This window comes from Chloroflexus sp. (assembly GCF_034431535.1).
Taxonomy (GTDB): Bacteria; Chloroflexota; Chloroflexia; order Chloroflexales; family Chloroflexaceae; genus Chloroflexus.
In genome coordinates, this window is the sequence record NZ_DAOUDC010000065.1 from 1 (window position 1) to 56711 (window position 56711).

At 59.3% G+C, this 56711-nt stretch carries 53 protein-coding genes and 1 pseudogene (1 of these 54 running past the window's edge); 24 read left to right on the top strand and 30 right to left on the bottom strand.

Annotated elements, in window-relative coordinates; translation table 11 throughout:
* Nucleotides 1-37 precede the first annotated feature (37 nt).
* Nucleotides 38-853: an enoyl-CoA hydratase gene (locus U9R61_RS15210; protein ID WP_322489658.1), complete on the bottom strand. Its 816-nt coding sequence runs from the start codon at nucleotides 851-853 to the stop codon at nucleotides 38-40.
* A gap of 342 nt (nucleotides 854-1195) precedes the next feature.
* On the opposite strand from U9R61_RS15210, the pseudogene U9R61_RS15215 reads away from it, so the two are divergent.
* Nucleotides 1196-1579: pseudogene (locus U9R61_RS15215) on the top strand (4-hydroxyphenylacetate 3-hydroxylase N-terminal domain-containing protein); the annotation flags it as partial.
* 82 nt (nucleotides 1580-1661) lie between these two features.
* Here the strand turns inward: U9R61_RS15215 and U9R61_RS15220 are convergent.
* On the bottom strand, nucleotides 1662-2459 hold the full coding sequence (locus U9R61_RS15220) for a hypothetical protein (RefSeq protein ID WP_322489660.1): 798 nt from the start codon (nucleotides 2457-2459) through the stop codon (nucleotides 1662-1664).
* Between the two features lie 287 nt (nucleotides 2460-2746).
* Here U9R61_RS15220 and U9R61_RS15225 point away from each other — a divergent pair, with 287 nt between their 5' ends.
* The 4 genes from U9R61_RS15225 (at nucleotide 2747) to U9R61_RS15235 (ending at nucleotide 4809) form a co-directional block, all read left to right on the top strand.
* Nucleotides 2747-2941, top strand: coding sequence for a hypothetical protein (locus U9R61_RS15225; protein ID WP_322489661.1), 195 nt, complete (start codon nucleotides 2747-2749; stop codon nucleotides 2939-2941).
* A gap of 59 nt (nucleotides 2942-3000) precedes the next feature.
* A complete protein-coding gene (locus U9R61_RS15230) occupies nucleotides 3001-3156 on the top strand; it encodes a hypothetical protein (protein ID WP_322489662.1) in 156 nt (51 codons plus the stop codon).
* A gap of 368 nt (nucleotides 3157-3524) precedes the next feature.
* A complete protein-coding gene (locus U9R61_RS19975) occupies nucleotides 3525-3677 on the top strand; it encodes a hypothetical protein (protein ID WP_416208862.1) in 153 nt (50 codons plus the stop codon).
* A 196-nt stretch (nucleotides 3678-3873) separates the two neighbouring features.
* Entirely contained in the window at nucleotides 3874-4809 is a 936-nt protein-coding gene (locus U9R61_RS15235) for an intradiol ring-cleavage dioxygenase (protein ID WP_322489663.1), read from the top strand.
* 503 nt (nucleotides 4810-5312) lie between these two features.
* Here U9R61_RS15235 and U9R61_RS15240 read toward each other — a convergent pair.
* From U9R61_RS15240 to U9R61_RS15295, 12 genes are all read right to left on the bottom strand, one after another.
* Entirely contained in the window at nucleotides 5313-6464 is a 1152-nt protein-coding gene (locus U9R61_RS15240) for a Card1-like endonuclease domain-containing protein (RefSeq protein WP_322489664.1), read from the bottom strand.
* Nucleotides 6465-6646: 182 nt separating this feature from the next.
* Entirely contained in the window at nucleotides 6647-7300 is a 654-nt protein-coding gene (locus tag U9R61_RS15245; protein ID WP_322489665.1) for a hypothetical protein, read from the bottom strand.
* 22 nt (nucleotides 7301-7322) lie between these two features.
* Complete coding sequence (locus U9R61_RS15250) at nucleotides 7323-7715, bottom strand: hypothetical protein (RefSeq protein WP_322489666.1); 393 nt, start codon at nucleotides 7713-7715, stop codon at nucleotides 7323-7325.
* 8 nt (nucleotides 7716-7723) lie between these two features.
* Nucleotides 7724-8392: an ATP-binding protein gene (locus U9R61_RS15255; protein WP_322489667.1), complete on the bottom strand. Its 669-nt coding sequence runs from the start codon at nucleotides 8390-8392 to the stop codon at nucleotides 7724-7726.
* Between the two features lie 17 nt (nucleotides 8393-8409).
* Complete coding sequence (locus U9R61_RS15260) at nucleotides 8410-9363, bottom strand: RAMP superfamily CRISPR-associated protein (RefSeq protein ID WP_322489668.1); 954 nt, start codon at nucleotides 9361-9363, stop codon at nucleotides 8410-8412.
* Nucleotides 9360-9785: a hypothetical protein gene (locus U9R61_RS15265; RefSeq protein ID WP_322489669.1), complete on the bottom strand. Its 426-nt coding sequence runs from the start codon at nucleotides 9783-9785 to the stop codon at nucleotides 9360-9362. The genes U9R61_RS15260 and U9R61_RS15265 overlap by 4 nt, the downstream gene beginning before the upstream one ends.
* The gene (locus U9R61_RS15270; protein ID WP_322489670.1) at nucleotides 9782-10816 is read right to left on the bottom strand and encodes an RAMP superfamily CRISPR-associated protein; all 1035 of its coding nucleotides are present in this window, start codon (nucleotides 10814-10816) and stop codon (nucleotides 9782-9784) included. Before U9R61_RS15270 ends, U9R61_RS15265 begins: the two co-directional genes overlap by 4 nt.
* A complete protein-coding gene (gene csx7, locus U9R61_RS15275) occupies nucleotides 10809-11627 on the bottom strand; it encodes a CRISPR-associated RAMP protein Csx7 (RefSeq protein ID WP_322489671.1) in 819 nt (272 codons plus the stop codon). Before csx7 ends, U9R61_RS15270 begins: the two co-directional genes overlap by 8 nt.
* Entirely contained in the window at nucleotides 11620-12117 is a 498-nt protein-coding gene (locus U9R61_RS15280) for a hypothetical protein (protein ID WP_322489672.1), read from the bottom strand. The genes csx7 and U9R61_RS15280 overlap by 8 nt, the downstream gene beginning before the upstream one ends.
* 17 nt (nucleotides 12118-12134) lie before the next feature.
* Nucleotides 12135-13316 carry a type III-B CRISPR module-associated Cmr3 family protein gene (locus tag U9R61_RS15285; protein ID WP_322489673.1) on the bottom strand — a complete coding sequence of 394 codons (1182 nt, stop codon included), beginning with the start codon at nucleotides 13314-13316 and terminating at the stop codon, nucleotides 12135-12137.
* Nucleotides 13313-13993 carry an RAMP superfamily CRISPR-associated protein gene (locus U9R61_RS15290; RefSeq protein ID WP_322489674.1) on the bottom strand — a complete coding sequence of 227 codons (681 nt, stop codon included), beginning with the start codon at nucleotides 13991-13993 and terminating at the stop codon, nucleotides 13313-13315. Before U9R61_RS15290 ends, U9R61_RS15285 begins: the two co-directional genes overlap by 4 nt.
* A 10-nt stretch (nucleotides 13994-14003) precedes the next feature.
* Entirely contained in the window at nucleotides 14004-16115 is a 2112-nt protein-coding gene (locus U9R61_RS15295; protein WP_322489675.1) for a Cas10/Cmr2 second palm domain-containing protein, read from the bottom strand.
* Nucleotides 16116-16578: 463 nt separating this feature from the next.
* On the opposite strand from U9R61_RS15295, the gene U9R61_RS15300 reads away from it, so the two are divergent.
* From U9R61_RS15300 to U9R61_RS15310, 3 genes are all read left to right on the top strand, one after another.
* Nucleotides 16579-17544 (top strand): MoxR family ATPase, encoded by a 966-nt coding sequence (locus tag U9R61_RS15300; RefSeq protein ID WP_322489676.1) that lies wholly within the window; start codon nucleotides 16579-16581, stop codon nucleotides 17542-17544.
* A gap of 194 nt (nucleotides 17545-17738) precedes the next feature.
* Complete coding sequence (locus U9R61_RS15305) at nucleotides 17739-18518, top strand: enoyl-CoA hydratase-related protein (RefSeq protein ID WP_322489677.1); 780 nt, start codon at nucleotides 17739-17741, stop codon at nucleotides 18516-18518.
* Nucleotides 18519-18769: 251 nt separating this feature from the next.
* Nucleotides 18770-19399 carry a GNAT family N-acetyltransferase gene (locus tag U9R61_RS15310; protein ID WP_322489678.1) on the top strand — a complete coding sequence of 210 codons (630 nt, stop codon included), beginning with the start codon at nucleotides 18770-18772 and terminating at the stop codon, nucleotides 19397-19399.
* 111 nt (nucleotides 19400-19510) lie between these two features.
* Here U9R61_RS15310 and U9R61_RS15315 read toward each other — a convergent pair whose 3' ends face one another.
* Nucleotides 19511-19744 carry an ATP-binding protein gene (locus U9R61_RS15315; RefSeq protein WP_322489679.1) on the bottom strand — a complete coding sequence of 78 codons (234 nt, stop codon included), beginning with the start codon at nucleotides 19742-19744 and terminating at the stop codon, nucleotides 19511-19513.
* Between the two features lie 89 nt (nucleotides 19745-19833).
* Here U9R61_RS15315 and U9R61_RS15320 point away from each other — a divergent pair, with 89 nt between their 5' ends.
* Complete coding sequence (locus U9R61_RS15320) at nucleotides 19834-20508, top strand: Crp/Fnr family transcriptional regulator (protein ID WP_322489680.1); 675 nt, start codon at nucleotides 19834-19836, stop codon at nucleotides 20506-20508.
* Between the two features lie 31 nt (nucleotides 20509-20539).
* Here the strand turns inward: U9R61_RS15320 and U9R61_RS15325 are convergent, their stop codons facing one another.
* Nucleotides 20540-21295, bottom strand: coding sequence for an HpcH/HpaI aldolase family protein (locus tag U9R61_RS15325; protein ID WP_322489681.1), 756 nt, complete (start codon nucleotides 21293-21295; stop codon nucleotides 20540-20542).
* A gap of 166 nt (nucleotides 21296-21461) precedes the next feature.
* Between U9R61_RS15325 and nirK the strand changes: the two genes are divergently transcribed.
* The gene (nirK, locus tag U9R61_RS15330; RefSeq protein ID WP_322489682.1) at nucleotides 21462-22514 is read left to right on the top strand and encodes a copper-containing nitrite reductase; all 1053 of its coding nucleotides are present in this window, start codon (nucleotides 21462-21464) and stop codon (nucleotides 22512-22514) included.
* A 14-nt stretch (nucleotides 22515-22528) separates the two neighbouring features.
* On the opposite strand, the gene U9R61_RS15335 is transcribed toward nirK, so the two are convergent.
* Both U9R61_RS15335 and U9R61_RS15340 read right to left on the bottom strand, forming a co-directional pair.
* Complete coding sequence (locus tag U9R61_RS15335; protein ID WP_322489683.1) at nucleotides 22529-23602, bottom strand: glycosyltransferase family 2 protein; 1074 nt, start codon at nucleotides 23600-23602, stop codon at nucleotides 22529-22531.
* 121 nt (nucleotides 23603-23723) lie between these two features.
* Complete coding sequence (locus tag U9R61_RS15340; protein WP_322489684.1) at nucleotides 23724-24809, bottom strand: inositol-3-phosphate synthase; 1086 nt, start codon at nucleotides 24807-24809, stop codon at nucleotides 23724-23726.
* 310 nt (nucleotides 24810-25119) lie between these two features.
* On the opposite strand from U9R61_RS15340, the gene U9R61_RS15345 reads away from it, so the two are divergent.
* Together U9R61_RS15345 and glnA are read left to right on the top strand one after the other, a co-directional pair.
* Nucleotides 25120-25278 carry a hypothetical protein gene (locus tag U9R61_RS15345; RefSeq protein ID WP_322489685.1) on the top strand — a complete coding sequence of 53 codons (159 nt, stop codon included), beginning with the start codon at nucleotides 25120-25122 and terminating at the stop codon, nucleotides 25276-25278.
* Nucleotides 25279-25403: 125 nt separating this feature from the next.
* Complete coding sequence (glnA, locus tag U9R61_RS15350) at nucleotides 25404-26825, top strand: type I glutamate--ammonia ligase (RefSeq protein ID WP_322489686.1); 1422 nt, start codon at nucleotides 25404-25406, stop codon at nucleotides 26823-26825.
* A gap of 53 nt (nucleotides 26826-26878) precedes the next feature.
* Here the strand turns inward: glnA and U9R61_RS15355 are convergent, their stop codons facing one another.
* Both U9R61_RS15355 and U9R61_RS15360 read right to left on the bottom strand, forming a co-directional pair.
* Nucleotides 26879-27142, bottom strand: a complete 264-nt coding sequence (locus U9R61_RS15355) for a hypothetical protein (protein ID WP_322489687.1) — start codon at nucleotides 27140-27142, stop codon at nucleotides 26879-26881.
* A gap of 158 nt (nucleotides 27143-27300) precedes the next feature.
* Nucleotides 27301-27588, bottom strand: coding sequence for a hypothetical protein (locus tag U9R61_RS15360; RefSeq protein ID WP_322489688.1), 288 nt, complete (start codon nucleotides 27586-27588; stop codon nucleotides 27301-27303).
* A 170-nt stretch (nucleotides 27589-27758) separates the two neighbouring features.
* Between U9R61_RS15360 and U9R61_RS15365 the strand changes: the two genes are divergently transcribed.
* Together U9R61_RS15365 and U9R61_RS15370 are read left to right on the top strand one after the other, a co-directional pair.
* Entirely contained in the window at nucleotides 27759-28706 is a 948-nt protein-coding gene (locus U9R61_RS15365; RefSeq protein ID WP_322489689.1) for an ABC transporter ATP-binding protein, read from the top strand.
* Between the two features lie 4 nt (nucleotides 28707-28710).
* Complete coding sequence (locus U9R61_RS15370) at nucleotides 28711-30975, top strand: ABC transporter permease subunit (RefSeq protein ID WP_322489690.1); 2265 nt, start codon at nucleotides 28711-28713, stop codon at nucleotides 30973-30975.
* Here the strand turns inward: U9R61_RS15370 and U9R61_RS15375 are convergent.
* Nucleotides 30959-31444 carry a nitroreductase family deazaflavin-dependent oxidoreductase gene (locus U9R61_RS15375; RefSeq protein ID WP_322489691.1) on the bottom strand — a complete coding sequence of 162 codons (486 nt, stop codon included), beginning with the start codon at nucleotides 31442-31444 and terminating at the stop codon, nucleotides 30959-30961. The genes U9R61_RS15370 and U9R61_RS15375 overlap by 17 nt on opposite strands.
* 325 nt (nucleotides 31445-31769) lie before the next feature.
* On the opposite strand from U9R61_RS15375, the gene U9R61_RS15380 reads away from it, so the two are divergent.
* Nucleotides 31770-33029: an MFS transporter gene (locus tag U9R61_RS15380; RefSeq protein WP_322489692.1), complete on the top strand. Its 1260-nt coding sequence runs from the start codon at nucleotides 31770-31772 to the stop codon at nucleotides 33027-33029.
* A gap of 175 nt (nucleotides 33030-33204) precedes the next feature.
* A complete protein-coding gene (locus U9R61_RS15385) occupies nucleotides 33205-34293 on the top strand; it encodes an STAS domain-containing protein (protein WP_322489693.1) in 1089 nt (362 codons plus the stop codon).
* A 202-nt stretch (nucleotides 34294-34495) separates the two neighbouring features.
* On the opposite strand, the gene U9R61_RS15390 is transcribed toward U9R61_RS15385, so the two are convergent.
* The gene (locus U9R61_RS15390) at nucleotides 34496-35647 is read right to left on the bottom strand and encodes a glycosyltransferase (protein WP_322489694.1); all 1152 of its coding nucleotides are present in this window, start codon (nucleotides 35645-35647) and stop codon (nucleotides 34496-34498) included.
* Nucleotides 35648-36062: 415 nt separating this feature from the next.
* Between U9R61_RS15390 and U9R61_RS15395 the strand changes: the two genes are divergently transcribed.
* From U9R61_RS15395 to U9R61_RS15405, 3 genes are all read left to right on the top strand, one after another.
* The gene (locus tag U9R61_RS15395) at nucleotides 36063-36257 is read left to right on the top strand and encodes a DUF2892 domain-containing protein (protein ID WP_322489695.1); all 195 of its coding nucleotides are present in this window, start codon (nucleotides 36063-36065) and stop codon (nucleotides 36255-36257) included.
* 454 nt (nucleotides 36258-36711) lie between these two features.
* Nucleotides 36712-37221: a DUF4405 domain-containing protein gene (locus tag U9R61_RS15400; protein ID WP_322489696.1), complete on the top strand. Its 510-nt coding sequence runs from the start codon at nucleotides 36712-36714 to the stop codon at nucleotides 37219-37221.
* Nucleotides 37218-37568: a hypothetical protein gene (locus U9R61_RS15405; protein WP_322489697.1), complete on the top strand. Its 351-nt coding sequence runs from the start codon at nucleotides 37218-37220 to the stop codon at nucleotides 37566-37568. The genes U9R61_RS15400 and U9R61_RS15405 overlap by 4 nt, the downstream gene beginning before the upstream one ends.
* A 95-nt stretch (nucleotides 37569-37663) precedes the next feature.
* Here the strand turns inward: U9R61_RS15405 and U9R61_RS15410 are convergent, their stop codons facing one another.
* The 6 genes from U9R61_RS15410 to U9R61_RS15435 form a co-directional block, all read right to left on the bottom strand.
* Nucleotides 37664-37822 (bottom strand): hypothetical protein, encoded by a 159-nt coding sequence (locus U9R61_RS15410; RefSeq protein ID WP_322489698.1) that lies wholly within the window; start codon nucleotides 37820-37822, stop codon nucleotides 37664-37666.
* Between the two features lie 72 nt (nucleotides 37823-37894).
* Nucleotides 37895-39448, bottom strand: coding sequence for a TRAP transporter fused permease subunit (locus U9R61_RS15415; RefSeq protein ID WP_322489699.1), 1554 nt, complete (start codon nucleotides 39446-39448; stop codon nucleotides 37895-37897).
* Nucleotides 39436-39684, bottom strand: coding sequence for a hypothetical protein (locus U9R61_RS15420; protein ID WP_322489700.1), 249 nt, complete (start codon nucleotides 39682-39684; stop codon nucleotides 39436-39438). The genes U9R61_RS15415 and U9R61_RS15420 overlap by 13 nt, the downstream gene beginning before the upstream one ends.
* 413 nt (nucleotides 39685-40097) lie before the next feature.
* Entirely contained in the window at nucleotides 40098-40655 is a 558-nt protein-coding gene (locus U9R61_RS15425; protein ID WP_322489701.1) for a TAXI family TRAP transporter solute-binding subunit, read from the bottom strand.
* The gene (locus U9R61_RS15430) at nucleotides 40652-41110 is read right to left on the bottom strand and encodes a TAXI family TRAP transporter solute-binding subunit (protein WP_322489702.1); all 459 of its coding nucleotides are present in this window, start codon (nucleotides 41108-41110) and stop codon (nucleotides 40652-40654) included. The genes U9R61_RS15425 and U9R61_RS15430 overlap by 4 nt, the downstream gene beginning before the upstream one ends.
* 524 nt (nucleotides 41111-41634) lie before the next feature.
* Nucleotides 41635-42612: a glycosyltransferase gene (locus U9R61_RS15435; RefSeq protein ID WP_322489703.1), complete on the bottom strand. Its 978-nt coding sequence runs from the start codon at nucleotides 42610-42612 to the stop codon at nucleotides 41635-41637.
* A gap of 66 nt (nucleotides 42613-42678) precedes the next feature.
* On the opposite strand from U9R61_RS15435, the gene U9R61_RS15440 reads away from it, so the two are divergent.
* Nucleotides 42679-45585: an insulinase family protein gene (locus U9R61_RS15440; RefSeq protein WP_322489704.1), complete on the top strand. Its 2907-nt coding sequence runs from the start codon at nucleotides 42679-42681 to the stop codon at nucleotides 45583-45585.
* Between the two features lie 30 nt (nucleotides 45586-45615).
* Nucleotides 45616-47202, top strand: coding sequence for an amidase (locus U9R61_RS15445; protein ID WP_322489705.1), 1587 nt, complete (start codon nucleotides 45616-45618; stop codon nucleotides 47200-47202).
* Nucleotides 47203-47241: 39 nt separating this feature from the next.
* Here the strand turns inward: U9R61_RS15445 and purF are convergent, their stop codons facing one another.
* Nucleotides 47242-48714 (bottom strand): amidophosphoribosyltransferase, encoded by a 1473-nt coding sequence (gene purF / locus U9R61_RS15450; RefSeq protein WP_322489706.1) that lies wholly within the window; start codon nucleotides 48712-48714, stop codon nucleotides 47242-47244.
* A 78-nt stretch (nucleotides 48715-48792) separates the two neighbouring features.
* Between purF and U9R61_RS15455 the strand changes: the two genes are divergently transcribed.
* The 3 genes from U9R61_RS15455 to U9R61_RS15465 are packed head-to-tail and all read left to right on the top strand — an operon-like array spanning nucleotide 48793 to nucleotide 53852.
* Entirely contained in the window at nucleotides 48793-51117 is a 2325-nt protein-coding gene (locus U9R61_RS15455) for a S8 family serine peptidase (protein WP_322489707.1), read from the top strand.
* Nucleotides 51118-51151: 34 nt separating this feature from the next.
* Nucleotides 51152-53188, top strand: coding sequence for a histidine kinase (locus U9R61_RS15460; RefSeq protein ID WP_322489708.1), 2037 nt, complete (start codon nucleotides 51152-51154; stop codon nucleotides 53186-53188).
* Between the two features lies 1 nt (nucleotide 53189).
* The gene (locus U9R61_RS15465) at nucleotides 53190-53852 is read left to right on the top strand and encodes a response regulator transcription factor (protein ID WP_322489709.1); all 663 of its coding nucleotides are present in this window, start codon (nucleotides 53190-53192) and stop codon (nucleotides 53850-53852) included.
* Between the two features lie 444 nt (nucleotides 53853-54296).
* Here U9R61_RS15465 and U9R61_RS15470 read toward each other — a convergent pair whose 3' ends face one another.
* A protein-coding gene (locus tag U9R61_RS15470) for a peptidase (RefSeq protein ID WP_322489710.1) crosses the window boundary here: on the bottom strand, nucleotides 54297-56711 show its 3' portion. Its footprint extends 978 nt past the window's final position; the window shows 2415 of its 3393 coding nt (coding positions 979-3393); its start codon lies off the right edge, out of view — the gene reads right to left on this strand; the stop codon is at nucleotides 54297-54299.

The following is a 56711-nucleotide window of genomic DNA, read 5'->3' on the forward strand; positions in this document are numbered from 1 at the left end:
CGCCGCAATCACTGCGGCGCGCTTCGTATTTTTTGGCTTAGCTTGAGCGATGTTCTGTCGCTGCCCACGCCGGCGGGCGCTTTTCAACGAACGCGGCGACCCCCTCTTGAGCGCATGGCTCCATCATATTGCAAGCCATCGTCTGGCCGGCGAGTTGATAGGCTTCTTCCATCGGCAGTTCGATCTGGCGGTAAAAGAGCGACTTACCGATGGCAATCGACTCAGCCGGCTTGGACAGGATCGCATCAACTAGCCGCTGCACCTCGGTGTCGAGTTCAGCGGGGGGCGCAACCCGGTTGACCAACCCTAGCCGTTCGGCGGTCGGGGCATCGATAAACTCGCCGGTGACGAGCATCTCAAAGGCGGCTTTGCGCCCGATGTTGCGCGACAGCGCGACCGACGGTGTTGAGCAGAAAAGACCGACGTTAATCCCTGACACCGCAAATTTGGCTTCGGTCGAGGCGACAGCGAGATCGCACATCGCGACCAACTGGCAGCCGGCGGCGGTAGCGATGCCATGCACGCGGGCGATGACCGGCTGCGGCATACGCTGAATGGTCAGCATCATCTGCGAACAGCGGGCGAAGAGGTCTTCGTAGTACTGCTGGTCGGGATGGGCCTGCATCTGCTTGAGATCGTGGCCGGCGCAGAACGCCTTACCGGCGGCGGCCAGCACCACCACCCGCGCCTGCGGGTTGGCGGCAATCGCGTCAAGCTCGGCTTGCAGCGCGGCCAGCATCTCGTCAGAAAGGGCGTTAAACTGGCGAGGGCGGTTGAGGGTGAGGCGGGCAATGCCGCGCCCGTCAATTTCGCTCAGCACGTAGGGTTCGACGGCGGTCTCGCTTGGTTGCATGGCGCTCTCCTTTGATGTGTTACCGCAGAGGACGCGGGGGACGCAGAGAATGATGCACCTTTCAGCATCTGCTGCGGTAAGCCGGTATTGGTACGGTTGGGCGAGATGGGATACTCGTGTTTTATTGTACACGAAGATAGGCTTGAGTATGGCGGAATGGGGATTGTTACCCAGTGATACAGGTCATTTTCCACCATTTCAACCGCCGTTCGGGTATTCCGAATTTGGTTATCGACAACACTGCTCACCCCCCTATAATCAAAATCACCGCGACCACAAAACTAATCCCAATACCGTGACGCGGCAACGGCGCTGAGGGTTCGTTCACAGGGAGATGATGGCATGCCGGTGTCCGAGACGATGGCGGAGACCACCGTAGCTGGCGCGCGTCCAATGAATGGGCGGGAGTATCTTGAGAGCCTGCGTGACGATCGAGTGGTCTACTTTCAAGGCGAGCGGGTGAAGGATATTACCACGCATCCGGCCTTCCGCAATTCGGCGCGGATGGTGGCGCGGTGGTACGATCGTCTGCATGAGCTGCACCAAGAGGATATGGCGCGCGGCGGGCCGGAGAACTGGAAGTGGACGATGCCGACCGATACCGGCAGCGGCGGCTGGACTCACCCCTTCTTTGTTAGCTCGCGCACGGTTGATGATCTGGTGCGGGCGTGCGATACGATTGCCGAGCTGCAGCGGACGGTCTATAGGTGGATGGGCCGCGCCCCATCGGCATTCGGTTAAGGAATTGGTTGTACCTTGACAAGCAGGTGGCGCGGCACGGCAATTCCGAGTATGGTGCTGGTTGGTATCACAGCATCCATCCCCACAGGAGATTGCCATGCCGCGTCCCGTCCATCATACCAAATCTGCATCCGCCTAGAAGCACGATATCCTGCCGCTGCTGCCACCCGATCTCGATCACCTGGCGGCCACCACCGGCGCCTCTCGCCGCCCTCGCGCCTTCGCGTGCGCTGCCGACCAGGTGCGCGGATGACTGGCCTCCGCACTCACCAGTACCAGGCTCCGCCATCTGGGCGCCTGGGCAACCATCCAGCAGGGCGCCGCCCTCGCGCCTTCGGCAAGGTTTGCGCGCCTGCGCGCCGCTGGCTCCTTCCGCCAGGCGCTGGTCGCCTATCGCCTGAGTTAGCCCCACCCGCGCCGGTTGACCCAAGTGGTGCGCAGTCGGGTGCTGCTGGTCGATGCCTCGGCCATCCGTTTCGCCCACGGCTGCGGCGATAATGCCCGCAGGCATGGGGCGTATGACCTGATGACCGGCCAACTGGCGCCGATCCATCTGACCGATGCGCGTGGCGCGGAACACGTCCGCCCGTTCGTGTTCCAGCCCGGCGATCTGGCGGGACGCGATGCCGGCGATGGCTATCGCGACCGGATCGCCCACATCCGGCAGGTCCAGGCGGATGCGCTTGGCCGGAGCGATCCGCCAAGGGTTCCGCTCGAAACCGCTGATAGGCAGCGCTGGGATGTGCGGGACTGGCTTGATGGCCGGCGCCGCACCCAGGGGAGCCGGTTGGCCTAGTATCGCCACGGGGATCCGCGGCTGCCCGTCCGCCTCCTCGCGCAGCTGCTGCCCGAACCGCACCGCCAAAGCGTGCAACACCGCGCCAAAACGCGCGCTCGACGCAAGCAACGCCCGCCGACCGAAGTGGTACCGTACTTTGCCGATGGGATGCTGCCGATCACCACGCTGATGGACACGACGGCGTGGCCGGATGCCCTGCTCTGGCGGAGCGATGCGGCACGCTGGCAGGTGGACCTGCGGTTCAAACGGATCACACAGCAGCGTGCCCTGGGACACGGGCGTGCCCGCACGATGGCGAGTGCGGACCCTGTGAGCTGAACGCCTATGGGGCCGAAGCCCCCTTCGAGGTCTTCTTGCAGCCGCGGGTCGAGGGTGAAATCGCCTTTCTGATCAGTGAAACGCTCGATTGGCCAAACATCACGCCGCAACAAGTGCCGGCTGCCATCGAAGCGCTGGCGGCTGCGATTGAAATTGTCGATAGCCGGATCGAACGCTGGCGGATCAAACTCGCCGACACCATCGCCGACAAGCCTCGTATGGCGGACTGACGATCGGTGCGTGGACCAAGGTGTTGCGCAGCAGTGACCTCTGAACCATTGGCATGGTCATGAGTCACAACGGGCGGCCCGCTGTGTTCGGCGCCGGCGCGGCGGCGATCGGCTACCCGGCGCTGGCGGTGGCGTGGCTCGCCAACAAGTTGCGCAGCTTTGGCATCCCGCTGCGCGCCGGTGATTATTGTGATCTCTGGCACGTTGGCGGCTAGCGTTCCCGCCCAACGCGGCGATCTCTTTGTGCTCGAAATGCACGGCCAACCGCCGATCAGTTTACGGTTTGTGTGAGCGGATATCCAGCCGAGCGCGCGGCGGAAGACGTGATGGTGCTGGGGGAACGCAGCCGCTTATGGAGTGCGGCAGTCCAACTGCCGCAAGCGATGCCATACGTCATCGTGCCGGCAAGAATGCAGCCGCTTATGGAGTGCGGCAGTCCAACTGCCGCGAGCGATGCTATACGTCATCGTACCGGCAAGAATGCAGCCGCTTATGGAGTGCGGCAGTCCAACTGCTGCATGTCATGTCAAATCTGCGCGCCATAGCGAGCCGCTTAGTGATGGTATATTCACAGGAGTAACCAATGCCAATGCTTGAAGTCTTTTACAGTGGCGACCAACCGCCGAGCCGCGAACAAAAGCGGGTCGTGAAGACACACTCGCAGTGTTGGCGGAGGAAGAGGAAACGAGGCAGGATCAGGAATAGTTTCCATTCTTTCCCAAAAGCGAGGGTGTGAGAGAGGTAGGTATTGCCTCACACAGTTTGCGTCATTGCAACACCTGCTGGTCAAGTGCGGGCAATCAGCCCGCGCTCCCACGTGCGCTTACTTCCTTCACCACCTCTTCACAACTTCTCATCAATTCCGGCACGGGCTTGTGTTATGACTCAGGTAGACGATACTCTGGCATACCCAGCACGTTCAGGAGCAGACTATGCCCACCGATCAGCGTGACCTCTTTGATCTCGGCTTGCAAGCCGATCTGACAATGATGCAGCAACCGCTGCTCACCCGTCGGCGTCTCTTGCGGCTAGGCTTGGTGGGAATCACCACCTTCCTTGCCGGCTGCACGCCAATGGCCAATCCAGTGGCTACCCCCACCACCGCGCCAAACCCCACCGTTGCCCCCACCACCGCGCCGGCTGCGGCGGCGGCCACTGCAGTGCCAACCACGGCCCCTGCTGCCACCATCGCACCCACAGCAGCCCCGACCAGCGTCGCGGTAGCCGAATGCGTCGATGCCATTCCGCGCGAAACCGCCGGCCCCTTCCCCGGCAACGGCGCGCAAGGCGCTAGCCTCAACGTGCTCAGCCGGTCGGGAGTGGTGCGGCCCGACATCCGCACCAGTCTCGGTACCGGCAACACCGCCGCCGGCGTGCCGTTGCGGCTTGAATTGAAGCTGGTGCGGGCGGGCGGCGACTGTGCGCCACTGGACGGCTACGCGATCTATGTTTGGCACTGCGACGCGCCGGGACGTTACTCGATGTACAGTCCCGGCGTCGAGGGCGAAGACTACTTGCGCGGGGTGCAAGCCGCTGGCGCGGATGGGATCATCGTGTTTCAGACCATCTTCCCCGGCTGTTATGCTGGCCGCTGGCCGCACATCCACTTCGAGATTTACCCCTCGCTTGAGCAAGCCACCAGCGCGCGCAACGTGGTGCATACGTCACAACTGGCCTTTCCCGCTGATATTAGCCGGCAAGTATACGCCGAAACCCAATACGGTGCCAGCTTGCGCAACCTCGGACGGCTCTCGCTTGAACGGGATGGCGTCTTCCGCGACGGCTGGGAGCAGCAGATGGCAACCGTCACCGGCTCGATCAACGACGGACTGGTAGCGCGGTTGACGATCGGTGTGCCGGTGGGGTGAGGGGCAGATCGGGTTTACCGCAGGGGCGCGGATGACGCAGAGGGTGATTCCCTATTCCCCCCCCTGCACCCTCGGCGGTAAAACATTGCACGGAATAGCCGCAAAAAGGCGCAAAAGGCACAAAATCGCTGGTTAGAACGCTGCGCGGTATGCAGCAGATGTTTCCCGCAGGGGACGCGGAGGGTGAATCGCCATTTCCCCTGCACCCTCGGCGGTAAACATTGCGTTGGTTCCTACCCCCGGCCACCTCTTCCACCTGGCGGCGTCAGCCCCCTCTCCCGCGTTAGCGGGAGAGGGGATGGGGGAAAAGGAAGGAGAAAGGCTCCTCCCTCGCTTCTTCCCCCCACTCCCAACCCTTTGCGATCTTCGCGTTCGTTGCGCCTTTGCGCTTACCGTCTCTGCGCCTTTGCTCGCTTTGCGTTGACTCCCTCACCCCCCAACCTCCACTCCCACCTCGCGGCGGGAGAGGGGGAGCTGTTCAAGTGTGAAAAATGGCTTGGCGCCTATGTTCGTGAGTACGTTGGCCTCTTCGCTTCACTTGCCAAGATGTCTTTCAAATTCGGCAACTGCTCGCCGGTAACGACGACGATCTGGCGGGCTTTGGCTTGGTCGGAAAATGATCGCCAAGCATCAGGATTTGCGTTTTGGCTGCTGCGGGCCGCAATAAACAGCTTGACGACGAATGAACCGCCGATCAGAACAGTGATTGATTGGAGTTTATCGAGGTAAGGCGTTTTGAAAGGGCTCTGATCGGTTTTGCATTCGGCAATCAACAGCGAAGCCGCAGATGTGGCGGCGAGATCGAGCTGATTAATCGCAACTTGTCCGTCTATCGGCATCTCAAGCCCATACTGGTAATCATCGAAACAACCAGCTTGGCGTGCCGCATCCCACGCAAAGATTTCAAGCCATAGACCATCGACGAATTTCCACAAATCCTGATGCACCTGATGAAGGTTGTATAAACCATTTTGGCGCTGGGATTGATCGATGAAACCGGCATTGCTAAGCAGTGGCAGCCAGTTCTGCATAGTCGGTGTCAGCGATACACCTTTCAACCAGCGTGGCCCTCTATAGCTTGCATTTGCCTCCACTTTGCGCAATTGCTCTCGAAACTCAATCGCCTCATCCGGCGCTTGCGCCATCTGGCGGGCGAGTTCGAGCCACGATTGCGGCGGCGGCGATGTAGGGTTTGCTTGGCGCTGATAGATACGGAGATATTCGGCGACGGATAGGCGGTATGGATCACCCTGTGGCGGCTGGCCGGCCAACGTGATGACACGGCGATTGTTGGTGTCGAAGTACCAAATATCGGCATTTCGTGCGCGCCCAGCTTCATACGCCCCAATGCTCATAACGGTTGTGGCGCAGGTGACGTTACACACCCAACGCAGCTCAGGATGGGAGTCGATGACGTTAACGCAGGCTTGCTTGATCTGCTCGATATCAAAGGCATCAACTGCGGCTGGCGGCAAGATTGTGCTCCCAATATTTTTGAGCGCGGGATACACCATCTCCCACGCTTGGCCGGGTCTGAGCGCCTCGTGAGATGCAATCGGCGCAATGATCTGCGGACGGAGGTGCTGCGCGCTGAGGATATTCGGCGTCTGCCGGCCACCGATCAGGATGAGCAGGGCGGTTGGCTGCTGAGTCATACGCGGTTGCTCCGTGTCGGTTGGATGTTGGCGATAGGTGGTTGGGTCAGCCGGGTTGGACTGGGTGGTTCGATGTTGGTGCTCGCGTGGCGTTCGGTTAGGGTAGGAATGCGAGCTACATTGACTATATTGAGACGTGTGAAATCTGCTGACACACTTGCCGGTAAGCGTTCGATCATTCGCTAATGCCGGCTTTTCTTCCGTTGTACGTGAAGGATGATCTTACCGGCTTTCTGCTCGACACGAACTACCTCAACGCGGGCAGAGTCTTTTTGCAGGCGGTAGTTTGGCACACCGGGTTCACGCTTCAAGATAGCTTTGACATTAGGATAGCCGGGTACCTCAATCAGGAATATCTCGTCATCGCCATCGATGACTTTACCAGTGAAGCTATCTCCTACCTGCTTCGGCGACTTTAGCGCTGCTGGTTGAGAGTCTTTCTGCGGCGCTGCCGGTTCAGGGTGATCTACCGGTACCGGTTTGGGTGGTGCAACCGGCGGAACTTCCGCTTCGACCGCTTTGCGCACCGATTCCGGGACGTTGCGATAGTAGCGGAGCAGCCGCAACGCCCACCCCAGCGTTTGCACCATCTCGTCGTAGTCCATCCCCTTGAGGTGGCGCTGGCAGGCGACGAGGATTTTGCGGTAATAGCCGAGGGTCTGGCTAGAGCGAATAACCGCGTGCCCATTGTTGACGATGGTATTGAGATAGGCAAAGAACGCTTTGGGGTCACGTTTGCTGCGCAGATACGCCAGCGCTTTCTGCGCCTCGTTGGGATCGACGCTGCCGCCGGCAAGATCGGCGGCGAGTTGTTCGGCGGTGGTAAAAGTTTTCATACAAGCGATGCTCCTAAATGTATCAAGCAGATTCTTCAGCTAAGATTTGTTCATGAACCTTCATGCACTCCGTGGCTGCTTTGGCGTAATCAGGATAGAGCAAACAAATTGAATGGTAAATATCCAAATGTGATTGGTGCAATTCTCGAATCATGGCACCGGCTTGCAAAGCCATAACGCCAAATTCATAAGCATCTATTAAATTTCCGTCTTCGTCAAAAAGTTTAACGATTTCTTGGTATGCACAACGCAATTCTTCGATTGGTAGCTCTCGTGAATTTATTGCTTTTCGCAGAACGTCTTCTATCTCACTTCTAACCTCGTCTCTGATACAATCGTGAGGAAACTTGTTCTTCAAACGCTTAGCATGGTTGATCAGAGTTATACCACTTGATGTACTCTCTCTGATGGACACTTTTTGTCCTAAAAATCTTTTCTTATTTTTAATTCTTGAATTTCTGATAATATTTGATGTTTAATTTTTTCATCAAAAGTGTTTTCTAGTTCATACCTCTTAGCTGCAAGATTTGCATCTATGGAATCTATTCGATCTTGTAAACTTTGAATTGCTCTCACATTTGGCGAAGATGCCTTCTCTTTTTTAATCGCCTCACGCACTGCTTCTGATGCCGTGACGATACTATCTCCCGCGCGAACAAAGGTTATCTGAGCAGGAAACACTCTTTTGTTGCTGGTTTGTATTTCTTGCGTCGTCTCGTGAAGATATGGTGTTGGTGGTATTATGATAACGATAAGCTTCTTTCCGTCAATGGAGACACTTTCTACTTGTAGATCGGGTAGGTGAGGTTGGTAGTAATGATTGACTCTTTGTAGTATTTGTTGTTTGTTAATGGAGACTTCTGTACAATCATAAAGATGCCGCTGCTCATCAACACCAATAACCAAATAACCGACCTTGCCGGCAAAACCAACGTTACCGTTTGCAAGAGCTAAGATGTCTTTGATTAGTTCACCCCATTGTTGTTTCCTAACTTGTTGATCTTCATGATGAATTTGGTAAAATTCTCGCTTGAATTCCAGCTTTGGATTTTCTGGCTGATTTAGCAGTGTTCTGAGTTCTGCTTCGTTCATAGGACGTTCATGCCATATCAATAACTTCCCTTCGGACAATCCCGATCCTTGCGCGGACAGCGCAAGATGTCGGCGAGCTTGGTTAGTTGCGGTTGCAAGACGAGCTTGGAACCGGCGGCGATCAGTTCATCAATCGTTGGCGTAGCGGCGGCGGCATCGTCGCCGCTGTAGCGCGCTTTGGGATTGTCGCACTGCAAGACCGGCTGGCTGATTTCGATGGTGCCGAGGCAGGCCGGTTTGCCGCCGCCAAGTTTGGGGCAGAAGCTTGGTTGGCCGAGCCCCAGCGCGATCAAGATCACTCCCAATTCTTCTTTGGTGAGGTTGTTAAAGGTCATACGCAGGCGGAAGGTGCTGCCGGCAGCGCACGCTTCAAGCGGGAGGTTGCCTTTGGCGAGGTTGCCGTGCATATAGAACTTGCGTCCGCGCGCGCGGCGATTCTCATCGAAATAAGTGTAGCGAGGGCGGAAGAGTTGCGGCGACGGGATAATCTCAACCTGCCCTTGTAAGGCTGCGTCGGCAAAGTTCACCGAGCCTAAATACCCCAGCGCGCCAAAGATACGTCCGGACAGATCAAGTCCATGCTTATCGATAGACCGGGGTGGTAGATATTGGCTCGCCCGTTCGTGAGAGCGGGTGATGGTGACAGCCGAGGGAGTAATCGCTTCCACAATGCTGCGGATGCAGCCTTTGAGCGATGTACCCGGTATCGCCGGCGTGCCGCCGGTGCGGAAGTGGGCTTTGACAAGGGGGTATTGCTTGTTGCTTGGCTGCTGCTCAAGCAAGCCGGAGGCGACATGCACTGGTGAGAGGGCCGTGATCAATGCTTCGAGCACACCGCTCAACGCTTCGGCGCGGTAACGATGATGACCAGCCGGTGGTTGTAACGGCGGCTGTTGTTCAGGCAGAGGGACAAAGTCGTAGGGTTTGGGTGCAGATGGTTGAAAATGGCCGCTGCCGAATGATGTCGTCATTTGGTTTCTCCCTCTATGTACCGCGTGAACTGCGCTGCGCCGTTAGGGGCATGGTAGGTGTAGTAGATCAGCCGCTGCCGCTTGCCGCTCTGGATCAGTGGCCGTTGCGGATGTTCACGCACTTCCCAGTCGCTGGCCAGCGTGTGCGCTCCGGGTATGGTACGCGCTTGCTCGCTCAAGATTAGCACATCGAAGGCATCATCATCGAGCCGTTTCCAGCGCACCTCGGCTTGCTGGTTGAAAGCATGGCCGAAGTCACTGTTCACATCGATCGGTGCCGAATATTCCAACGCGTTTAAGGCAGGGGCTTGCCACAGATGGGTGCCGCTGAAGTGCCAGCAGGGCAAGCCAACCTGCTGCGTGATCAGATCGAGCAGTTGGACAGCGGTGACCGGCGCGCAACGGTAAATATACCCCTTCATAGCCCTATCTCCCGCCGCCACGCTGGCATGCACGCCTTCCATACCGCCAATACTTGCTCGTTGCCGTTAGCGACCAGCGTTACGCCGAAGAAGTCGTCGGCGCGGTAGGCCAAGCGGGGTGGTAGATCAACCAGATCATCATCGCGTGGCGGGAGATCGTACGCTTTGAAGCGTTCATCGCAGAGTGCGCCTAACCCGGCGAGTTTAGTGGCCGGCGCGACGGTTTGACCGTTCAGCAAGCGCAGCGTGCCATCAACCAGTTCGCAGGTCGGGTAGTACAAGCGCAACTCGTCGAAGTTCACCTTGGCCCGGCCCAAACCGCGCGATTTGCCAAAACCGATCCCGATCCGGCCTTCGGCCAGATCGCGCAGGGCTAACCCTAGCAGGGCAAGGTGGGCTAAGGTCAGGTTTTTGAAGGTAATCTGGGTTTGAAACTTGCCGGCAACCACCGTTTCGTAGTTGAAGGGGCCATAAGCTACCGACCCGTAGATACGATCGATGGCAACCCCGTTCCGCTCTTCAATTTTCACCTCACTCACCGGATAGGCATCGGCGAAGCGCACCCGGCTGGCGAGGCTGGTGTGGCCAAAGATCTGGCTCACAAATGATGAGCGACGGAAGACGACGGCGGTATTACTGGCTAGATCAGCAGACTTTTTGCGTAGTTCTTCAAAGTAGATGCCTGATGAAAACGTAATATCATCACCACCCCTGCTATACTGCTGATATATGCCGCGTTCCACCAATGGGTTGTCGGTCAGTGGTGGAATAAAGTCTTTGTCACTGCGGCGCTGCAGCGCGTGATCATAGCGTTCAGGGCCGTCGAGCGAGCGGCAGATGCGTTCGCATTGGGCGCGCACGACGCCTTTGAGCGATGAGCCGGGCAAGTAGATGCGCCCTTGGCTGCGGACAAACTCCATATCGGGCAGGGTCGGATCGGCGCCGCCGCTCTCGCCAGCCTTGATCAAGATCGGGCCGTCGGGTTCGATGGTCAAGCGGAGGCTGCCTTCAAGGAAGATCGCTTTATGCATGGTTGGTCACCTCCGGTTTGGCATTGGCTCGGCGTTGCAATTCATCGCGAAACGCACGTTTCCAAGCATCGATAGTGGCGCTATCCGGCGTGTGGGTACGGGTGTCATCGAGAAATGCCAACAAGCTCTCGGCATTACCGGGGTGTAGTTCGACAAAATCGTAAGACACGTTGTCGAGCCGCACATAACCCAACCCGCGGCTGCGGAAACCACCCACTTGCATCTCGCCGCGGATCCACGGTTGCAAGCCGAGCACGACCATCCCCAACTGCCAATCGGCGGCGTTCTCCATCACCAACTCGAAATCAAAGCGCATCCCTGCCGGCACCACTTCGTAATCGTATAGCAGTCCTTGCTCGACTGTCTCGGTATCGCGGTTGAGCGCCACCCCATTGCGCACTTCAAACTGACCAAACCAGAGATGGGGGTCGATCAGAGCATCCTTGAACAAGATCCGTCCGGCCAGCCATGGCGCGCCAAAGGTGAGTTCGATCATTGTTGATTGTTTCCAGATCTTGTCATCTGGCTGCTCGGCAATCCCGTTGCGCATCTGGTCTTCAATGTCTTTAAAATTACGCACCTCTTGTTCGGCCACCGTGCGGATCAAGCCCTCAAGGCGAGAGCGAAATGCACCCTTCAGCGATGCGCCGGGGATAAACGGGCGGCCCAAGGCGTCGCGCAAGACCGGCAGATCGTTGCCGACCACATCGCTCTCGCGTCCGGCGCCGATGCGCAGCGCGGTCAAGGCAGTCAAGACGCCGCGCATGGTGAGCCGGTTGCGCAATGCTTCAAATGAATAGATGTTAGGCATTGGCTAGCTCCTGCAACTGGTTGAACCCATCCTCTACCTCTTTGCCGTAGTAGAAGGCGCGGTTCAGGTAGCCGATGAATAATCGGATAAGCTGAATATATGCTGCACTATACAAGGCATCGGACGGTTCGTTAGGCATGTGAGCGTTCACCTCTTGGGTAACGGTCGCTGCCCAATCTCTAACCTCTTTACCGAGGCGCTTAATCAGGGTATGGCCAAAGCTGTTTTGGTCTTTGCCCCATTTATTACCTTTATCATTTTCGCGCGCGATCTGGTAGCGGATGAAATTGATCACCACTTCGGGCGAGGAGGTCGTGGTGGCCACATTCAACAGATTGCGCAGTTGACTCTTCTCCATTGACGATTTTTCCAGCATGGCTGCGGTTAGATTGGCGAGACGAACCAATTCATCAAGGCGACGCTCAATCGCCTGCTGCAACAACAGCTCACGGCGGAGGCGCTGGGGATCGAGGGCATTGGCGCTGCTCATCACTTCTCCTTCTTCGCTTACAGGATGTTCCGCAAGTGAAACTCGTCGCAGATGCGCACCTGACCGTACCCCTCTTGGCGGCGTTCACCAATGCCGTCGTGCTGGAGGGCGGCGAGTTTCTCAATGTCCTTGGTTTCCAAGGGAGTTTTGGTCTTAAAGACGTACACGCTGCCCATCGACACGGCAATATTGGTTGGTTTGGGCCGGTGCCATTGGGTATGATAACCACCTACCGTTTTGGTGGTCGTAAACGAGCGGATCAAGGTGGCCTCAATGCCGGTAATCGCCTTCAGTTGAGCGGTGCTAAACTCTTGGGTCGGGATCCAGCGATCTTCAAGCAAGATAGCATCCGACAGCAGGTTGACGGTAAAGATATGGCCGTTGATTGACCAAGGGTTGCCGCCAAGGTCTTGGTACAGCTTAGCCTGCTGCCTAAAGCGCTTGGTCATTGCATCTATGCGTTCAAGCAGATTCTCACTCGTCTCTTCTGGCGATAGCGTGCGTATCGCCACTGCGCCAAGACCAGTGGTTTGGCGTCCGCCGAGGTGAGTGATCTTATGGAGTGCGTCAACCACCGTATGATGCGCGCCATCAGGGATCACCAAGCTGCCGAGGAAGCGGGTAGGAACAAGGGTATCCTTGGTGAGGCCGTGGTTCTGATCTGAATGCTGTGACGAAGATTCCAGAAGCATCGTTTCCCGGATGGCCAGCACCGTGTAGAGTCGTTCGTCTTGGGCGATGCCACGCCGGCGGTTAATGCCGACGCGGGTCTGCATCCGCTGCTGCACCTTGCGAAACGCGATCGCATTGTCGCGCAGGGAATAAAACTTGGCGCCAGCCGCCTCCCATGGTCGCCCGTCAGACGAGGTAGGGGCATAGATCAGGGCTGCCGGTTGCTGCTGTTCCCAGCAGACGCGCTGGTAAAGTGAGTCGAATGCTTTTTCATCACCTTTCGGTTGGATGACCGTCGCCGGCAACGGGTGCACCCATAGATCGCCTTGGTACGCCGGGTAGGCATTGTGGCAGCGGATAGCGCGCAGCAAGGGCAGGTTGGCCGGATTCTTGCCAAGGATCTGGCCGAGCGCGCCAAAGATAGCAGCGCCGGGGATGTAGTCTAAGCTCCGGTTGAACTGAGTGCCGGGTTTGCGTTCAGGGAAGGCCAGCGGCGCTAGCGCTTCGATCTCAAGCCGCACGATCATGAGTGACCTCCGAGCTGCTGCACCAGCGCCTGCAGATCTGCGCGCAATTGCGTTGCCGGACGCTCTTGTTGATCGAGAAAGACCCTTGCCTCAACTGTCGCCCAACCCAAACCGCGCGACTTCGTGCCGCCCCAACGGGTACTGAGATGTGCCGCCATCCAGAGGAGCGCGGCGTGAGACACGTCCGTAATTTGGCCGGTAATGGCGCGCGGCGAATGGAACCGAGTCGTCTCTTGCGCGGTTTCTTGAAACATCAGCAGCTTGTCAGCAGCCGTGCGGCGCGCGCGGTTGATCGTCACCGAAGGGCGAATCAGACTCTGATGTTGGATGCGCTCAGTGCGCAGCGCATCCATCTGCGCCGGATCGCCGATAGCGCCGGGCAGATCAGCGAAAAAGAGCGGTGAGCGTAATTTGGGCGTGCCAAATATTTGTTTAACCAGCGTATTCATCTCTTCGCGATCCGGCCCATCAAACGGGCTAGGAATATCTTGCCCTAACCCGCGCAGCACTTGCTCGACAGACCAGCGCAAACGGCCTTTCAATTGCGAGCCGGGGATGATCGGACGGCCCCAACCATCACGGATAATACTCTTATCAGCAATGGTCATCACGCTACCGCCGGCGCCAATGCTAAAGGCAGTGCGGCTGGCAATAGTTAATTCAATGCGTAACTGCATAGCATCTCCATCACTGCTTGACGGGCACAAACTCATAGGCTTCCAGCAGGTCTGGCCAAATCGTCTCGTAGCGTCGTTCTTTACCCGTGCCATCAAGTCGCGATGACCAAGGCGGCACATGCACCCGTTGCGGCATAGATGGCGATGGCCAGCACCACGCTTTCTCAACATGTTCGATCAGCGTCTCGCTAATGCCGCGCAGGCGCGAACGGGTGTAGAGATATTCCATTGCACTATCAAAGATGCCGGCGGTGCGGTTGCGCAACAACACCCGCTGGATGCGGTAGAGTTGCGAGCGTGGCGCATTGGCCTGTTTCAGCGCTCGAATCGACGCCAGCAGACCGGCGAATTCGGCCCACGTGTAGGGGCGAGCAGTAAGACGGCGCTGGCTGTCTGAGAAATCTTGCAATGCCTCAGCGCGGAAGGCATCAATGCTATCGCTCACCATCCCGATAGACTTCAGCACCATAAAGTCAATCGCGCCGCCGAAGAAATTACCGGTTGCGTTCCGTTTGGCCAGCTTCTTCGCATTTGTCAGCAGTTTTTCTACCAGATCGCGCAGGAAGAAGAAGGGGGTGTTTTCTTGGGCAATCAGCACCCCAGCCGAGAGACCAACGGCGGGGGAACAGGTGCGGATTGCTTGGGCAACAGGATCGTTACCGTGATACCGGACAAGTTTCTCTTGACTGTTTTCCGTTGTTTTGCGCTGGATCAGCGATCCGAGCCGTACCGTCAACTCTCGCTCGAAATGCAGTGCAATCGTCAGCGCAATATCAAACGCCTTGTCTCCCGGCACGATAATGAAGAGATCATCGCCGCCGATGGCAAGAATCTCGAAGAGATGGATTTTATTCGCCGGCGTGAGATGCTCAGCTAAAGCAGTAAAAATAGCTTCTCTCGTCACCTCGCTCAACACATGCGAAACTTCGTAATAGCGCTGGGGGGTGGTCAGCGTTGCCATGAGGCGACCGATATTATTACCGTCGGCGTAGATCAGGCCGATGTAGCGCGATGGCACGGAAGCCGCAGCGATGTCTGCTAGATCGGAGGCGGGCTTGATTGCAGCGTTATCAAGGTGACGAGCGTAGTTGCTTTGTGGATGGTTGTCGAGAAACTCGTGCCAGCGCGTTTCCCAAGTCTCTAAGTCCGGCGGTACGCGCCACGGTTTCAGTGTTTTCTCGAGATCGCCAATATCTACGCCTTTGACCGTGCGACCAACCGCTAGTTTGCGGGCCGATGCTTCGCTAAGCTGCCGGCGATCATCGCCGACTCGCGCTTCGATCACCGCTGAACGCACATCACTGCTGTGGCACTTCACGTCCCACGGCATTAACTCGTAATGCGGCAGATAGCGTGGCTCGCCATGGCTAGCCCGTTCATCGCGCCGGCGGTGAAACATCGTTGCCAGCACCGTCACGAGTTCGCCAAAGGTCTTGCGATTGAAGAAGCGCCATTTGAGGGCAATTTCACTCTTGTCATTCGCAGCGAAACCTGAATCTTTATGGAGATAATAATACTGTTCCAGTTCCGCCCATTTGTTAGCATCTTGGCAGTCGCGAATAAAATCCTCAACCCAATAGAATGAATCTGTCGCTTCGTCGCGGAACAGTCTCCCATAGCGCAGTTCGAGCAGGTCGAAGCAAGCGGCGACGGCGACGCTGTTTGCGGTAAGGGTGTGTTCGGTGTAGGTGCGCTCTACTTGAGTGGCTAGTTCTTGTGCTTCGGAACAGGGAGCGAAGGCCAAAAACGAGCCGCCGCTCGCATAGATGACATACGGATGCGGTTTGGATGGATCGCCTTTCGGGAAGGCCTTGTGCCAAATCTGATGCACCTGCTGCTCGCCCACCCAATCGAGCAGCGCGCTGGCGCCGCGAATTTCAGGCAGTTTGGGGGCCTCAAAGACATAGCCCTTGATCTTGGTCGCGCCGCCGTAGACTAACGCCAAGCGGCGTTGATTGGAATGTGCGTTAAGCTGTCGATTCAGCGCTTGCAGTCGCTCACGCGATGGTTTGTCTTCAGCCGTAAGCACGCGCTTGACGAGGGCCATCAGATCATCGGAAGGGGGGTGCGGGTGCGCAAGGCACTCGGCGATGACGCGGTTGTAGTCAGGCGTATCTGACATAAAAACCTCAAGTCTATGTTTAGGAACATGTTGCTCTTTATCATACCATCTCCGCATGATGTGGTGCAACCTCAATCGTTGGCTTTATTGGTACTTTTAGAACATTCGTTCCAAAAACTCCTAACACCCATGTGGGTTTCGTGTGGGATAATGTGGGATAGTGTGGGATAACGTGGGATAACGTGGGATTGCGAGTGTCAAGCGATTTGGTGAGCGGGTGAGATCGGGTTGTTCTCGGATATAATGATGAGCGGGAATAAGACACGGATTCACACAGGTTGGGAAGGGCGGAATAAGATACGGAATTGGCGCGAGTTGAGACGGATCGGGCATATAGGGCACGGATTCACCCGGATATGACAGATCGCTAAGGACACCAATCCATTACATCCGTAGGTTTCTGTGTGACCTTATCGAGCAAATCGCATCCAGATCGGGTAGGTCTGCGGTAAAGAGATAGAACGTGACGTTACCATCAACCTCAACTGATGTGCGCGCGCTGGCCGAGTTTGCCGGGCGGGTGCGCGCGAATGTGGCGCGGGTGATCGTCGGCAAGGGCGAGGCGATTGACCTGTTGTTGATCGCGTTGTTGTGCGGCGGGCATGTGTTGATCGAGGATGTTCCCGGTGTGGGGAAGACGATGCTGGCCCGCGCGCTGGCGCTGTCGTTGGGGTTGAGTTTCCGGCGGGTGCAGTGTACGCCTGATCTGTTGCCGAACGATCTGACCGGGGTGAGTGTCTATCGTCCTCAGACCGGTCAGTTTGTCTTTCAACCTGGCCCGCTTTTTAGCCATGTGTTGCTGGTTGATGAGATTAACCGGGCGACGCCGCGCACGCAGAGCGCTTTGCTGGAGGCGATGGGTGAGGGGCAGGTGAGCATCGATGGCGTGACCCGTCTGCTGCCGCAGCCGTTTTTGGTTTTGGCGACCCAGAACCCGATTGAGTTTGAAGGCACTTTTCCCTTGCCGGAGGCGCAGCTTGACCGATTTTTGGTGCAGGTGCGGCTGGGCTATCCGTCTCCGGCTGAAGAGGTGCAGATGTTAGCGGCGCTGGCCGGCGAGCATCCGATTACGCAGCTTGCGGCGGTGGTGGATGGGTCGCAGGTGCCAGCGTTGCAACGGGCGCTGTATGGGGTACGGGTGGTGCCGTCGTTGCGCGAGTATTTGGTGCGAGTGGCGCAGGCGCTGCGCGCGCATCCCGATTTGGCGCTGGCGATGAGTCCGCGGGCGACGCTGGCCCTGTTTCGGGCCGGGCAGGCGCGGGCGGCATTGGCCGGGCGCGATTATGTGTTGCCCGATGATTACAAGGCGCTGGCGGGGCCGGTCATCAGCCATCGCTTGCTGGTGCGGCCTGCGGCGACGTTACGTGGGCGCACGGCGGCGGATATTCTGGCTGAGGTGGTGGCGAGTGTTGAATTGCCGCTAGAGTGAGACGCAAAGGCGCAAAGATATCAAACGCAGAGGTGCAAAGGGCGCTAAGGTTTTTGGCGGTTTATCCTCAACCGTACTTGTGCCCCATCCCTACCATCCTTATTTGCGATCTTCGCGTTCTTGGCGGGTTTGCGTTAAACTCGTTGCGGCTCTGCGTTAAGCCAACCTTTTTTCATTCACACAGGAGTATCGCTATGGCAGTGCTGACCCTGACCCGCAATGGGCCGGTGGCGACGCTGACCCTGCAACGTCCGGCGGTGCATAATGCGTTTAACCCGGAGGTGATCGCCGGCATCACCGAAGTTTGTCACGAGGTGCGGCATGATCCGGTGGTGCGGGTGCTGGTGGTGCAAGGTGATGGCTCTTCATTTTGCGCGGGGGCCGATCTGAATTGGATGCGAAATAGTTTGTCGTATTCGCATGAAGAGAATGTCGCCGATGCGACCCGGCTGGATGCGATGTTTACCGCGCTCGATACGCTGCCGCAGGCGGTGGTGGCGCGGGTGCATGGGGCAGCCTTGGGGGGCGGGGTGGGCTTGGTCTGTTGCGCCGATTATGCAGTGGCCGCCGAGGATGCGGTGTTTGGCTTGACCGAAGTGCGTTTGGGGTTGTTGCCGGCGGTGATTGCCCGCTTTGTCGCTGCCCGAATCGGGTTTGGCCATGCCCGCGCGTTGTTCGTGACCGGGAGGCGGATCAAGGCGGCGCAGGCGTTGGCGATTGGCTTGGTGCATGAAGTGGTTCCGCTAGACCAGCTTGATGCAGCGGTCGATGGCGTCGTGGCCGATCTGCTGCGCGGTGGCCCGCAGGCGATTGCGGCTAGCAAGGAATTGCTGCGCGCCGTGCGCAGCGAGCCGCTGGCCGAGGTGCGCCGGTTGGCGATCGAGGCGATCGCCGCAGCGCGTACCGGCCCGGAAGGGCAGGCTGGCTTGCGAGCCTTTCTCGAACGGCAATCGCCGCCGTGGTCGATGGGGTAAGCAAATAAACGCAAAGGTACAGAGACGCAGAGAAAGAGGGATAAACGCAAAGGCACAGAGAATGCAGGGGTTGCTAAGGTCTTTGGGTGTTTACCCCAAACCGTACTCGCGGACCATCATTACAATCATCTTTGCGCTCTTCGCGCCGTTGCGTTAATCCCTTTGCGACCTTCGCGTGCTTCGCGCCGTTGCGTTAAACTCTTCGCGTCTTTGCATTCTCTGCGCCTTTGCCTAGGTTAGAGGTTGATTGTATGCCGGCATTTACTATTCGTCCCGCCACCACGAATGACGTACCGGATATCGCCCGTTTGATTGTCGAGTTGTACCACGCCGAATTGCCCGGCGCGCTGAGCGGCGCGCGCGAGGGGCAAGAGCGGTTGTTGGCGTATACGTTGCAGGCCAATGGCGCGGCTGCTTTTGATCACCGGTATGTGGTGTGCGATGAGCAACAGCGTGTGATCGGTACTGGCATGCTGCAATTTCCCGGTGCGCCAGTGTTCGAGCGCGCGCCGCGCGGTACGCTCGCGGCGGCGCTGCGCGAGATCGGCCTGCTACCGACGTTGCAATTAGCGGCCACCGTCTCTCGTACCCTGTTCGGCGTCTACCGGCACGATGATGCGCAGAGCGCCTTGATCCACAGTGTCGTGGTGGCGGCGGCGGCGCGCGGTCGTGGCGCAGGGCAGGTATTGATAGCCGCGCTGGAAGATCGCATCCATGCTCGCGGCTTGGCCCGCGCCCGGTTGCAAGTGCTGGCGAGCAATACCGGTGCGCAGCGATTCTATCGCCGGTTGGGGTATCGCGAAGTGTGGCGGTTAGACGGCTGGCGCGCCCGGTTGGGTTGGCCCAGCCTTGTTATGGAAAAAGATGTTGTTCCCCTGTAGGGCCGCACACCGTGCGTCCGCCGGCATGCGTCCGCCTCCCGGAGGTCGTGGTCGAAGAGGCCACCCGACGTGGGCCGCACACCGTGCGTCCGCCGGCATGCGTCCGCCTCCCTATGCTGTGCAGAAGGTGATGGTGAACGGTCGCCCAATCGCGCCTTGCGGACAATAGGTTTCGCAGAGCGGGCAAAAATTGCAGGCATCAGCATCAACAATCACCGCGCAGCCATCGCGCACCGCGACGGCGTGCGTCGGGCAGAGCGCGACGCAGATGCCGCAGCTGTTGCAGCGGTTGCGATCAATTTCGGGCAGCACGGTGACAGCGGAGGCATGTGGTTGTGCGATCATACGCTCACCCCTTTTCAGTGCTTCTGCATGCTACTATAATGGTGTTATCATCGGTACGCAGTGACAATCGTCACATTAGCAGGCAGAGATTGAGCAACGAACGAGTAGCCCAATTGCGCCGAGTGAGCTTCTGCACTCACCTGCCCGATCATGTCGTGCAGGCGTTAGCGATGATTGCCCAACCGCGCTCGTATCCGGCCGGCGTAGTGATTGTGCTGGCCGGCGAGCTGCCGCAGGCGATGTATACGATTGTTGCCGGACGGGTGAAATTGACCCGAATTGCGCCCAATGGTCGTGAGCAGATTGTCAATGTGATGGGAGCCGGCCAGCATTGTAATGCAGTGCCGATCTTCGATGAAGGGGCATGCCCGGTCAATGTCGAAGCGATTACCGATGTTGATCTGCTGGTGTTGCCAATTGACCAGATGCGCCGGTTGGTGGCTGAGCATCCGCCGTTGGCGTTAGCCTTATTGCGCGAATTTGCCGGACGATTGCGCCACATGGTCAATCTGATCGATAATATTGCCCTGCACAGCGTGCAAGGCCGTTTGGCGAAGTTATTGCTCGATCGCGCAACTGCTTCAGAACAGGGTGCATTAATGGCGCCGCTGACCCAAGCCGAAATGGCGGCGATGATCGGCACGGTGCGCGAGATGGTCAGCCGCACCTTGCATCAATTTGAAGTGCAAGGGTTGATCCGGATCGAGCGCGGCGCAATTGCGATTTGTGATCGCGAAGGGTTGGCGGCCTGCGCTGAGGCGTAAGGAATCGTAGGGGCTTAGCGACGCTAAGCCCCTATGATGCCCCTACCCCGCGCAACGCGGCGATGGCCCCTTTCAGAATCAAATCCCCGTCGTTGACGATGGTAATAAAGTTGAAGCCGAGCGCAGCGAGATCGGCTGCAATATTAGGGTTGGCATAGATACCGGTCGCTAACCCGCGTTGCCGGCACACGGCGACAACATGGCTTAGCGCCGCGCGCAAGCGCGGCGCCGAAAAATCGACTGGTACTGGCAGACCGAGACTGAGGCTCAAATCAGCCGGCCCAACATAAAGACCATCGATACCGGGTACGCCAGCAATCGCCTCAAGCTGTTCCAGCGCTTTTGCCGTCTCGATCATCGGCATCAGCACCGGCAGCCGCGCCACCGCAGCCGGTTCGACAACGCCATGAGCCACCCCGACCCGCACCGGGCCATAGCTACGGATGCCTTCCGGTGGAAAGCGGCAGGCTGCTACCAATGTCCGTGCATCGTCGGGGCCATTGATCAGCGGCGCGATAATCCCGGCTGCGCCGCGGTCGAGCGCGCGCATGATTGCGGCCGGTTCGTTCCATGCCAACCGAACGAAGACCGGACAGCGGCGCTGATCGATGGTGTGCAGGATGTGCAATGCGGTGGGATCGTCGATTAATCCGTGTTGCAGATCGATGGTGAGCGAAGGAAAGCCGGCGGTAGCGAGCAATTCGGCGCTCCACGGGCTAGGGATGGTCAGCCACGCATTGTAGACGACGGCGCCGCTGGCCCAGTGCTGGCGAAGCGTATCAATCATATCTCTCTCCGTGCTATTGCCAGAATGCGCTTATGGTAGCACATTCTGGCGATGTTGCTTGCGATGGGCAGACAACCTGTGACTTCTGTCACATGCTGATGGACCGGCGCTTGTTACGATAGAGCCAACCAAAGGAACCGTCTTTCAGCTACAAAGGAGATAACGTATGGTACGCCTCATTACTCTCGTCGCGCTAGCCGCCTTGTTAGCGGGTTGCGCCGCCGTTTCTACGTCATCAGGCGCTGGGGTGCAGATGCCAGTCTTGCCGACGGTGGCCCCGGCGATGGAAGTGACGCACGATGTGATGTTACCGGCCAATGCAGTACCGGCGCCGGTCGGCGCGCGCCCGGCGCAGACGGTGACGGTTGAATTGACGACGCGCGAGGTGGTGGGGTATCTCGGTGATGGCAGCACATACACGTTCTGGACGTTTGATGGTACGGTTCCCGGCCCAATGATCCGGGTGCGGGTCGGTGATACGGTCGAGCTGGCGCTGACCAATGCGCCTGATAGCATGTTGCCGCATTCGATCGACTTACACGCGGTCACTGGGCCCGGCGGCGGCGCGGTGGCGACGCAGGTCGCTCCCGGCCAAACCAAGCGGTTCCGCTTCAAGGCGCTCAACCCCGGCGTGTACGTCTATCACTGCGCGACGCCGCACATTCCGTCACATATCGCCAATGGCATGTATGGCTTGATTGTGGTAGAGCCGGAAGGCGGTCTGCCGCCGGTCGATCGCGAGTTCTACGTGATGCAGGGTGATTTCTACACCCAACAGAACCACGGTACGCAGGGCCATCTGACCTTTAATCCGCTGGCGGTGAAAGATGAAAACCCGACCTACATCGTCTTTAATGGGCGGGCGGGCGGCCTAAGCGGCGATAACGCGATGAAGGCGCGGGTTGGCGAGACGGTGCGGTTATTTGTTGGCGTGGGTGGCCCGAACGTGAGCAGCAACTTCCACGTGATCGGCGAAATCTTCGATACGGTGTACGTCGAAGGTGGCAGTTTGCAGAACCACAACGTACAAACCACCACCATCCCGGCGGGTGGAGCGGTGATCATCGAATTCAAACTGGAAGCACCCGGCACTTACATCTTGGTCGATCACGCGCTCAGCCGCGCAATTGACAAGGGAGCGATTGCGAAGATTGTGGTTGAAGGCGATCCGAACCCATCCGTTTTCGAGGCGGAAGAGATCAATACCGCCGGGCATTAGCAACCGAAAGCGCGTCAAGGTCGCGTTGGCGGTTGAGCATCTTCGGTGACGGGTTCGTCTTGCTCGTCGCTGCCTGTCAACCCCAGCGCCCGCTCGATCCGGTCGAGGCGGGCGCTGATTGTGCGCCGCCATGCCTCTTGCTCGACCAGATTGACGCGGGTGCGGTAGAGGATCTCTTCTTGCAGCCGGCGTACACCGCCGACGCGGTCGGCCAGCAATCCGATCAGAAAGATGATCAGCGCCATTAATATCAGTACGCTGCCTACCAGCAACGACTGGTCATTGGTGGCTGATAAGATGCCCAAACGGCGTCCGATGAACACAAACGCTGCCCACGCCAGCAGAATGAAGCCCGGCGTAGCAAAGAAGAGAGCGATGTAGCTAAAGACCTTGAGCGGTTCGTAGGTGGTGTAGGTGCGGGCGATGATCGCCGCCTGCCGCTTGATGAAATTCCAGTTGCCGCGGTGCAGGCGCGAAGGGCGTTTGACCGGGTTGATGGTAATCGGCACTGCGACGATGGTGAGCCGCCGCTTGCCGGCTTGGATCAGGTTTTCTACGGTGTAGGAAAAATCCGACGTGACGAAGGTGCGCAGCGCGGCTTCGCGCGAGAGGGCGCGAAAGCCAGAGACAGTATCGGGGACGTTGGTTTCTGAGGCCCAACGCACTACCGCGCTGCCGACGTATTGCAGCGCCTTCTTTAGCGGCGAAAAGTGCTCGATCTGATGCACCTGCCGGTCGCCGATCACGATATCGGCCTTGCCGGCCAAAATGGGATCGATCAGACGCGGAATCTCGCTGCCGGGGTATTGGTTGTCAGCGTCGGTATTGACAATGATGTCAGCGCCGAGGCGCAGTGCGGTGTCGATGCCGGTCTGGTAAGCGGTAGCCAACCCCTTGTTGGCGGTATGGCGCACCACGTGGTCAGCGCCGGCGGCGAGCGCCACCGCTACCGTGTCATCGGTGCAGCCATCATCAATAATCAACACCTCAACCTGATCCACGCCGGAGATGTGGCGGGGCACGGCACGAATAACCTCGGCGATCGTATCGCGTTCGTTGAGGGCCGGAATCTGCACAATCAGTTTCATGCCCGTCCTGTTTGGATAGTGTTCACGCAAAGGCGCAGCGACACGAAGACGCGCAGGATAGAGTTACACGTTCACTTGGCTCAAACCCGCAACCCCTTAGCGTCTCTGCGCCTTGCGTTCCTTACTTTGCGCCAGCCTCGCCGCTGATGAAGCGCTCGGTCAGTTCGCGCGCCTCGTAGTCGGTAAACTGGCGTGGCGGCGTCTTCATAAAGTAGCTGCTCGGCCCGTAGAGCGCGCCGCCGATGCCGCGGTCGAGCGCTAGCTTCGCGCAGCGGATCGCGTCGATCACCACGCCCGCCGAATTGGGCGAGTCCCACACTTCCAGCTTCAGTTCGAGGTTAAGCGGCACATCGCCGAAGGTGGTACCTTCCATGCGAATATAGCACCACTTGCGATCACCCAGCCACGGCACATAGTCGCTCGGCCCGACGTGAACATTCTCTGCCGGCAGCTCGTAGCCCAACTGCGACGTGACCGCATTGGTCTTGCTAATCTTCTTGCTCTCGAGCCGCTCGCGTTCGAGCATATTGAGGAAATCGGTGTTGCCGCCGAAATTCAACTGATAGGTGCGGTCAAGGCGCACGCCGCGCGCTTTGAAGAGGGTGGTCAGCACGCGATGGGTAATGGTCGCGCCGACTTGGCTCTTGATATCATCGCCAATGATCGGCAACCCCTTCTCTTCAAACCGCCGCCGCCAATACTCTTGACTGGCGATGAAGACCGGAATGCAGTTGATGAAAGCGCAGCCGGCATCGAGCACCTGCTCGACGTACCACTTGGTTGCCATCTCGCTGCCGACGGGCAAGAAATTGACAACCACATCCGTCTTGGTTTCGCGCAGAATGCGGACGATGTCATCGGTATCACGCTTCGCTTTGCGGATGACCGTGCTGAGATACTTGCCGATGCCGTCGTGGGTCATCCCGCGCGAGACGGGCACCCCCAGCTTGGGCACGTCGGCAAAGCGATAGGTATTATTTGGTTCGGCGAAAATCGCCTCGGCTAGATCGCGATCGACCTTGGTATCGGCAATGTCGAACGCCGCCGAAAACTCAATGTCGCCAATGTGGTAGCCGCCGAGATTGACGTGCATCAAGCCGGGGATGTCATCGCCATCGCGGGCATTGCGGTAGTAATGAACCCCTTGCACCAATGAAGAGGCGCAATTACCAACGCCAATAATCGCAACGCGGATCTTCTTGCTCACAGCGCTTCTGTCCTTTCACCACTGTATCTTGAGGCAACAGCCGCAGCGTGGCGGCGTGGATCGACTTGCCATTGTACCCCTGTCGCGCCGCTTTGTAAAATGGGTGAGAGGTGTGTGTGTATTGCGCGGGAGCGGAGGCCGCCGCGATGCGGTGGGCCTGCCGCCCGAAGCAAGCTCCTTGATCTGGTGCATTGATAACGATGGTAAGAGCTAACCATTAGACAAACTATCCAATCTGATTATCGCAAGGATTGTACCCTCTCACCGTAGCGCGAGCGGCGGCAACTGATTAAACTACTGATAGGTGCAGATGTTGCACGCCGCCTGCGTAGGCGCAACGGCCAACACCGATGTGGCCCGGTTTGACGATGATCGTTTCGATGCTGCGATGTCGCATTGCATTGAAGTGAATGCCTCGCCGGATCTGCCGCCTGCCTCGCGCGCTGCGCTCTGTCTGCCTCCCATGTGACGGAAGCCGACAGGAAGAATACGACGCCGCCGGTCGCCAATGTGCCGCGGCGTCATTGCCTGTTTCAGGACCATGTTTGTTCTGGCGGACCGCGTTCGTTCTTGTACTGTAAGGAGTAGGTTCTCATGGCAATGGATGCGAAGGGCGTTATCGAGCTGATCAAAGCCAAAGGAATTCAAATTGTTGACACGCGCTTTACCGACCTCTTCGGCGGGTGGCAGCACTACTCGTTGCCGGCCTCGCGGTTGACCGAAGATATGATCCGTGAGGGGTTAGGCTTCGATGGCTCGTCGATCAAGGGCTTTCAGGCGATCAACGAGAGCGATATGTTGATGGTGCCGGATCCCTCAACGGCGTTCATTGATCCGACCCTGAGTGTGCCGACGCTGGTGTTGATCTGTGACATTATCGACCCGATCACGCGCCAGTCCTACAGTCGCGACCCGCGCACGGTGGCGAAGAAGGCCGAGGCGTATCTAAAGACGACCGGTATCGCCGACACCGCCTACTTTGGGCCGGAAGCGGAATTCTTCCTCTTTAGCGACGTGCGTTTCGGCCAGAGCGCCAATCAGGGTTTCTATTACATTGACAGCCCCGAAGCGGTGTGGAATACGGGGGCTGAAGTACCGGGGGGCAACAAGGGCTACCGCATCCGCCACAAAGAGGGGTACTTCCCGGTGCCGCCGACCGACACCTTGCAGGACATCCGCTCGGAGATGATCCTGAAGATGATGGAGATCGGGATCGAGATCGAGCTGCACCACCACGAGGTGGCGACCGCCGGCCAGTGCGAGATCGACATGCGCTTCGACTCGCTGGTCAACATGGCCGACAAGGTGCAGAAGTACAAGTACATTGTGCGCAACGTCGCTCGCGCCCACGGCTACAGCGCGACGTTCATGCCCAAGCCGATCTTCGGCGACAACGGTTCGGGTATGCACACCCACCAGAGCTTGTGGAAGGACGGCGAACCGATCTTCTTTGACGAGACGCAGTACGCGCTGCTGTCGAAGACGGCGCAATACTACATTGGCGGCATTCTGAAGCACGCCCCGGCCTTGCTGGCGATCTGTGCGCCGACCACCAACAGCTACCGGCGGCTAGTGCCCGGCTTCGAGGCTCCGATCAACCTCGTCTACTCGATGCGCAACCGCTCGGCGGCAATCCGCATCCCGACCTACAGTTCATCGCCGAAGGCCCGCCGGATCGAATTCCGCGCCCCGGATGCCATGTGCAACCCCTATCTGGCTTTTGCGGCAATGATGATGGCCGGCCTCGATGGTATCCAAAACAAGATCGAGCCGCCGCCACCGCTGGATGTGGACATCTACGAGCTGTCGCCGGAAGAGAAGGCTGGTATTCGCGGCACGCCCGGTTCGCTCAACGAGGCGCTCGATGCGCTCGAGCAGGATCACGACTTCCTGCTCAAGGGCGGCGTGTTTACCACCGACCTGCTCGAATCCTACATTGACAGCAAGCGTAAAGATGCGGTCGGGTTAGCGTTGCGCCCGCACCCGTATGAGTTTATGATGTATTACGATGCGTGATAGAGGGGCAGAGCGCTGCTCTACCCCCTAGGGGGCAGAGCAGCGCTCTACCTTTACCGCACCCGCTTGCGCCCGCGCGCGCCGATCAGCAGCAGCGCGGCTAACAGCACTGTCGAGACCCCAATATAGAGAGCGGCGGCGTCGATCGTAATGGCACCGCTACGCACAAACGCCCCAAAACCGGGGATCATCCACACCAGCCAGCTACAGACAATAGCGGCCCGCTGTTCAATCGCTGACAGCCGCGGCGCTCCCAGCGCCAGCACAGCCGTCGCTGCCCACCCGATCAAGCCAATCAAGATACCTTGCACTTCCATCGCTTCCTCCGCGCTGCTGCATTGCAACCACCGGCCAGCTCTCCGCTGAAACTGGCGGCAGCCATCACATGCGATGGCTTACTGCTTGCATCATAGCAGAGGAATTGGATGATTTCAACAACTGAAACGCTGCATGGTTTGTGCAAAACGTCTAAATTTCACAACTGAACGTACCGTATGACGATCGCAATGACGGTAATGACCAGCACCAGCAGCAGCGAGAACCGGCGCAGCGCGAGCAGAATCGGGTCGGTGCGAATCAAGGCTTCGGCGTCAGGAAAGAATTGCGCCAAATGGAGCAGCCCAAGCACGATAATAATCAGCGTCAGCACGAGACTGCCGGTCAGCAGCCATGCAAAACAGAGGAGCGCCGTGATGCCGACAATGCTCCAATACGTGAGCTGGTTGCCCATATCTGGGCCATTACTGCGCTGTGGTTCGTCCATGTGATGCTCCAAGTTGGTGATGGGATTTATATGCAGTATACCTAAGTTACGTCATCCATGGTAGGGACGAACAGCCGTGTGTACCTACCGGTTGGTAATGAACCCGGTGTACAATACCTATGCGAGTAGTCCGCGCCGGAGATCTATCCACCGTACCAAGTAGGCATAGCATGATCGAAGCCATCCATCTGAACAAACAATTTGGTGATTTTGTCGCTGTGCGCGATCTCAATCTGGTGGTTGAGCCGGGTGAATTAGTCGCGCTGTTAGGTCCCAACGGCGCCGGTAAGACGACTACCGTGCGCATGCTGGCAGCGATTTTGCCGCCGAGCAGCGGGCAAGCGCGCATCTGCGGCTGTGATGTAGTGCGCGATGCGCAACGGGTGCGCGGGATGGTGGGGTTGTTGACCGAATACCCCGGCTTATACGGGCGCATGGCAGCGTTGGAATATCTCGCCTTCTTTGGCGCACTGCTTGGCGTTGACGCAACCCAGTGTCGCCAGCGCAGCGAAATGCTCTTGCGCCAATTTGGCCTCTGGGAGGTGCGCGACCGCAGCTTAGAGAGTTTTTCCAAGGGCATGCGGCAAAAGATGGCGCTCATCCGGGCAATGATCCACGATCCGTCGGTGTTGTTTCTCGATGAGCCGACGACGGCGATGGATCCGCAGAGCGCGCGCACCGTGCGCGATGCGATCGGCGAGCTGCGCAGCGCCAAGCGCAGTATCTTGCTGACGACGCACAATTTGAGCGAGGCCGAGGAATTGGCCGACCGGATCGCCATTATTCGCGGCGGCCAGATTATTGCCGCCGGCCCCTTCGCCGAACTTAGCCGCCGGTTGCTTGGCGATCCGGCCTTTGAACTGACCTTGGCCCGTTCAGTCGATCAAGACCGAGCGTTGGCGATTGTGCGCAATCTGGTGGCGGCAGAGGCGGTTGGCAATGACCGGTTAGGGTGGCAGACTGCTGAGCCGCATCTGCTGAATCCAGCGATTCTGAACCGGCTGGTTGAGGCTGGGATTGGGGTATATAGCCTTTCTGAACAACCGCGCCGGCTCGAAGACCTCTATCTACGGATTGTGGCTGAGGATGAGGCGCTGACGGCTGCGCATTCCCGGTGAACTTATGAAACGATTTTCGTTCCCGCAATCTGCGACGGTTACTATGCGAACGCACCCGTTGCCGGCGTGGTGGGTCATTACCCGCCGCGAGTTGCGCGATAACTTAACCGATTGGCGCCAAGTCATCCCGCTCGCGCTCCTCTCGATGGCGCTGCCGGCGCTGGTGGCAGCGGCGGCGTTGACGCTGATTCGCTTTACTGAACAGGTTGAGCTGGCAATTCAGATTATCCCGTTTGCCATTCTGTTGGTGGGCTTTTTGCCGGCTGGCTTCTCGCTCGTTCTCGCACTTGAGTCGTTTGCCGGTGAACGCGAACGCAATACGTTGGAAACGCTGCTCGCGCTGCCGCTCAGCGATCGCGAATTGTACCTCGCGAAACTGGCGGCAGCGTTGGCCCTGCCGCTGCTTGGCGCGTTGCTCAGCCAATTGGTATTTGGCTTGATCTTGCACGTCTTTGCGCCTGATGTGGCGTTGATCGCGTTTCAACCGCTGCGGCTGTTGCTGTTGCTGGCGTTAGTCGTTACGATGGCGCTGGTGATGGTGAGCGGCGCAGTGATTATCTCGTCACACGTCACAACAGTGCGCGCGGCGAGTTTGCTCTCGAGCCTGATTTTGGTGCCGCTGGCTTTGGTCGTGCAATTGATTGCGTTTCTAATCGTGAACGATCGGTGGGATCTGGTCGTCGCTATGTGGGTGGGGTTGAGTGCGTTAGTGGTGTTGCTGGTGCAAATCGGGATGCGGTCGTTTAGCCGGGAAGAACTGCTGGCCCGCGAACAGATCCGGCGTCCGTGGTTTGGTCAACGCGCGCGCCCGCGCCGGCAAATCGCGTGGTTTAGCGGCGGCCCGATCTGGATCATCGCCCGGCGCGAGTTGATCGAGATCACTCGCGACTGGCGCTCGGTGGGGTTACTAAGTTTTCTGACCATTCTGATGCCTACCGGCCTGACCGCAGCGATCTATGCTATTTATCCTCAGCTCGACGATCCGCTGGCGTTAGCGCCATTGGTTCCGTTTGGCGGTGTGTTGGCCGGTTTCGTTCCGATTAGCTTTGCGCTGGTCGCGGCGCTCGAGTCGTTTGTTGGGGAACGTGAACGCAACACGCTAGAGTCGCTATGCGCTGTGCCGGTTACCGATCACCAACTCTTTTTCGGCAAGTTGGTGGGAACGCTGCTGATCCCGCTCGTCACTGCTCTGTTCACCCAATATTTCTTCTACGCACTGGTGGCAATCTATTTCCCGGCGCTCTACGCTTACGGGATGCCGCCGGAAGTGGTAGTGATGGTGGGATTGCTGACCGTGGTCGTCGCGGTAGCGCTCGTCACCGGGGCGGTGAGCCTCTCGATCCATGCTGGCAGTGTGCGCGAGGCTTCGTTGTTAGCATCAGGGATTCTCTTGCCGACAACGGCGATTTTACAGATCCAAGCCCCGTACTTCATTGCCCAACGGTTTGATGTGATTTGGTTGGCGATGCTGGCTATCCTCGTGGTGGCGACGGCATTTCTGCGCAGCGGGTTGCAAACCTTCCAGCGCGCGGCGATCTTCTCGCGCAACCGCGAAGAGATGAGTTTGCGCCGGGTTTGGGCAGCTTTTCGCCAATTCTTCAACGAATACCATCCGGCAGGCACTCCGTTGTATGCCTACGCTGGGTTGTCCTTCTCACCATGGCGATTTTATCGCGCCGAGCTGCCGGCATTGCTGCGAGAACTGCGTTTGCCGCTCGCCGTGGGTTTGTTGGCGGCGGTGGGGGGGATGGGATTCGGTTTTTGGCAGGCGCGCACGCTGGTGTTGCCGCCGGTAGAACGGATGCTGGATGCGATTGCGTTTGGACCAGCGCCATCACTGTGGTTAGCGCTATTTGTTTTTTTGAATAACTTGCGGGTTTCAATCCTCTCGAATCTGCTAGCGCCAGTTAGTCTAGGCGTATTTCCGTTTCTAGTGCCGGCTACGGTCTTTACTCAGATCGGCTATGTCTGCGGGCGGCTGATCGAACGCGGCGGGGTTGGGTTTGATAGCCCATTGACTTTTCTGATGGCGTATCTATTGCCGCATGGCATTATCGAGCTGCCCATATTTTTGTTCAACGCCGCGTTAGGCTTGCGCATGGGCGCGGCATTGCTCACCGCGCCGGGAGAATTTACGTTGGGCGAGAACCTGCTCTGGGCGGCGGCTCAGGCGGCAAAGGTGTGGTTGTTGGTCATTGCGCCGTTGGTGTTGGCGGCGGCGCTCATTGAGGGGCTGGTAACGCCCTTGGTTATTAGGTGGGCATACTGATATCAAGCACCACGATCGGTATGGTGCGTCCGGCCCGACGGGCATAGACGGCAAAACCGGGATAATAGCGCACGGCCCGTTCCCACAGTTCGAGATATTCAATGCCGGTAGCTTCGCGCGCCCAACAGGTGAAGGTGTGGCCGTAGATGTTGACCTGCGCCTGCGGATTGGCGCGCAGGTTGTAGTACCAGCCGGGATGGCGATCGCGGCCAAAGTTCGAGGCTACCAGCACAACCCGGTTGCCGTCGGGCAAGAACAGCAGCGGGGTGCGCCGTTGCACGCCGCTACGCGCACCAGTGGTAATGAGCACCAGCGTGGGATACACAAGCGACACGACCCCCATCCGTCCGCCAGTAATCCGTAGAACGAGCCGGTCAAGCGGTTGAACGCAGGTGCGCACGAACCATGCACTGGGGCGGGTGGCGGAAAGACGAGCAATGAGGAGTTGGAAACGGCGAAAGAGACGCATAGTGACTCGCTGGGAAAACAGAGATGGCGGATATTTAGGCGAGCGGTTCGTGCGAACCGTCTCTGTGATGGGCCAAGAATAGACAGTTGAACACGCCACACTATGATGCCATTCGTTAGCGCTTTTTGGGGCCGTTGATAGCTATGATTTACTGATGTGGCCGGGCGAGTTGACCACAGTCACAACACCTGCCATGCCAGCCTGCTCTGTGGCGCCTGTCGTTCACTGCCTTGATCAGGTTGGGTAATTGCTTGATAAGACAAAAATCTGTTATGATACAAAGCAGGATCGATTCTCGCTGCAACGCACGCACGGAGCTCTGTTCATGTCTGCGATCGCTTTCGACCACGCCGTCGCCACGCGCCGGATTATCGGCGCTTTATTTGTTACGCAAAGTTTAGCATCTGCTGCGGTGATTGCCAACATCGCGGTCAATGCGATTGCGGGCGCGCAACTGAGCGGCAACGACGCGCTAGCCGGCTTGCCGGCGACGCTGATGCTGGCTGGCGCGTCGCTGTCAGCCTACCCTGCCGGCAGGGCGATGCAGCAGTTTGGCCGCCGGCCCGGCCTCATCGCCGGGATGCTGTTGGGGTTGGCAGGGATGGTGGTCGATGGAATCGCCGTGCTGAGCCACTCGTTTTTGCTGTTCTTAGGCGGGCTATTTCTGGTTGGGATGGCGCGCGGGATTATTGACCAAAGCCGTTACGCGGCGGCTGATGCGGTGCTGCCCGACCGGCGCGCGGGTGCGATTAGCACGATCGTCTTTGCCGGGACGATTGGCGCGGTGGGCGGGCCGTTGCTGGTCGGGCCGTTAGGCCAATTCGCGGCAGTGAGCGGATTGCCCGAACTGACCGGGCCGATGTTTGGCGGCGCAGTACTGTTTGCATTGGCGGCGTTGGTGTTATTGCTCTTTTTGCACCCCGATCCGCGCGTGTTGGCGTTGCGGGTGGCGACGCAAGCCGCCGCTTCCGCGCAGGCGCCAGCCGCACCTGCGCGCTCGCTGCGCGCAATCTTGCGCTTGCCGCTGGTGCGGGCCGGGTTGGTGAGCATGGTGTTGGGGCAAGTCGTGATGGTGTTGGTGATGAGTGTCACCTCACTGCACATGAGCCACCACGCCCATGGTCTTGACAGCATTTCGCTCGTGATCGGCGCCCACACCTTCGGCATGTTTGGGTTGTCAATGTTGACCGGACGGATCGCCGATCGGCTAGGACGTCCGCTCACCATCATTCTCGGCGCGCTGATGTTGATTGCGGGGGCGCTGATTTCACCGGCTTCGCTGCTCACACCGTGGCTGGCCTTGGGGTTGTTTTTGGTCGGGTTGGGGTGGAATTTCTGCTACATTGCCGGATCGTCACTGTTAGCCGACGCCATTACCCCTACCGAACGCGGATCAATACAGGGTGCGAGCGATCTGCTCGTCAATTTGGGTTCGGCGTTTGGCAGCCTGAGCAGCGGGTTTATTTTGGCCGGATTGGGCTATCTGATCCTCTGCCTGATTGGTGCAATGCTAAGTTTAGCGCCGCTGAGCGCGGCCATGTGGTGGGGACAGCTGGCGCGCCAGACGGCGGCTGCGGCTGATTAATCGGCTGAACGCGAACTTGGTTAAACAAAACCCCTTCTCGAAACGTAGCGAAGGGGTTTTGTTTGTATTGAGATCTCACGATGGTGCGCTGCGAAATGCGTCTTTTTGAGACCTCGTCGCCGTGCTACAATGCCAGTACGCGGCCATTATTCACCTCCAACTGGTGGGGTTTCGTATGAAACAATCCCTGCGCGATCGATGGCTGACCATCCCGCACCCTGATCCAGAGTTCCAACGCCGGGGTCAAAATATTCTCATTATTGGGATCAGTATCATTGCGCTTGTGCTCTGTTCGCTGCCTTTGGCGGCAATTCAGCCGGAACCGTTGCCGCCAGTGTTGACGAGCGTGATCGGTTTATTCCCCGTTATAGGCGTGCTGCTCCTTGCCCGGCGCGGTTTGGTCGATTGGGCAACTATTGGAATGGTCGCGCTACTGGCGGTGAGTTTTGCGATTATTCCGTTTACCACTGGCCAGATTGGCTTGATGCCGGTGTATGCAGTCGTGGCGGTTGTGGTGGCGGCGGTGATCGGGCGAGAGCGCCACATCGTCTTTGCCATCGCGGTCAGCGTGGCTGGTATGATGGGACAATGGTGGGCGCTGGCCGGCCAGCGCCAGTTCTCGCCTTCACCCGGTGAGGTGGTTGCGGTCGGGGTATTGTTGACAGTGATCTGTGGCTTCATTGCCAGCATTGGCACCCGCAGCGTGCGGCGGGCGATTGAGTTGGCAACCGCAGCGCAGACGAGGGCTGAGCAGTTAGCGCAGCAGTTGGCCCAAACCAATCGGGCGCTGGAGGATCGGGTGGCCGAGCGCACCGCCGCCTTGCAAGCAGCGTTAGCGGAAAGCGAGCAACGGCAGGCGGCGCTAGCTGCGGCGTTGGCCGAAAACGAGCGACAGCGGCGCGAGATTCGCACCTTGAGCGTGCCGATTTTAGCTGTGCGTGATGATATGCTGGTAATGCCGCTGATCGGCGTGCTTGATGGCGAACGGTTGGTGCTGGCTCAGCAGCGAGCGTTGCAGGCGATCGAGCAGAGCCGGGCGCAATCGCTGTTGGTTGATGTGACCGGGGTGCCCTTGCTTGATCAGTTAGCGGCTGACGGACTGATCGCGCTGGCGCGTAGCGTGCGTTTGCTTGGAGCACGACTTACGCTGATCGGTGTGAGCCCCGAAGTGGCGCAGACGATTGTGGGATTAGGCATTGCTTTGGGCGACATTCGCGTTGCGCGCGATCTGCGCGATGCGGTGCGGCGTGGTGCTAGCGGTTGAACGATCACCAGCCTGTTATTGCGAGAGGTGCGGCGCGGGTGGCCCGATTGTCATTGCGAGGGCGCGCAGCGCCCGAAGCAATCTCCCGCTGTAGCGAAATACATAACTGAGCGCATGGCTCTCGCGCGCAGCGCGCCATGATTGTCATCGGCGGGCCAGCGGCCCGTGCTCCCAAGGCCAAAGCAAAAACGTCCTGCACAGGTTATCGCCGTACCACTGTTTGATACATCTCGTGATGGGCAGCGGCGATGGCCTGCCAGTCAAATCGGCGGGCCACGGCGCGGGCTGTTTCGCTGAGGCGCATGCGGGTGGCGGGGTTTTCTAACAAGGCGCTGATTGCAGTCGCAAAGGCGTCGGGTTGGGCCGCAGCGAATTGTACTGCGCCGGTGAGTGCGGCGGCGGTGGCCGGCGAGGTGGGCGGGGTGGTGACGATGGCGCAGCCGTGAGCCAGCGCAGCCAGCAAGCTGCCGCGCCGCAATGAGGCGCCGTCGCGGAAAGGCAGCGTCACCACATCGCAGGCGCTGAGATAGGCCGAGACGTGCTCGGCGGCGACGTGGCCGGTGATGATTACCCGATCGCGCAGGCCGGCGGTTGCGAGACGTTGTTGCACCGTTCCGGCATAGGCGCGATCGGTGGGGGCAGTGGCGGCGCCGCCGATGATCAGCAAGCGCCAATGCGGTTGGCCGGCCACCAGATCGATCAGCATATCCACCCCCTTGCCCGGCGACAACAGGCCAAAATAGCCGATCAGCGCCTCGCCGGCAGCCACACCTAGCCGTTCCCGCCACGCGGCGCGATCGTAATCGGGCGGCAGGGCCGGTTCGATATTGGCCCCAATCGGGATCAGGCGGGGCTGGAGGCCGGCGTTGCGCAGGGTGGCTTCATCTTCAGGGTTGGTGGCAATTACGGCTGTGGCTGCGCACGCCGGCAGCAGCGTCACCCAATCGCGCACTGGCCCAGCCTTGGGGAAGAGGTACGGCGGCAACAAGTCGTGATAGGTGATGGCGCTCGCGATGCCAGTGCGGCGCAAGAGTAACGGTAGCACATTGATGCCAACCTGCAACTGATACGCGCCGGTCTGGTACTGGATATGGCACCAATCGGGCCGGATGCGGCTCACGAGCCGCGCCAGCCGTCCGGCAGCAACCAGCCGCCAACTAGCCCGGCCCCCCGGCGCAACCAATGCCTCGTTGCCGTTGCGCGTTGACCGCCAGAGTTGCCAGCGCCCCTGCCTTGCCGTCAGCGTGATCGCCTCGTGCCCGGCGATCGCGATCATCTGCGCCAGCCGTTGGGTATAGTCGCCGACACCTCCCGGCTGCGGCGGGTATTCGCCGGTGATAAAGAGAATCCGCATGCCGTTCATCTCCGTTGCGTGTGCTTACCGGCATACGATACCACAAGATGGGGTTGGGTAGCGATAGCCCGGTTGTCAGTGTGAGGGGAGGCAGGAAAAGCCCCATCCGGGAGTTCAAGGGCGAGAACCCGGTCCTCAGGTACGAAGCCCGCTGCGCGGGTGGCTGGCCCTCACCCCTCACCTCTCCCGCGCCAGTGGGAGAGGTGAGGGGTGAGGTATCCCAAAGACGCTTTGCGTCCTTTGTGTTTACCCCCTCTGCGTCTTTGCTCGCTTTGCGTCTGAGTGATAAGCCGTGCGGCAGTTTGACTGCCGCACTCCAGATTCCAGCCAACGTGACTTTGTCACTGATCGACGCTGGCCGTTTGGCTATAGTAGTAATAGGCACAACAGGAATACCATGACGAGGAGGAAGGCAATGACACCGAACATGGGCAATATTGATCGGATCGCACGGGTGATTGTGGCGTTGCTGCTTGGGTTTATGATCGTCACCCAAGTCTTAACCGGGGCGCTGGCATGGATCGCCGGGATTGTGGCGATCGTGTTCCTCGCCACTAGCGCGATCGGTTTCTGCCCGTTGTATCTGCCGTTTGGCGTTAAGACCCGCTAGTTGCACGCTCATCCAAACCGGTGCGAGACTGCCATCGTCTCGCACCGGTTTATTTGTTTGCACTGTAGCGCTTCCGGCGCACGCTATGCCTCCCTGATAGTGGGCTGGGTTTAGTGGCTGATAGCTGAGCGATTATCGTTGTCGCCTGACCGAAGCCGCATACAACCCGCCAGACAAAATGCTCAGCAGGGTTGCGATCACACTCACGATGATCGCTGCACTTCCTTCAAAGAGCGTGAGCGCGAAGACGATCCCAACCAAACAGGTTGAGGGCCAAAAAGGCCCATCCCTCTAACGTTGGTATAACGGCTCCTTTCTGAGAGAATGCTCTCATCGATAAGGCCTGCATGTGGTGTTGCCAAGGTTTCACTACCTTCACCACACCTCTGCACAACTTCTTCATAATTGCGCCTTACAGTAAAAGTGTACACAGCAATTGTGACAGAGGTGTGACATGAAGCAGACAAATCAGAACTGGCGCAACTTTCTCATCGACGGCGCAATGTTCATCGCCTTTCTCATCGCGACTGCGCCGCGTTTCAGCGGGTTGGCCATCCACGAGTGGTTGAGTTTGGCGTTGGCGGCGGCGCTGATCACTCACGTCCTGCTGCACTGGCAATGGATTGTCACCATCGGTAAGCGCCTATTGGCCAAAACGACGTGGCGGTCGCGCTTGAATTATCTGCTCAATGCGCTGCTATTTCTCGCGTTTACCATCACTGTTGCCAGCGGCGTGTTGATGTCGCGAGAAGCGTTGCCGTTGTTCGGGATTACGATGCCGCGCGATCGCACGCTCGAAATTCTTCACCGGCAGGCGTCGGATCTGACGGTGATCATCCTCGGTTTGCATGTCGCGATTCATTGGAGTTGGATTGTAGGCATGTTCCGCCGGCTCTGGCCGTCGCGCAAACCGACCCGTCAAACTGCTGCCGCAGCGGCGCGGCTAGAGGAGGTGAGACAATGAAAACGCTCGGACGCATCTTGATCATTGTTGGGGTGGCGGTATTGGTGGCGATGTGGTTTAACTGGCTGCGGGTGAATCATCTGCTGCCGGTGACGCAGGTGGCGGCGCGTGAAGAGGGGTTTCGGGCGCGGGAACGCGGTGCGATAGTCTTTGGCGGCGAGCGGGAAGGCGGTGCGTTTGCCGGTCGTGGCGAGCATCATATCAATGAAGCGCCGTCATTGGCGAACGTAAACGAGCTTGGCGAAGCGTTGATCAAGATCGGCCTGATCACCATCGTGGTTGTGATCATTGACAAGATCATCCGCTTATTCAAACGCCGCCAACGGTCACCAGCCACGACAGCCTAATTCGACGAGACGCGGCAAGGCTGTTCATTGCTGCGTCTCGCCGAGCTGTGGCGCCGTTTCCGCCGATTGTGGTTTGCGTAGGAAGCGGATCCGGATCACTTATGGATGATCAAGCCGACAATAAAGAGGCCAAACCCGATCGTATCGGAACCTAAATCGGCGTAGAGCATCGCAAGGCCAGCAATCGCCATAATCACGCGCTCAACGAGATTTGCTTTCTGGAAGAGCCATCCGCCGAATGCAACCGCGAGCACACCCACCGCTACACAACTGGTCAGGAACGTGATCGCGATCGTGACCCATCCTCCCGCAGCGAGTGTTTCGTGCTATGCTGGCTGGAAGGCTAACGCCACTTCATTGGCGGCTTGCCCAATCTTGGGCAATAACAGCAACAAGCTAGCGCCGTCTATCGTCAGGGTAAACATAAACGGCACCAGAAACGCCGGCATACAATACTTCCACGCCATAAACATCGTCGGCCATGGCTTGCCGCCGGTAATTGCGGCGGCGGCCATCGGCGCCAGCGCCGTGGGTGGCGACACGTCGGCCAGCACCGCGTAGTAGAAGATAAACATGTGCGCTGCCGGTTCGGGTACACCGACTTGGCGCAAGGCCGGTACAATCATCACCGCCGCCAGAATATACGATGCGGTAACTGGAACGGCCAAGCCTAACACCCACACGGCTAGCGCCGCAAAGAAGATCGTGAACAAGATGTTGCCACCGCCGAGATTCACGATCATGCCCGAAATCTTCAACCCCAAACCGGTCAAGGTGACGACTGACACAATAATTCCGGCGCAGGCCGTCGTGGCCGCAATCGCAATCACACTCCGCCCGCCATACTCTAAGGCGCGCAAGATGCGCATATGCTCATCCTCACCCGGCACGTTTTTCACCCGCCGGTAGAGGGCGATCGCGGCGGCAATGCCGATAGTAAGCATCATGCCCCAGAAGATGGCAAGCGACGGTCGCATGCGCGGCAAAACACCGGTGACATTCAGCAACATTAATACCGCCGCGAGCGCAGCGCCGGCAGCGAGTGCCTTGAGCGAGGTGAGCCGGGTTTCGGGACGCAGGAAGCTAAGCAGGAAGGCGATCACAATTGACCAATAGACGGCCATAAACGGCGTTAAACCGATAGCCATCAAGATGGCGACGGCAAAGAGGGAAGAGAAGTGATAGCCAAATTTCTTGGTTAAATCCCACAAAGGTTCAGTTTTAATATCAACTGGCCGTGTACGCAACAACCGTGAATCAGCTTCGATCATCAGAAAGATCGAAAGATAGTAGAGAATGGTTGGCACCATGGCCATAATCAAAACATCAAGGTATGAGATGTCGAGGTATTCAGCAATGAGGAAGGCGGCTGCGCCGAGCGTCGGCGGCGAGAGGGTGGCGCCAATGCCAGACGCCGACAACATACCGGCGGCTACCGTCCGGTCGTAACCGGCTTTGCGCAGTATCGGCCACGACAGCGAGCTAAGGGTGACAGTGGTCGCGACGCCGCTGCCTGAAACGGTACCGAGCAAAAAGCCGGCGGCGGCGACAGTGCGTCCGGGGCCGGCGCTGCTCTTCGATTTGCCTAACGCGGCAAACGACCAATCAATAAAAAACTTGCCGGCGCCGCTATATTCCAGCACCGCGCCGTAAATGGTGAACAAGACGATAAACGTGGCTGCGACATCGAGCGGAACGCCAAACACCCCTTGCAGGGTCAGATAGTTGGTGCCGATGAGTCGTTGCAGCGAGATGCCGCGGTGGTCGAACGGTTCGGGTACGAGGTAGCCGAACAACGCATACAAAATCGCGCCAATCGCCACAAGGGTCAGTGCTAAGTCGGTGGTGCGCCGGGTGGCTTCGATCACTAACAGCAGCATAATGCCACCGGTGTGGGTTGAGTGACACGTTGCAATGCCTCGCGAAAATAGAGGCTCAGATAGACCATACTGGCCACGCTCAGCGCAACCAGCACGATGTCATACCACGCGACATTGGCGCGGGATTTAGCCCGAAATGGGTAGTAGAGGAAGGTCAAGACCAAGACCAGCATTAAAAACGTGGCCCGGTAGACCTGTGTAGTGATGATGGCCTGCGTCCAATAGAGGGCATACACTGAAAGCGACGCTGCTATGATCCCCCCAATTCATGCCCATAGGCCGCTGAGCTTGCGTGTTGCCGACTCACTCTCGAATTCTTCGATGAGTTGTTCAACTTTTTCGCGGCTAATTCTTCGGTATCAGGCAAGCCGGCATTGGGCGGATTGGCGGCGGTGCTCATAGGTAGTACCCCTTTGTGACCATATCAAATCGGTAGCCTGAAGTGATCCGTTCAGGCGGCGGATGCGCTGGCAGTACGGCAGCCACGTTACCGCATTCCAATGCGCGCCAGCGCAATGCTGCGCGTATGGAGAACATCGCTTTGTCGGCTAACGGTTGGTTTCCTAGCCGGTTACGCTCGCAGATCATGCTCTGGAGTGCGGCAGTCAAACTGCCACACTCCGTTGACATCTGAGCAATGTGACGATACTCACTCCTTCCAAACGCCCCGTTCCTTGTAGAACTCGATGGCTGCCGGATGGAACGGAATCGACGAGCCAGTGACCGCCGATTCGAGCGACAAGGTGCGGGCAGCCGGATGGATCTGATACACTTCGTTGAGATTGTCAAAAATGGTGGTCAGAATCCCCTTTACTTGATCTGCCGGCATATCTTCGCGCACCACCAGCAGATTGGCGACGCCGATCCCCGACACATCTTGATCGGTGCCTTTGTAGGTGCCGGCGGGCAGTACCGTCGCCGCGTAGATCGGACCGTATTTGTCAATCATCTGCTTCAACAGGGCACTCGTATCGATGAAGACCACCTTTTCGGTCGTTACCAGATCGGTCACGGCAGCCGTCGGCAAACCACCGATCCAGAAGAAGGCATCGATCTTTTGATCTTTCATCGCGGCCACCGAGTCGGCCACACCCAGATTTTCCGGTGTAATATCGGCAACCGTCAGACCAGCGGCTTCGAGCAAGCGGATCGCAGCCGTTTCGGTGCTGCTGCCTGCCGAGCCGATCGATACTGGCCGGCCTTTCATATCGGCCACGCTGGGATGCCAGAGTCAGCGCGGGCCACGACGTGGATGAAGCTTTGATAGAGCACGGCAATCGCTGCCGCCGGCACTTTGCCGGTATCTTTGTACGCTGCTACGCCGTTGATCGCATCATACGCCGAGTCGGCGGTCGTGAAACCAATTTGCGCTTCGTCGTTTTGCAACAGCTTGAGGTTATCAACCGAGCCGCCCGTCTCTTGGGCTGTGGCTTCGGTATTGGGCATCTTTTCGGTCAAAATCCGGGCCAGACCGCCGCCATAAGGGAAGAACACGCCGCCGGTGCCGCCAGTGCCAATGATGAAGCGTAGTTTCCCGCCACTCGGTGCGGGGGTGGGTTGGGCTGGCGCTGCGGTAGGTTGGCTGGTTGTGCCGGTGTTTTGCCCGCACGCCGTGAGCGCTAGCACGAGCGTTAACCAAAGTAGAACCATTCGTTTGACCATTCCGCATCTCCTTTCCGTCTTTGGAACATCTGTTGCTGAAATTCCAGCATAGCCGCCGTGGGGATGGCTATACAGGCTCGATGTTGACAAGCTGGTTCAGGCAGATGGTTCGCATCAGCCGGCAGGTGATAAGAACCAGCTTGCAGCACAGCTAAACGGCCTTTGCCGCACGTGATCGCCGATGTCGCTCAGCCGGGTTGCTTGGCAGCGTTCTCTCACGTTGCCAATAACGGGTGGCCTCATTGTTTGCCGGCAAATGATTAACCATGAACACCCTACCTCGCGCCTGAGGTAGGGTGTTCTCATCACTGGCATAGCATCAGGAACTAAGCCAAACAGTTTGTGATCATCAAGAAGATAAGGTCTGGAATTGATTAGTAGTTTACACACCAGTTGCGGGATCGTCAAGATGGGATTGATCTCAACGGATTGAGGAGTTTATCGGTTAAAGCGTACAACTTTGGCAACCATAAAGTTGTTGCAAGAGAAGTTTTGTGAAAAACTTTTTGTTGCACTCATCGCCGTTACGTTCGTTCCTGCCAGTGCCGCCATATTCCAACCGGATAGCCAACCATCTTAGCTATGTCACCCGCCAGCCGGATCAGCGGCACCAGCGCCAAGGCCGCCAGCCGTTCGCCGAGCGGCCTGCCGCGCAGTTTAGGCCAGAGCCGGCGGTAGGGGCCGCGGGTATAGGCAGCCACCCCTAGCCCAATCAGCGCCCCAACCGGTGCGCGCAAGCGCGGCTGGCTGATCGCTAGGCCCAACAGGCCGCTGAGCGTCAGGTATGCGGCATAACGTAAGGCATGGCGTTGCGGCCACAACCCGGCTCGCCCGTCACCGCGGGCATAGGTGTAGTATTGGCGGATGAAGGCGGGCAGTGTGGGGCGCGGCGCGAAATGCACCACCGCTTCCGGTACGAAGACGCGGCGAAAGCCGGCGCGCTCGACCGCCAGATCGAAGAGCAGGTCTTCGCAGTGGCTGGCCCATTCCGGGAAGCCGCCAACCGCTTCCCACACCGCTTTCCGAAAGGCCATTGATTTGCCGAACGGCAGAAAGGCTGCCGGGTCGATCTCGCTGCTGCGGCGATAGTTGGTTTCTCCTAGCGCCAGCGCAAAGAGCGAGCGCGGCGTGGGGTGAAAGAAGCCGCCAACGACATCAGCCTCACCGGCCTCGATGGGGGCGACAATCCGTGCCAGCCAGTGCGGATCGAGGGTGAGACCGGCGTCGGTGCTGGCGATGATCGGGCCGCGCGCGTGGCGAATGGCATTATTGCGGCCCGACGAAATATTGTGCCCGCCGCGCACCAGCTTGATCTGCGGGTAGCGCGCAGCGTAAGCAGCAACAATGGCCGGCGTCATATCAACGCTCTGGCAATCGTTGATCACAATCTCGTCGGCGGTGCGGGTCTGGGCCAGCATTGAATCAATCAGTGCGGCGATGTTATCGGCTTCATCGCGCACTGTGCAGATGATCGAAACGGTTTGGGGTTCGATGGTCGCCATGGATGAAAGGCTTCTGGTACAATATTCTCTAAGCACCTATGCGCTATTGTACCAGACGAGGTTGTCATGACAGATCTGTACGGATTTGAACTGCTGCGCGATGAGTTCATTCCCGAACTCAACACTCGCGCTTGCCTGTATCGCCATATCAAGACTGGCGCTGAACTGCTCTCGCTCGAAAATGACGACGAGAATAAATGTTTCGGCATTACCTTCCGCACTCCGCCGCGCGACTCAACCGGCATTGCCCACATTCTCGAACACTCGGTGCTCTGCGGGTCGCGCAAGTATCCGGTCAAAGACCCCTTTTTCACGTTGGTGAAGGGATCGGTGCATACCTTCCTCAACGCGATTACCTACCCGGATAAGACGACCTATCCGGTGGCTAGCACCAACCTGAAAGACTTCTACAATCTGATGGATGTCTATCTCGATGCGGTCTTCTTCCCGCGCATCACGCCCGAAGTGCTCAAGCAAGAGGGTTGGCACTTCGAGCTGCCAGCGCCTGACGCGCCGCTCACCATTAAGGGCGTGGTGTACAACGAGATGAAGGGGGCCTATTCGTCGCCCGATGGCATGCTCTACCGCTATTCGCAGCAGTCGCTCTTCCCCGATACCACCTACGGCCATTCGTCGGGCGGCGACCCGCAGGCGATCCCTGATTTGACCTACGAGGCGTTCAAGCGTTTCCACGAGACGCTCTACCACCCCTCGAACGCGCGCATCTTCTTCTACGGCGACGATCTGCCGGAAGAGCGGCTGCGCAAGCTCGACGAGTACCTGAGCCAGTTTGAGCGGATCGATCCGCCTTCTCAGATCGAGCCGCAGGCCCGTTTTAACGCGCCGCGCGAGTTTGAATACACCTTTAGCGCCAATGAAGACAACCAGAAGGGCATGGTGATGCTCAACTGGTTGATTGATGATAATCGCGACCCGACGGTGTTGATGGCCCGTGATTTGCTGAGCTATATTCTGTTGGGGAACGCGGCGGCGCCGTTGCGCAAGGCGCTGATCGATTCGGGGTTGGGCGAAGAGGTGGTCGGCGGTTACGAGAGCGATCTCCTGCAGCAGACCTTTTCGGTTGGCATGAAGGGAATCGATCCCGTGAACGCCGGGCAGGTCGAGGAGCTGATCCTGCGCACGCTGGCCGAACTTGCCGAGCAAGGTATTGATTCGGAGACCGTGGCGGCTGCGTTTAACACGTTCGAGTTCAGCTTACGCGAGAACAATACTGGCAGCTTCCCGCGCGGCTTAGTGTTGATGCTGCGCGCGCTGGGCACGTGGCTGTACGACGATGATCCGATTGCGCCGCTGCGGTTCGAGGCTCCGCTGGCGGCGGTGCGCGCGGCGGTAGCCAACGGCGAGCGGGTCTTCGAGCGCCTGATCCGCGAGCTGCTGCTCGATAATCCGCACCGCACCCGCGTGACCTTGCGCCCCGATCCCGAACACGCTGCCCGCTTGGCCGCCGCCGAGCAGGCCCGGATTGACGCCTTCGCCGCGACCCTCGACGATGCCAAGCGGGTGGCGCTGGTCGCCGAGACACAGGCGCTGGCCGCTTGGCAGCAGACGCCGGATCCGCCCGAAGCGATTGCCGCCATCCCGACCTTGCGCCTTGCCGATCTTGACCGCGCCGTCAAGCGCATCCCGACCGAGATTGACGAGCGGGGTGGCGCGCGGTTGTTGCGCCATACTCTGTTTACCAACGGCATTGTCTATCTCGATTTGGCCTTCGATCTGCGCGCCGTGCCCCCCCACCTCTTGCCCTACGCGCCGCTCTTTGCCCGCGCCTTGACCGAGATGGGCACGGCGACCTCGGATTTTGTGCGCTTGTTGCAGCGGATCGGGCGGGAAACCGGCGGTATCTATGCGACCACGATGACGGCGACCGACATTGTGAGTACAGCGCCGGTGGGCCGGTTGATCGTGCGCGGCAAGAGCACCGTGGCCCAAACGACCGAGCTGTTGCGGCTGTTGAGCGAGATTCTGCTGACGGTGAATCTCGATAACCGCGAGCGTTTCCGCCAAATCGTGCTGCGCGCGCGCGCCAACAAAGAGTCGTCGCTGGTGCCGGCGGGTAATGCGTATGCGCGCCAGCGCCTCGCTGCCCGTTTTGCCCCGGCTGAGTGGGCCGACGAACAGATGGGTGGCGTCTCTGCGATCTTCTTCCTGCGCGATCTTGAGCAGCGGGTGCAACACGACTGGTCAAGCGTGCTGGCCGATCTCGAGACGGTGCGCGCGGCGCTGATCAACCGGCGCGGCTTGGTGGCGAATCTCACCCTCGATGCCGACAACCAACAGGCCGTGTTGCCCATGCTGACCGCCTTCCTTTCTGATCTGCCCGATGCCGCGTACAACCCGGCGCACTGGCCGGTGCGCAGCGTCGCGGGTGGCGAAGGGTTGGTAATTCCAGTGCAGGTCAACTACGTCGCCAAGGGGGTTGATCTGCACGCCCTCGGCATCCGGCCTAGCGGCGCGGCAATGGTGGTGTTGCGCCACCTGCGCATCGACTACCTGCTCGACCGTATCCGCATTCAGGGAGGGGCCTACGGCGCCGGCGGCAACTACGACCGCAGTACCGGCCTGTTCATTACCACGTCGTACCGGGACCCCAACCTCTTGCGCACGCTCGATGTGTACGACGAAATGGCGACCTTCTTGCGCGAAACGGCGCTCGATCCGGCGACGGTCGAACGGGCGATTATCGGCACTATCGGCGATATGGATGCCTACCAGTTGCCGGATGCCAAGGGCTACACGGCGCTGATACGCTACTTGACCAGCGTGAGCGACGAGTATCGCCAGCAGATTCGCGACGAGGTATTGGCGACCACGCCGGCTGATTTCGTCGCCTTTGCCGAAGCGGCGGCGACGCTGCGCGATCACGGCCAAGTGGCGGTCTTAGGTTCCGCCGAGGCGATCGAGGCGGCCAATCGCGAACGGCCCGGTTTATTGACGCCGGTGAAAGTCTTATAGGAGCAAGCCGCAGTACGGGCATCCCGCACTATGCCCGTACTGAGCTCGGAGGAGGCCATGACCACCAACGACCCAACCAGCTCGATCGGGGCCATTGCCTATGAAGCCGCCATTGCCGAGCTACAAGCTGCAATGGAGAGCGGCGCGATTAGCGCCGAAGCGTTGACCATGGCCTGCCTCGAACGGATCGAAGCCCTCAATCGGGCAGGGCCGTGTCTCAATGCGGTGATTGATGTCAGCCCGTCGGCGCTCGAAACGGCGATTGTGCTTGATACCGAGCGCGATGCGCGCGGGCCGCGCAGCCCGTTGCACGGCATCCCGATCCTGCTCAAAGACAACATCGACACGCTCGACGATACGGTGACGACCGCCGGGTCGCTCGCTCTGCTCGGCTCGCGCCCGGCGACGGAAGCAACAGTGGTTGCCCGGCTGCGCGCTGCCGGGGCGGTGATCTTGGGCAAGGCCAACATGAGCGAATGGGCCAACTTCCGCAGCACCTCCTCGTCGAGCGGGTGGAGTGCGCGCGGCGGTCAGGCGCGCAATCCGCACGTGTTGGCGCGCAGTCCGTGCGGGTCGAGTTCAGGCTCAGCGATTGCCGTCGCTGCCAGCATGTGCGTCGCCGCCATCGGCACCGAAACCGACGGCTCGATCTCGTGCCCGTCGGCGCTCTGCGGCGTGGTTGGGATCAAACCCACCGTTGGTTTGACCAGCCGGGCCGGTGTGATCCCAATTAGTTTCACCCAAGATACAGTGGGTCCGCATGCCCGTTGCGTCGCCGATGCCGCTACTGTACTCGGCATCATCGCCGGGCCTGATCCGCGCGATCCGGCGACGGCAGCCGCCGCCGGGCATGTGCGGCCTGATTACCGCACCTGCTTGCAAGCTGATGCGTTGCGTGGGGCGCGGATCGGGGTGTTGCGGAGCGATCGCTTTGCCGGCTTTGGTCGCCACGTCGAACGGGCCTTGGCGGCGGCGGTGGCGGCGATGGCTGAGGCCGGCGCACACATTGTTGATCCGGTCAAGCTGCCGGAGGAGTTGCTGGCCTTTAGCGAGACTGAGTTGACCGTGCTGCTCTACGAGTTCAAGGCGACGCTCAACCGGTATTTGGCCGAGCGCATTCCCGATCCGCAAGCAGCCACGCCGGCGCCGCGTTCACTGGCTGAATTGATTGCGTTTAACGAACAGCATGCCGAGCGCGAATTGCTCTTCTTTGGTCAAGAGCTGTTGCTGCAAGCGGCGGCAGTAGGTGATCTTGACGATCAGGCCTACCAACAGGCGTTGGCGGCTAGCCGTGATGAAGCGCGGAAGGCGCTGGATACGGTGCTCTATGAACTGCAGCTTGATGCGCTGGTCGCGCTAGCGACCGGGTTGGCATGGCCAATCGATCTGATCGGTGGTGACCGCTACCTTGGCGGCAGCAGTTCGTTGCCGGCAAGGGCCGGCTACCCGATCGTAACGGTGCCGGCGGGGATGGCGTTTGGCCTGCCGATAGGAATCAATTTTATTGGTGGGGCGTGGTCGGAACCAATGCTGATTCGGTTGGCGTATGCCTTTGAGCAAGCGACTCGCTTTCGCCAACCACCCGCTTACCGCGAGCGGATCGTGGGAGACGAGTAGGGGCACGTAGGTACAGCGCCGCTGTGCCCCTACGTGCCCCTACCGCACCTCAAACACCTCTTTATCGACCATCTCGATCTCAACCGGATACTTGCCGGTAAAACACCCAGTGCAGAAGGTCGCCGGGTCGCGTCCGGTCGAGCGGATCAAGCCTTCCAAGCTCAGATATGCCAAACTATCAGCACCGAGATGTTGGCGAATGCCCTCGATCGTCAGGCGGTGGGCGATCAGTTCGGGGTAGGTTGCCATATCAACGCCGAGGAAGCAGGGGTGGCGGATCGGCGGCGACGAGACGCGCACATGCACCTCGCGCGCGCCAGCCTCGCGCAGCAGGCGCACAATTGGGCCGCTGGTGTTGCCACGCACGATGCTGTCATCAACCAGCACCACCCGCTTGCCGGCCAGATTGTCGGTCAACGCATTAAACTTGAGCGCGATGCCCAACTTGCGCAGCCGGTCATCGGGTTGGATGAAGGTGCGACCAATGTAGCGGTTCTTAATCAAGCCTTCCGAATAAGGGGTACCCGACTCGTGCGCATACCCGATCGCTGCCGGCGTTGCGCTATCAGGCACGGCGATCACCACATCGGCGTTGCACGGCGCTTCACGGGCCAATTCACGGCCTTGCGCCACCCGCATCGCGTGCAGCACCTTGCCGTGCAGCATACTGTCGGGGCGGGCGAAGTAGATGTATTCAAACAGACAGGCGGCGGTGTGCAGCGAGGGTTGGCGGGCAATCACCTGCGGCCCATCGAAGGTAATCTTCAGAATCTCGCCCGGCTCGATCTCGCGCACAAATTCGGCCCCGATCGTCCCGAGCGCACAACTCTCGGAAGCGACCACCCACCCCTGTTTGCCGAGCTGGCCGAGACAGAGCGGGTGCAGGCCCCACGGATCGCGCACCGCGTAGAGCGCATCGCGGGTGAGCACGGTCAAACAGTACGCGCCTTGGGCTCGCACCATAAAGACCTTCAGCTTCTCTTCCCACGTCCGCCCCTCGCCGCCGGCCAGCATCTGAGTGATGACTTCACTATCGCTGCTGCTGGTCAGGCCGACGCCGCGCTGCAACAGCTCGCGGCGCAGCGACGCGGCGTTGGTCAGGTTGCCGTTGTGGCCGACGGCCAGCGGCCCCAAGGCGCTTTCGACCACGAAGGGTTGGGCATTCTCTAGCTTTGAGGAGCCGGTGGTGGAATAGCGGGTATGACCGATCGCCATATAGCCGCTGAGCGGGCGCAACTTTTCTTCGTCGAACACTTGCGCAACTAGCCCCATGTTCTTATAGTAACGAATACTGCGACCATTGCTCACCGCAATGCCAGCGCTCTCTTGGCCGCGATGCTGGAGGGCGTAGAGGCCGAAGAAGGTTAGGCGGGCGACATCGGCTTCAGCGGCGACAATGCCGAACACACCGCATTCGTGACCCGGTTTATCATCGGGTGTAGCGGGATCGTCCGTCTCGCCGGCAATGGTATGATTACGATCAGCTACGCCTGAGAGCGATTGATCGTCCATGGAACATCTTCCTCCTGCGCGCAGGGTTGGGGACACGTTGCATCGTTGCTATCTATAGAAAGTATAACACGGATCGTTATGACATCTTTCGACCAAACCGCGCGGCGTACCGGTCGTTCGTGGGGCATAGGCTGCTTGCTGGCGGCGGTATTGCTGATTGCGCTGGGGATTGGCGGGTTTTTGCGGTTGGTGGAAATTGGGGTCAGTCTTTTCGGTACGGGTGGCATTGGCCGGGCGGTTGTGATTTGGATCAGCCTGATCGTAGGGGCAGTGGCTTTTGCGATCTGGGCCGGGTTGGGGCGGGGCGCGGTGCGGGCGGCGGCGCTGCGCTGGCTGGCGGCGCTGCCATTGCCGGCTATGCTCGCATTCATGGCCTTGATACCCTCGGTGGAAAGCCAATGGAGCGCGCTGGCCCAGCTTGGGGTGAGCGTGCTCTATGTGCTCGCGTTGATGCTGTTCGTGCGCCGGCCAGTGCAATGGGGGTGGACGCCGGTTGCGGTGAGCACAGGGTTGCTGGTGGCGTTGCCATGGTTGGTAATTGGCGCTCCCGGTTCGTGGCTCGATGTGGGATTGGCGGTGTGCCAAGGCGCGGTGGTAGGTTGGGCTGGTGGGCAGTTGCTGGCATGGCAACCGCCGCAAAGTTGGCAGAGTGCGAGTGTGCCAACCGGGGTATGGTTGGCTGAAGGCGCGGCGCTTGGTCTGCTGCTATTGATCCTGAGCCGGGCGCTGGGGCCGAATAGTGCGCCACTCCTCTTTCTCTTCGCGGCGCCGGCGGGCGGCTGGTTGTGGCTAGCGTTGGGCCGGCAGGCCGATCTGAATGTTGCCGCGCCGCTCTCGGCCAGCTTTGGCCTGTTCTTCTTTGGGTTGCCGTTGGCTTTCACCGATCCCGATGCACTGGTGACGCTGTTACTCTTCAGCAGCTTTCCCGAAGGGTTTCATCTGGCGTTACTGGCCGCGATCGGGCAGGCGCTGCTAGCATTGCTGGTGACGCCACTGGCCCTGTTTGTCACTGACCGGCGAGTCCACGTCGCGGGGGCCGGGTTGGCGGCAGTGGCCGGCTTGGCGTTGTTGATCGGCGGGGACCGGGCCGCGCCGGCAGGCGATCGTGTGTTCGTCGTCTTGCGTGATCAGGCCGAGGTGAGCGCGTTGGCGACGATCGCCGATTACGATCAGCGTCGCATCGCGGTGTATCAGCGGTTAACGGCGCATGCCGCAACCACGCAGGCCGATCTGCGGGTGGCGCTCGATCAGCTTGGGGTGCGCTACACACCCTACTACCTCGTCAATGCGCTCGAGGTCGAAGCTGATCTGCCCTTGCGTCTGTGGTTGCAGAGCCGGCCAGAGGTGGCGGCAGTGATGCCGGCGCCGCACCTGCGGCCATTGCCGTTCTCGCCGCTGCCGGCGACGGGTGATCAACCGCCGCCAGGCGAGCCGCCGTGGAATGTGACCACGATAGGCGCGCCGGAGGCGTGGGCATTGGGGGCGCGCGGCGCGGGCATTATCATTGGTCAAGCTGATTCGGGGGTTGAACTTGAGCATCCTGAACTGAGCGATGCGTATGCCGGGCGCACGGCCAATGGCGTCGAGCATGCCTATCACTGGCTTGACCCGTGGACGGGGGCGACCGCGCCGTATGATTTGGGCGGGCATGGCACCCACACCTTGGCAACCGCGCTGGGCAACACAGTTGGCGTAGCCCCTGATGCGCAATGGATCGGCTGCGTCAGTCTGGCCCGTAACCTTGGCAACGCTCCGCGCTATCTCGACTGTATGCAATTTCTGTTTGCGCCCTATCCACCTACCGGCGATCCGTTGCGCGACGGTGATCCGGCCCGTGGCGCGCATGTCTTTAACAATTCGTGGGGTTGTCCGCAAGACCTCGAAGGCTGCGCGCCGGATGCGCTGCAACCGGCGGTGGCGGCGTTACGCGCCGCTGGAGTGTTTGTGGTGGCGAGCGCCGGCAATGACGGCCCGGCGTGCAGCTCGCTCAATGCGCCGTTAGCGATCTACGACGACGTGCTAACGGTGGGGGCGGTGGATGCTGAGGGCCAACTGGCACCGTTCAGCAGCGTTGGCCCGGTGCAGAGCGATGGCAGCGGACGGGCCAAGCCTGATCTGGTTGCGCCGGGGGTCGATATTCTTTCGGCCTATCCTAACCAAAGTTATGCACGGGCCGATGGCACCTCGATGGCCGGGCCGCACGTCGCTGGCGCGGTCGCGTTGCTCTGGTCGGCCAACCCGACCCTGATCGGGAACATTGCTGAAACCGAACGCATCTTGCGCGAAACCGCCCGACCCTACACCGCCGCAGATGGCGAGCGGTGCGGGGACGGTAATGTCGCCGGTGCGGGCATGCTCGATGTAGCGGCGGCGGTGCGGCGGGCCATTAGCAATAACCGGTGATCGCGCTGTTCGCTCGATATGATACACTCATGCTATGAACCATCGCCTATCGTCGCTCATCCAAACCATCATCTTGCGCTATCAACGCGCTGCGCTCGCGTCTCTCATCCTGCTCTTGCTGGTGACGCTGGTGGTAGCGTTGAGCGCAGTGAGTGACGCGGCCTTACGCGCCGAATGGCCGCGCTTGGCCGGTATGCTGGCTTGTCTGGGATTCATGCTAGGAGTGGCATGGCTAACCCCGCTGCGGGTCTTGACTGTTTGGGGGCAACTGGCGTTGATTGGGCTCGAATTGGCGGCGGCAGCCGGAGCGCAACTGCTCACGGCGGCGCCGTTGATAGATTACATCTACCTCGTGCTGGTCTTGCAGGGCATTATCCTCTTCCGGCCATGGGTGTGGGCGATCATGGCGATTGGGGTGTGGGCGATTTGGGCGATCGTGCGCTACCAGCTCTCGAATGATCTGATCGGGTGGCTGCAAAGCAACTTGGCGATCGCTTTCCCGGCCACTTGCGCGATCATCGCTGCCTTCATCTATGCCCGCCACGTTCATCGTAGCGAGCAGATGCAATCGGTGTTACAGCAGATGCAGCAACGCTATGCCGCCTTTTCGGCTTTGTTGCGCGAGATGCAACAGCGCGCAGCTAGCGAGGAGCGCCAGCGTTTATTGCATCTGTTGGCCAGCGAAGTGCAACAGGCGTTAGCAAGCGCCGAACAGAGCGTCACTGCGGCCTTGGCGTTGGCGCAGACTAATCTTGGCCGGGTGCAGGCTGTGATTGATATACCGCGAGCAGCGGCGGCGAATGCGATCGAGCGGCTGCGGGCCACGGTAACAGCCCTGCGCTATCAGCCGGGGAGTAACGAGCCACCGCCGCGCTTGACGCTGGCTGGCGCCGTTGATGAGATACTAATCGCGCCGCGCCCAAATCACGTACTGGCGTGGCTGTTGCCGTCGCTCTTTGTCTCGTTGTCGTTGGGCTTGGCGTTGCTGCAACCTCACCCGCTATCACTCGGCGCATTGCTCTGGCTCTTGGCGCTGGGTGGGTTGCTGGTTGTGACCAGCGCTTGCACCCAGCAGGTACGGCATGCCGTTTTTGTTCAACTGGGATTGGCAGCGCAAACCCTGACCATTACACTGATGGTGGCGATGACCAATCTGCCGCCGCTGCTCTGGGGGTTGTTGCTGGTGGCATGGCAAATGGCCAGCCGGCTGTCGCTCTTGCAGTGGCTGCTGTTCGCGGCGGTGCTGCCGCTCCTGCTCATGGTGGTGGGGTTTTGGAAGCCGTTCGAGCTTGACGTAACGACAACAGTAAGCTTGCTGGTGGCGATGGTGCTGGTAAATGTGCTGTTGTTGCTGGCCCGCTATCAGTTGCGGCGCCGCCAGCAGGTGGAATGGCAAGTCAAGCTGCTCGAAGCCGAGATGCAGCAACAGGCTGATGAGATGCAGGCGATCACAGTGGCTGCCGAGCGGGCGCGGCTGGCGCGCGAAGTGCATGATGATCTGGGATCGAAACTGGTGCTGATCAATCTGGAATTGCAACTAGCGGCTGAGCTGGCTGCCGAAGATGCGGCGGCTGCCCGCGACCATTTGGTCAATAGCCGCGAGTTGCTGCACAGCGCATGGCAGAGCCTCTTGGCGGTGGCCGATGCCGAACTCCCGGTGCAGGGAGCGACCTTGGCCGCGCATTTGCGCCGGTTGGCGGTGCAATGCGCCCAAAGCACGCGCGTGCGGGTGGAATTAGAGATGCAGGGGGCGATTGATCATCAGGCAGCACCGGTGACGCATTGTATCTATCGCGCGGTGCAAGAGGGTTTGACCAATGCTTGCAAACATGCCCGCGCTGACGCGATTGCCGTACAGGTCAAGGCCGAAGGTGGCTATGTCGTGGTGACGATCACGAATAATGATCAACCGGATCGCATCCTGCCACCGATTGATCTGGGCAGTGGCAGTTTTGGCCTGATCGGTTTGCGCGAACGAGTCGAGGCCCTCGGCGGCGGTCTTGAAGCGGGGCCATTGCCCGATGGCGGCTGGCGGTTACGGTTGGTGTTGCCGGCGGAAGGCGGTGGCTAAGATGGCGATCCGTGTCTTGATTGTTGATGACCAGCCGTTGATTCGTACCGGCATTGCCACCTTGCTGGCCCGCAAGGCGGATATTGAAGTGGTCGGTCAGGCCGGCAATGGCCGCGAGGCGCTCGAATTGGTTGCGGCGCTCGACCCGGATATTGTGCTGATGGATGTGATGATGCCGGTGATGGATGGGGTTGAAGCGACGCGGCAGCTCGCCGCGCGCGGCCCGCGCCCGGCGGTGATTATGCTCACCACCTTCCATGATGACGAGCGCGTTTTACAGTCGATTGCCGCCGGCGCGCGCGGTTATCTGCTCAAAGATGTCGATCATCGTGCGCTGGCCGAGAGCATTCGCACCGTTGCTGCCGGAGGCGCGCTGATCCACCCGCAGATTACCGCCCAACTCTTGCCCCGCCTGAGCCAATTGGCTACCACTGCGTCGTCGCCGGCTGAACCGCCTGCTGCTGAACCGGCGATTGGGCTGACCCCCCGCGAGCGCGAGATTCTGCTGCTGCTTGCGCAGGGCTATACCAATCAAGAGATTGGCGAGAAACTCGCCCTCAGCATCGGCACGGTCAAAAACCACTTGAGTGTGATCTTTGCCAAACTCGCGGTGCGCGACCGCACGCAAGCTGCATTATGGGCGCGTGAGCATTTGCGCCAGTGACAGCGAATGGGGGGAACGAATAAACGAATGCAGGAGTGATCCCCTTGCTCTAGCCCGCATAGCGGGGTTCGTAACGCTAGCCCAGCCCTTCAGGGCCGGGTGCCGGATCACACGCCCTTCAACCGCCAAAGCCGGAGATTGCTGCGGGACTGCGCCCCTCGCAAGGATAATGGGGCACACCCCCGCGTTCCGTCTGTCATTGCGAGCCGCCGGAGGCGGCGAAGCAATCCCCCGTGGGTACGGGAACGGCCCCTTTCCGCTGAAGTTGCGAGACGGACAGCCCATGGTGATCGCTGTGCAATGCCTCAAGGCCCAGTGCTCCACTCCCCTCTCCCGCGCCAGTGGGAGGAGGCTGGGGGTGAGGGTCAGCAGCCTGCGCAGCGGGCTTCGTAACCACAATGCCCGGCCCGTGAGGGCCGGGCATTGTGGTTGGGCGTAGTCTGCTTACTTTGCGATCACCGGCAGCAGCACCCGATATGTCGGCGGTGCAAACGCGCCCTTTGCAGTGTACATGGCCGTATTGCCAGCATTGTCAATGGCGGTGATGATCAGCCGCACATCAGGCCAGTTGCGCGGTACACTTGCCAGCCAACGTTGCCGGTTGAGCGGATCTTGTGTAAAGGTGAGCGACGTCCACGTGATGTTGTCGGCAGCGAGGTAAACACCGGTCACGTTCACTTGCGGGTTGGCAGGGTGGTCGGGATCGCTCACGAACGCCTCAATCGGCGTTGAGATGCTCTGCAACCCGGCATCTTGCCCGGCAATGCGCACTCGTTCGATCACCGGCGGGTTCTGATCAGCCAAAGCTTGACTGGCGCCGCTTGCTGCCGGATCGGTGTAGACGATCTGGTAGACAAGCCGGGTGTAGGTGCGCAGGGTGCCGGTAACGCCGTTGGTAGCGCGGAATTGGGCAGCAGTACTAATCAGGGTGTCGCGTTGATCGGCGTCGCTTCCGGTCGTGCTGTGGCCAAAGAAGCGGTCGGGTACCCACACTCCGATCCCGGCGCTGAAGTCAGGTTCGATCGTCGTCGTAATCAACGGCTCGAAGGTCTCGGTCACGATTTGGGTAATGGTGGGGTTGAAATTCTCGATCGTGTTGTACTGCCCACCCACAAAGATGACATCGCGCACGACCAGCGGTGCATGATCACTATCATCATCGCTGCCCGACAACGCAGTAATGTCGTAGGTAAAAGCGGGCAATCCCGGCATGCCAATCAGATTGTTGTTGAAGACGGTCACCGTTGGGGTGACGTTGAAGGTGCTGGCGAGTAAGAACGTATCGCTAATCGTAAAGTTGCTCGCATTGAGCTGGACAACGCTACCGGTGCGGGTTGGTTGCAGGTAGTTGGGATCGTAATTGATCGTAAACGTAATCGTGCGCGTCAATTGGCTGCCGGAGGTGGGAATGGGCGCCGTGCGATCGCCAGCCGGCAGCTCAGCATTGAGGTATTCGACCGGCGCGGTCAGCGGGTTGTCAACCAAGACCCGCTTCCACGGCAAGCCATACAGCGTCGTGATAGCTAACACTTTGTAGTCGTAGGCGTTGAGACCGATTGACGTTCGCAGATAGCGGAGCTTAGCGTTGACCAGCGCCTCGCCGATGCTGCGCCCGACATAAGTAACCCCATTTTCCGCCATCGGATCGGGCCGCGTCTCGTTCCGTGTCAGTTCTTGGGTTAGCAACGCCGCCAACCGCTCGCTGTAATCCACCCCGTCAAGGGTGCCGTAGCCGTAGCCGGTGTTGCCGATCCAGTTGCCAGCGTGGCGGTTGAAGGCTTGGGCGAAGTCGGCTGCGTAGTAGCTGCTCGGCAGATCGCGGGCTTGGATGATCGCGCTGGTAGGCACATTGTATCCGCTGTGACAACCAACCGAGTAGTAGATGGTGTTGTAGAAGAAACCGGGGCATAACATTGGATAGAAGTCGCAGGACGAGGTGATTTCCCCATAGCTGGCGCCCAATATGCGATCAGCGGGGAAGTTGGGATCGCTGCCGCGCTCAACGGCTGGAATGATCTGCCAGTGGTCGAAGTGGGCGTTGAGTGAGCTGAGCAGGGTGTTGGTGCGGGAAAAGACATCGACTGGTGTGGTGAAGAAGCCGGTCGCGTTGAGCGGCTGTTCGAGCCAATTGTTCTCGAAGTCGCTGCGACTCCACGTGTTGTTGATGGTTGTGCGTTTGGTGACACTGATCGACGTCGCTTGGGTAAGGGTGTGCGTGATGGCGTTTGCACCGTCGATCAAGAAGTCGTAGCCGGTGATCGAAGCGCTGCGCGGGTTGTATTCTTGCGCAGCCAGCAATATGGTGTCTTCCTCCCATCCGGGCTGGTTGCGTCGCAAGAAATCGGCGATCTCAGCCGGTTGTTCGACGAGCCGGCCCACAGCTAGCCGTGGCACAAACAGCGGGAAGCCGTAGAAGCGGTAGGGCCGATCGGCGCCATACGGATTGTCGCTCAACATCATGCGGTTGCGCAACGCCGCGCCGAGCGGGTTGTCGGGCGAGATGAGGCTGGCGCCGTTACTGCGCGCATCGATCGTCTTCAGATATTCCAGATAATCAGCCTCATTGGCGATGGTTGTGAGGTCGGGCAGGCGGAAGAAGGGGATGATCTCGTCGCTGCCGACTAGCACAATATTGCGCACGTTGGGGTAGGGCGTCACCGGGTTGGTTTCGTTCCCAAGATTGCCATCATTATTTGCCCGGATGAGGTACTCTACCCTGACGTTACTCGAGCTGCCATTGCTGGTTGGGTCAATCGCCGCTTCGATCACGTGATCAATGATGCTGGCGATGTAGTTGGCGTAGAGCGGGTTGCGTTGGTTGTCAGGCTCAGACCAGTTGCTGAGCAACGTGTTGAAGGC

Excerpts from the sequence above, each read along its gene's own strand:
- U9R61_RS15210 (WP_322489658.1), bottom strand. The coding sequence starts at position 853 with ATGCAACCAAGCGAGACCGCCGTCGAACCCTACGTGCTGAGCGAAATT.
- U9R61_RS15230 (WP_322489662.1), top strand. The coding sequence starts at position 3,001 with ATGAGTCACAACGGGCGGCCCGCTGTGTTCGGCGCCGGCGCGGCGGCG.
- U9R61_RS19975 (WP_416208862.1), top strand. The coding sequence starts at position 3,525 with ATGCCAATGCTTGAAGTCTTTTACAGTGGCGACCAACCGCCGAGCCGC.
- U9R61_RS15235 (WP_322489663.1), top strand. The coding sequence starts at position 3,874 with ATGCCCACCGATCAGCGTGACCTCTTTGATCTCGGCTTGCAAGCCGAT.
- U9R61_RS15240 (WP_322489664.1), bottom strand. The coding sequence starts at position 6,464 with ATGACTCAGCAGCCAACCGCCCTGCTCATCCTGATCGGTGGCCGGCAG.
- U9R61_RS15245 (WP_322489665.1), bottom strand. The coding sequence starts at position 7,300 with ATGAAAACTTTTACCACCGCCGAACAACTCGCCGCCGATCTTGCCGGC.
- U9R61_RS15255 (WP_322489667.1), bottom strand. The coding sequence starts at position 8,392 with ATGAACGAAGCAGAACTCAGAACACTGCTAAATCAGCCAGAAAATCCA.
- U9R61_RS15260 (WP_322489668.1), bottom strand. The coding sequence starts at position 9,363 with ATGACGACATCATTCGGCAGCGGCCATTTTCAACCATCTGCACCCAAA.
- U9R61_RS15265 (WP_322489669.1), bottom strand. The coding sequence starts at position 9,785 with ATGAAGGGGTATATTTACCGTTGCGCGCCGGTCACCGCTGTCCAACTG.
- U9R61_RS15270 (WP_322489670.1), bottom strand. The coding sequence starts at position 10,816 with ATGCATAAAGCGATCTTCCTTGAAGGCAGCCTCCGCTTGACCATCGAA.
- csx7 (WP_322489671.1), bottom strand. The coding sequence starts at position 11,627 with ATGCCTAACATCTATTCATTTGAAGCATTGCGCAACCGGCTCACCATG.
- U9R61_RS15280 (WP_322489672.1), bottom strand. The coding sequence starts at position 12,117 with ATGAGCAGCGCCAATGCCCTCGATCCCCAGCGCCTCCGCCGTGAGCTG.
- U9R61_RS15285 (WP_322489673.1), bottom strand. The coding sequence starts at position 13,316 with ATGATCGTGCGGCTTGAGATCGAAGCGCTAGCGCCGCTGGCCTTCCCT.
- U9R61_RS15290 (WP_322489674.1), bottom strand. The coding sequence starts at position 13,993 with ATGCAGTTACGCATTGAATTAACTATTGCCAGCCGCACTGCCTTTAGC.
- U9R61_RS15295 (WP_322489675.1), bottom strand. The coding sequence starts at position 16,115 with ATGTCAGATACGCCTGACTACAACCGCGTCATCGCCGAGTGCCTTGCG.
- U9R61_RS15305 (WP_322489677.1), top strand. The coding sequence starts at position 17,739 with ATGGCAGTGCTGACCCTGACCCGCAATGGGCCGGTGGCGACGCTGACC.
- U9R61_RS15310 (WP_322489678.1), top strand. The coding sequence starts at position 18,770 with ATGCCGGCATTTACTATTCGTCCCGCCACCACGAATGACGTACCGGAT.
- U9R61_RS15315 (WP_322489679.1), bottom strand. The coding sequence starts at position 19,744 with ATGATCGCACAACCACATGCCTCCGCTGTCACCGTGCTGCCCGAAATT.
- U9R61_RS15325 (WP_322489681.1), bottom strand. The coding sequence starts at position 21,295 with ATGATTGATACGCTTCGCCAGCACTGGGCCAGCGGCGCCGTCGTCTAC.
- nirK (WP_322489682.1), top strand. The coding sequence starts at position 21,462 with ATGGTACGCCTCATTACTCTCGTCGCGCTAGCCGCCTTGTTAGCGGGT.
- U9R61_RS15335 (WP_322489683.1), bottom strand. The coding sequence starts at position 23,602 with ATGAAACTGATTGTGCAGATTCCGGCCCTCAACGAACGCGATACGATC.
- U9R61_RS15345 (WP_322489685.1), top strand. The coding sequence starts at position 25,120 with ATGTTGCACGCCGCCTGCGTAGGCGCAACGGCCAACACCGATGTGGCC.
- glnA (WP_322489686.1), top strand. The coding sequence starts at position 25,404 with ATGGCAATGGATGCGAAGGGCGTTATCGAGCTGATCAAAGCCAAAGGA.
- U9R61_RS15355 (WP_322489687.1), bottom strand. The coding sequence starts at position 27,142 with ATGGAAGTGCAAGGTATCTTGATTGGCTTGATCGGGTGGGCAGCGACG.
- U9R61_RS15360 (WP_322489688.1), bottom strand. The coding sequence starts at position 27,588 with ATGGACGAACCACAGCGCAGTAATGGCCCAGATATGGGCAACCAGCTC.
- U9R61_RS15365 (WP_322489689.1), top strand. The coding sequence starts at position 27,759 with ATGATCGAAGCCATCCATCTGAACAAACAATTTGGTGATTTTGTCGCT.
- U9R61_RS15370 (WP_322489690.1), top strand. The coding sequence starts at position 28,711 with ATGAAACGATTTTCGTTCCCGCAATCTGCGACGGTTACTATGCGAACG.
- U9R61_RS15375 (WP_322489691.1), bottom strand. The coding sequence starts at position 31,444 with ATGCGTCTCTTTCGCCGTTTCCAACTCCTCATTGCTCGTCTTTCCGCC.
- U9R61_RS15380 (WP_322489692.1), top strand. The coding sequence starts at position 31,770 with ATGTCTGCGATCGCTTTCGACCACGCCGTCGCCACGCGCCGGATTATC.
- U9R61_RS15385 (WP_322489693.1), top strand. The coding sequence starts at position 33,205 with ATGAAACAATCCCTGCGCGATCGATGGCTGACCATCCCGCACCCTGAT.
- U9R61_RS15390 (WP_322489694.1), bottom strand. The coding sequence starts at position 35,647 with ATGCGGATTCTCTTTATCACCGGCGAATACCCGCCGCAGCCGGGAGGT.
- U9R61_RS15395 (WP_322489695.1), top strand. The coding sequence starts at position 36,063 with ATGACACCGAACATGGGCAATATTGATCGGATCGCACGGGTGATTGTG.
- U9R61_RS15400 (WP_322489696.1), top strand. The coding sequence starts at position 36,712 with ATGAAGCAGACAAATCAGAACTGGCGCAACTTTCTCATCGACGGCGCA.
- U9R61_RS15405 (WP_322489697.1), top strand. The coding sequence starts at position 37,218 with ATGAAAACGCTCGGACGCATCTTGATCATTGTTGGGGTGGCGGTATTG.
- U9R61_RS15415 (WP_322489699.1), bottom strand. The coding sequence starts at position 39,448 with ATGCTGCTGTTAGTGATCGAAGCCACCCGGCGCACCACCGACTTAGCA.
- U9R61_RS15425 (WP_322489701.1), bottom strand. The coding sequence starts at position 40,655 with ATGAAAGGCCGGCCAGTATCGATCGGCTCGGCAGGCAGCAGCACCGAA.
- U9R61_RS15430 (WP_322489702.1), bottom strand. The coding sequence starts at position 41,110 with ATGGTCAAACGAATGGTTCTACTTTGGTTAACGCTCGTGCTAGCGCTC.
- U9R61_RS15435 (WP_322489703.1), bottom strand. The coding sequence starts at position 42,612 with ATGGCGACCATCGAACCCCAAACCGTTTCGATCATCTGCACAGTGCGC.
- U9R61_RS15440 (WP_322489704.1), top strand. The coding sequence starts at position 42,679 with ATGACAGATCTGTACGGATTTGAACTGCTGCGCGATGAGTTCATTCCC.
- U9R61_RS15445 (WP_322489705.1), top strand. The coding sequence starts at position 45,616 with ATGCCCGTACTGAGCTCGGAGGAGGCCATGACCACCAACGACCCAACC.
- purF (WP_322489706.1), bottom strand. The coding sequence starts at position 48,714 with ATGGACGATCAATCGCTCTCAGGCGTAGCTGATCGTAATCATACCATT.
- U9R61_RS15455 (WP_322489707.1), top strand. The coding sequence starts at position 48,793 with ATGACATCTTTCGACCAAACCGCGCGGCGTACCGGTCGTTCGTGGGGC.
- U9R61_RS15460 (WP_322489708.1), top strand. The coding sequence starts at position 51,152 with ATGAACCATCGCCTATCGTCGCTCATCCAAACCATCATCTTGCGCTAT.
- U9R61_RS15465 (WP_322489709.1), top strand. The coding sequence starts at position 53,190 with ATGGCGATCCGTGTCTTGATTGTTGATGACCAGCCGTTGATTCGTACC.